We start from the raw sequence: 57,198 nt of genomic DNA on the forward strand, positions 1-57,198 counted from the left end.
GTCCACCAGGCAGGACCACCCCCAGGGAAGTCCCGGATCCCCACCCAGAACGTACACTGAATGAACCCTGGACTTCATCACACAGGGCGGAGGAACGCATGATTCACCTGGTGATTGACCCACAATCCGAACCGGACCTCTCCACCTCCGCTCCGCACGACCACCCGGCACCAGACGCCACCCTCCTGCTCACCCGCCTGGACTGCATCAAGGGTTACGTGCTGCAAGGCACTGAACTGCCGACAGGTCACGTGTTGCTGCCCCTCTCTCCCCTGCTCACCGATGAAGGTCCACCCGATGGAGCGGTGTTTTTGTTGTCCGTTTATGGGGACCATTCCTGGAGGTCCACCCCCTTGCTGTACACCCTCAGTGAAGAGCGTGCACAGGCCATGGTGGCCCATCTGAACGAGCGCTCCATTCCCACCAGTCCATTTGACCACAGTTACTCCACCCTGCTTCCATTCCTGACCCCAACCACACCCGGCAGGTGAGAACCTTCTGCAGACCTGCCCAGGCAAAATCACATGTGACCCGGTGTGCCAGGGGTTGGTGAAGCAGCACCCAACGCCAAGGTCCTTTCCCCTGTCAAAAGACAACCCGGGAAAAGCCCTGTGGAAAGGCCATTCATCCGTGGCCCTTGAAATTTTCCTCGGAAAATCCTGAATCCTGATGATGGCTCTCTCTATGTCACTCAGGAAAAAACAGTGGTCTGCTCCCCACCGCATCAAAGCCGAACCCGAATGGCACCCAGCTTCAAATTGCTGGATGGGTTTGCCAGAGCACCCTCACCGAATCTCAGATCCAGCCCTGTTTCACTGAACTGTCAGGACCCTGAACCCGGGCTGCCCTGGCCAGAGACGGACAGGACCAGCGGTGACCAGCAGCATTTGACGACCCCCAAGATGGACCGTGTGACGTCATGGTGAACCCTTTCCTCTGCTGGATTCTTTGCCCTCGGGTCCAGGGGAAACGTTCAACTGCCCTGCAGGTCAACTTCTGTCTCAGGGAAGTGCCACCAGCAACTGCTCGGGAAACCAGTGTTCTTCCAGAGAACCGCTGACCTGCACGTGGTTGCCTTCCACCAGCCGGGGGCACAACACCAGCGTGCCCGCTGCCAGGGGCTGGTGGGTTTGGTGGCAGCCCATCAGCTGAAGCTCGGGGCACCCTGGGGCACCACCACCTCTGGTCCTTCGAGCTTGCTTTTCAGTCCTTGCAGGGACCTGTCGATCATCTGCACAAAATGGTCTTTGCGCATCCGGGCGGCCAGGGCGGCCATCGGACCAATCAGGTTGACTTCCTGGGTGACCCGCACCCCTTCGGGCACCCGTTCCCAACTGCGTTTGATGTTGATTTCCACCCCTATTCCATGCTGGTAGGAGAGCATGAAACTGCAGCTGGGGTCACACAGCACCACCCGAAAAGCATGGGTGCTTCCCCGCTGGGTGGTGAGGCTGCCTGTCGATCCAAGCCGCAAAGACTGGTCGCTGGAAGCAGTTTGAATTTCAGGGTCCCAGGAGGACCACAGGGCAGGCTGAACCCACTGGGACCACACATCTTGAGGTGTGGCACGCAGGATGATGCTGTTTTGGTGGACATGCATGGTTGACCCCTTTCGTCATTGCATGTTAGCGGCTGTGGTCTTGTTGTTTTCTTACAGGCCAAAGGGAAAGTTTGCCGTTGTGATCAACCAGTTTCAAGACTTTTGGACCGGGTCAAAGTCGTGTCGGGCCCTCAGCACAGTTCACTTGGGTCAGCGCCGTTCCAGCCCCGCACTTGCCAGGACGCCCTGACCACCAGCATCCTTGCAGCGGACGGTACACTGCAGCACTTCCGGTGGAAGTCACCTTCGGGGCCCTGTGAAGCCTGGCCGGTTCAGCTGCTGTTTCCGTCACCCTGGTCAACACGTTCTACCAGCACACCTGCCCGTGCCGGCTGAGTCAGCGTCATCCTGGGTACAAAGTGCGTCAGGCTTCACTGAAGGTGTTCGACCGCTGGCAGGTGGGCGCTCCCGTCATTGGGTCATCCAGCCAGATGCAGGCTCTGCACCCCCGGGTTCATCCTCAGGCTGCTCACTCAGGTCATGCAGGCTGCCATTGAGCAGGACCTTAAACTCAACATTGAGGCTGGGGGTGACCTCCTGCTGGCGCGGACAGGGGGTGCTCCCACCAGCATCCCCGATTTCTGACGGCAGCCATCAGAGGACAGGGGCAAATGAGAGGACCAGGGGTCATCAGACCCCTGGTCCTTTGCTGTCCTTTATTCTCTGAAGCTGCCGTCTGTGCGGGTGACGGTTCCGGAGGCGGGGGTGGTGAAGGTGCGGTTCCCTCCCGTTTCCCATTTCACGGAGGCCCCGCTGTCTCCGGGCACTTTGATGTACTTGTACTCCAGGTAGGTGCTCTTCGGCAAGTCCACCGTGGCTTTCCAGGTGCACACCGATCCTGAGCAGTTGCTGGGCGTCATGGTGACGGCGTTGGTGGTGTTCCAGTTGCCGAGGTCGGGGTTGCTGCCGACCAGTTTGATGTTCTGACCGAACCAGGTGCTGGCCGTGACCTGGAAGGTGGTGGGGATGCTGGTGCCGCAGTTGGTGCATCCTCCACTGGTGGTGTAAATGGCCATGGTGCGGGCAGGCACGGTCACGGGAATCTGGCCTGACCCGTTCACCTGCACGGAAGCGGGTGCCCCGGATCCCAACTGGTCATTGAGGGTGGTCCCGGCAGCGAGTTTGCCCTGGGTGTTGAGGGTGACGGTGGCAGGGCTGCCGCTGGTGTTCATCACCACCACGGCCTGGTTGTTGCTGGCGCTCCTGAGGAAGGCGAAAACGTTCTGCCCTCCGTTGGGCCGCCACAGTTCACTGTAAGAGCCTTTCCACAGGGCTTCGTTGTTGGTGCGCACACTGGCGAGTTTGCGCACGTGGTCCACGGTGCTCTGGGGGGTGCCTCCTCCGGCCAGGAAACCCCCCTGGGGGGTGCTGCGTCCCGTCTGGTCCCACGCCCAGGAGGGCATGTCGTAACGGTTGTCGGGGTCGCCTGCCCCATACATGCCGAGTTCGTCTCCGTAGTAGAGTTGGGGAATCCCGGGCAGGGTGAAGAGGAGGCCGAGGGCCAGCTGGTAACGGGAGCGGATTTCGCTTTCGGGCACCCCGGAGCCGGGTTCGTTCACGAAGCGGGGCACGTCGTGGCTGTCCAGCAGGTTGATTTGGAGCAAGGCCCGGTCGAGTCCGAGGGTGCCCACGTAATCCTGCACTTTGGCGGCCAGACCGTCGAGGCTTCCCCCTTTGCCAATGGCGTTCACCAGGGCCACCCTGAGGGGCATGTTGATGGTGGAGTCAAAGCCGGCATCCAGGTAGGGTTTGAGCTGGCCAGCGTTGTCTTCGTAGTAGGCTTCGGCGGTGATGAAGGTGTTCGGGCGGGCCTGGTTGATGCCGGGAATCCAGTGGTTTTGCCAGAACGGCATGCTGACGTGTTTGGCGGTGTCCATGCGGATGGCGTCGATGGGGTACTGGCTGGCCCAGGCTTTGGAGACGTTGACCAGATAGTCCCGCACCCACCAGTCTTCTTCACGGAAATCCGGCAGGCCGTAGAGGGGGCAAACCACGTCGTTGAGGCAGCTGGTGTGGAACCAGTCGGGGTGCTGTCGGGTGATTTCGGCCCCGTAGCCGGCGTGGTTGACCACCATGTCCATCATGAATTTCATGTTGTTGTTGTGGAGGTCTCCCAGCAACCCATGCAGTTCGCTGCTGCTTCCGAGTTTGGGTTCGACGTTGGTGTTGAACGGGTCCCGGTAGTTGATCCAGTAGCCGTGGTAACCGCAGGAGGTGTTGTAGAGTCCGACCTGTTCGTAGACGGGGGTGCTCCAAATGGTGGTGGCCCCGAGGTACTTGATGTAACCCAGTTTCTGCCTGAGGCCTGCGAGGTCACCCCCGTGGAATTTGGTTTTGCTGTTGGGGTCAAAGCAGTTGGGCTGTCCGGCGTTGTCGTTTGTGGTGTTGCCGTTGTAGAAGCGGTCGGGGAGCACCAGGTAAATGATCTGTTTGCGCCAGGTGTCAATGTTGCTTCCGGAGACGGTCTGGGGCTCCGGGGTGGGGGATGGGGGCACCTGGGAGGTGGTGCAGGCGACAAGGCTGAGGGTCAACAGGGTCAGCAATCCATGGTTCAAACGCATGTGATCTCCTTGTGGATATGTCATTTTTTTGTAACGGGTTCAAAATGATGATAGGAGATCAGAGCAAAGATTGGAAGCAGTTCCAGGGTATGAACTTTTGATTTGCATAGACATGTGCTTGACTTTTTGATTCCACATTCCTTGAAAACTTCTTTCAGACTTCAATTCTTCCCGTTATATTGAACTCGGTTCAATAAAAAAATCTATGTCGTTTGACAAAGCGTAAAACCAATCGCCTACCTCGCTTCTTTTCCATCACTCCTGTTCAATAGGATTGTTCGTTACTTTTCAACAGACCACAACAGCGGCATTTTGCCGACCAGAAGTTCTCTGCACAGCTCCACTTGCCAAACTGGCTTTCACAACACTCTCCCAGAAGCGTTTCCACGACAGCAGGATCCGCCGCTCCCACTTGAACAGGACCCTCTTGACCCCTGCCATCCACCCGTGACACAACGATTGAGCCGCAACCGAGAATCCTTTACAGTGAAGCCATGAAAGGACCAAGGGCAAACTCCCGGGTGTTTGAGCAGGGGACCCAGCAAAACCCCACCCAACCCCAGCCCCATCTGCCCCGCCCCACTTGCAGTGGCTTGCTTCTCAACCCAAACCCTGGGAGTAGCGTCGCTCAACCCCTGCACGGCTCAAAACCCCGACGGTTGCCTGACCGGGGCAGCTCTCACAAGAACATCAGCGCCACACAGTTCCCCACCTGGACGAATCAAACGACCTTACCGTGGGCAGAGGCATGGCTGCAGCGGCCCCCCGAAATGGAAGCGGTACCAAGACACACCCACAGACGAGAAGACCGAACCCACACCTGCAGAACCGGGCACCCCACCAGGCTGAAATGCCCCCTGAAACCACACACCTCCTTTCCCAAAAGGTCCCCGCACAGCCCACAACTCCCGGTTGCCCGGCCTCCTGACCCCACAGTCCTTCAACCGACCTCCCCTCACCGCCACCCCATCCAGGACCCCCGCAGGCCCACCCCATGGTCATGACCGAAACCCTGGCCCTCACCGGACTGGGGCTGTTCATGGGCTTCATGGTCCTGTGCGTGGCGTTGCTGATCCATCAGAGTCACCGCAAGCACCAACACGTCCTGAAGCGCTGGCAGGACCTGGCCCACCGCCACCACTGGACGTTTGCTCACCGCAACACAACCCCCCGCTGGGAAATCCGCTCCGCCACCTGGAAAGTCACCCACCTGGACTCCAGCCTGGAAGGCTTCGCCGACCAGGTGGTGTTTCATGCCCCCCTGAAAAAAAGCCCCCCCTTGGGAATTGTGGTGGCAAGACCAAAATGGAAACGCTGGCAAAAGACCCTTGCCTCCCCTCACCCGGCCCTGAAAACCCGGGATCTGGCTGCCCTGCAGGTGCCCCATCTGGAGGGTTTGCTCACCGGCCTGCAACACCGCCACGGGATTCCCGAACACCTGCACCAGCACTTCGTGGTGCTCGGGCATGGGGCGTCCCCATTGGTGTTGAGGGTCCTCGAGCAGCACGTGCAGCAGTGGCCCCCATCCCTTCAGGCCCACCGGCACCTGCACGTGCTGCTCGATCAACAGGGCCTCACCGTGCAGGTGGACGGCCTGGAATTCACCCCGGAGAACGTGCTTCCCCTGATTCAGCTGGCAGAACAATTGCTCGGCACCATGCAAGGAACCTGATGACAGAGGGGCACATGGAACAAACAAACTCCCACCCGTGGGTTGCCGCAAAGCGTGCACCCGGTGAAACCCCAACAGAAAGCATCCAGACCGGACGGACCACACTCAGGTGAAAACCGGGCCTGTCTGGCCTGACCCCCAGGAAAGAGCCAAAACGCCCTGTCTGGATTTTCTTCTCCCAACTTTTGGACCCCAGAGCGAGAGGCAAAGTGATTCAACGGATGAAAGTGCTCAAATGAACCCCCACGGAGACACCGCTCTTCTGGCCGTGATGTTGTTCCGCGACCTGCAAGACGCCCAGTTGGCCTGGCAGATGGCCAGCGAACTCCAATGACCCTCCACCCCCACCCGGGAAGCCCAGGGAACCTTCCTTTCCCTGTGTGAAGCAGGCCAGGTGGTGGGCATCCCTGCAGGACCCACCGGTGTCCCTTCCGGCGTGAAAAAAAGAACCCTGATCCTCCTGGCAACATTGCAAAACGCTGTTGAAACCCAGGGGGGTCGGGCCTGGCTTCAGACGCTTCGCCAGAAGGGCACCGGCACCGGAGAACTGGATGTGCTGCTGGCCCTCTGGGATGCCAGGCTGCTCCACAAACGATCAGGCGAAACCCCGTGACGTTCGCCTGCTGGCCCGGACCAGGGAACCCAAAGCCGTTGAGTGGGGAGCGTCGTGATCTTCAACAGTCAGGCAGGACCCTGAGCAAAGCAAGCCCCGTCTTGCACTCCGCCAGTGACGCTCAGGACCCTGAAAACGACCGACCTTCCCTCAGGTTTAGCTGCCCCCAGGGCGGCTGTTTCACTGAAGAGGACCCTTGGTTCAGATTTCCATTGAACCCGTCCAGCCCGTGTCTCTGACCATGAATTGAATTTTGTTTTGCACCTGTATCCAGACGGCTTCCCACATCTCATTTGATGTGTCCACGACCCTGATGCACCTGCCCCACGGCGTGCAATTGGGGTGCACGACAACCATTGGACTTTCCAGAGCTCCCGCTGAAGCGGCCGAGGTGGTTTTGTGACTCGAAGACTGGCAGGTGAATGTGCAGCTCAATGTGCTGGCAAATCAGGTGTTATGCGGCCGATGCCCTGGCAAAGCATCGGTCAGCACATGGAAAATTGAACGAATGCCCAGCCGAATGAATCAGCAGCATGTTGAGGTGATGTTGTCCCAGGTGTCCATGGGTTCGGTCCATGATTGAGGTAGATCTTGCCTGGATTCAGGGAGCGAAGGACCAGACGAGCCACCAGCAGGCCAGAGGGTTCACTTTGAGCCAACTGCTTGAGACATTTGCAACGGCTGTGTGACACCTCAAACAGCTGCAGAAGGGGAACCCATGGACCGAACCCATTGTCCTGCCCTGGATCATGTTCAGAGTCATGGCAGTCAAAACGTGTGGTTTGCGAGGTTCAAGGGAGAGATGGAGCTGAGGAGGTCAAACAGGAGAGCGTTTCATTCCGGGGGGTGTAAACTGCCCTTGTGCCGGAAGCCACCTCCCCACAGGTCTACCAATTCAAAGCCATCTTGCAGGGCATCACCCCCATGATCTGGAGGCGTTTCACTGTCCCAGACACTCTACCGCTCCCACAACTACACATGGTCCTACAGACCCTCATGGGCTGGGAGAACATTCACCTCTACACCTTTCGCATTCACGGTTCCACCTACGGCAGCGCTTCGGGTGGAGCTTTCTTGGACATCCCCATCAAACAGTTCCGCTTCCAGCCCAAGGAAAAATTGCTTTACACCTATGACTTCTCTGCGTTCCCGCGCAGGACCTCATGGGAAATTGAACTCCGACTGGAACACATCAGCACAAATGTTCCCGCTGAGAAGTACATCTGCTGCCTGGAAGGGGCCAGAAGTGGTCCTCTGGAAGATCTGGGCGGCCCAGCAGGCTACCGTCAGTGGCTCCTGAGTCGGTATTCTGACGAAGCCCTGAAACCCCTGGTCCGCATGGCTGAGGTTGTGGATGTGATCCTACAGCAAACCGAGGGTTCCATTCGGGACCATATCGATCTGGACGAACTGCAGGACCTGAGAGACCAGTTGGACAGCTGGCACGAAGAAGACCCAGAACATTTCGATCTGATAGAGGTCAACCAGGACTTGCAGGACTGGCAGAACCGCTGGTTCTCACAGCAGCCCTAGCATCACTTCTTCAGGTGCCGGTAAAGGGTCATTTTGGACACCTGAAAGGCTTCTGCCACCTCAGCCATGGTCGCCTGTGGATGCTTCAGCATCTCCTGGGCCAACTCCACTTGTTTCTGGGTCAGGGATTTTGGTCTCCCACCCAAACGACCTCTGGCTCGGGCGGCCTGCAATCCTGCAAGGGTGCGTTCCCGAATCAGGCTGCGTTCAAATTCTGCCAGGGCACCAAACAGGTGAAAGAACAGGGTTCCACCCGCCGTGCTGGTGTCAATCTTTTCCTGCAGCACCACCAGGTGCATGTTGTGCCTCTCCAGATGCTGGGCAATCTCGATGAGGTGCTGCAAACTGCGGCCCAGTCGATCCAATCTCCAAATGACCAGGGCATCGCCCTCCCAAAGATAATTCAGGGCTTCTTTGAGTCCTGGTCGCTGGTCTTTGTCTTTGCTGCCGCTCAGGTGGTCGGTGAAGATCTTGTGGCAACCGTGGTTTTGAAGGGCATCGATCTGCAATTCAAGGTTCTGGTCCTGGGTGGAAACCCGGGCATAACCAACCTGCTGGTGTGTCATGCTTAAGAGTAACAAAACCTGGTCCAGAAGGGTTTTTGTGGTGTTGATTGTGTGATGGGTTTTGTGATGATTTTTCGTTCAGAAACCGAGACTTTTAAGTGACCTGAAGTTGAGCAACAAAAACGCTGGGACTCTGTTGGCGAATTCGACCTGTTGCCCTTCTGGCAGAAGATAAACACTGAAAGTACCAAAATGGGCTATGTCCCTAAAATCTCATCCCATTCCCATGATCCCCAAGACCACCCGACACGTCGCTCAAGCTGTTTTTCCCCAGCCCGCGCCAGCCATGCGTTTTCGCGATGAATTTGAGGGCTTCTTGCAGCAGCTGGATTTCGCAGCACTCTATCCTGTCCGCGGGAAGCCGGCCCTGCCCCCATGGCGGCTCTTGTTGGTGACGATCCTCCAGTTCAGTGAAAATCTGACTGACCGAGAGGCGGCACATGCCGTCAAAGCCCGGCTAGATTGGAAATATGCCCTGTCCCTGGACTTGAAAGACCCCGGCTTCCATTACAGCGTACTCAGCGAATTCCGTGACCGCCTCCTCAAACAGGAAAATCTCCTGGCCTACCTGGATGTTTTCCTGCAGTGCTGCAAAGACAAGGGCCTCCTCAAAACCCGAGGCAAACAACGCACTGACTCCACCCATGTGCTGGCCCAGCTTCGGGTGATGAACCGTTACGAGTTGGTGGCTGAAACCCTGCGCGCTGTGCTGAACACGCTGGCCACCCATTACCCTGAGTGGATCAGAGACTATATACCAAAGCACTGGTACGAAAAATACGCCCACCGCTTTGAAAATTACCGCCTGCCCAAAAAAGAATGGGATAGAGCAGACTTCCTGCGGAGGGTGGGCATGGACGGCTATTACATGCTTTGTGCCCTGGAACAGGACAGCGCAAAAGAAATCCTTCAAAAACAGTTCTCCGAAGTCGAGGCTTTTCAACACATCTGGAAGCGCCACTTCCGACGAACCTCCAGGGGGGTCGAGTTGATTCCCAGTGATGAACTGCCTCCAGCACGGCTTGGGGTGGAATCCCCTTATGAAAGTGAAGCCAAGTACAGCACCAAGCGGGGCAAAGAGTGGGTGGGCTATAAGGTCCACTACACCGAAACCTGCGATGAGGACCTGCCCCATTTGATCGTGCATATCGATACCACCACCGCTGAAGCCAACGATGCCCCCCGCTTAGAGCTCATCCACCAAGCCTTGCAAAAGCGGGCTTTGTTGCCTGCCCAGCACTGGGTGGATGCCGGTTACGTGAGTGCGGAGCAACTCTGTCAGTCTCAGAACCAGTATGGCATTGGGCTGATTGGTCCTCCCAGAGGCACCCGGAAGTGGCAGAAGGGACCAGACGACCGATTTGACTTGAGGGATTTCAGGGTGCTTTGGGACGAGGAAAAAGTAATTTGTCCCAGTGGGTCAACCTCGATCTCCTGGAAAGCCCAGACCTCCAAACAACGAGGGCCTTCCATCCTAGCGAAGTTTCGAGGCCAAGAATGTCTTGGATGTGCCCTGCGCAAAAAATGCACGACCTCAACCCGGGGAAAGCAACTGGTTTTTCTGCCTCGGGACAGGCAGGAAGCCCTGTTCGAGGCGCGTGACCTGCTGAATTCTGAAGAGGGCAAAAAGCTCTACCAGTTGCGGGCGGGGGTGGAAAGCGTATTCTCACAGGGGGTCAGGGCTTTTGGGCTCCGAAAAAGCCGATACCGAGGGCTGGCCAAGACCCATCAGCAGAACATCTTTGTCGCGCTAGCCATGAATTACAGTCGTCTGGAAGATTGGTTTGCTGGAAATCGCCCTCAACCCACACGGATTTCAGCTTTGACGCGTGCTCAGCCGATCCGGGTGAAACAAGCCCGGCGAAAAACAAATCTAGCCCCTGAAGCCCATCTGTAAAAGAATTCAGGTAGGGTCACTGCTACCAGGGATGATATCGCCTGCAGGAAAATGGTTTGGTCCTGGGGAAGTCACCTTTTTTTCTTCTTCCTGCAGGACCTTTAAGGCAACGCCAATGAAGTTGTAGCCCAGTTCGGTGAAACGTAGGCGACCTGATTTACGGTACAACAGTGGTCCTCCCACTGTGCTTTCCAGGGCCTGAATCCGGGCTTTGACCAGGGTCGAAGTCAGGCCCAGAGAGGCGGCAGCTTTTCTGTAAGTGCCCTGTGCGTAAAGTGGGTAGTCCGCTGGAATCATTCCGCATAGGGTGAGCAAAATAGCGTGGGAGTGGGTAAAATTCGATTTGTGAAGAACGAAAAAAACCACTCCCACTGTCCAGTTTAACTTGCCTCGCCCCCCACTGCCAGGACCACCTTCAACCTGGACGAGACAACCTCATCGTTCGCAAGACCTACGGCAAGCACCACTGGCGTCTTCTCAAGTGCAAAACCTGTGGCACCGAGTTCAGTGAGCGTAAAGGAACACCCCTGTGGAACAGCAAGATTGACCAGGATGTCTTCATCAAAGTGGCTGAAACGCTCTGTGAGGGCAATTCTATCTCTGCCACAGTGAGGCTGTGCAAGGTCCACCACGACACCGTCGAGCGCATCATCCTGGTCACCGGTCAACACGCCAGGAACCTGCATGACCACAAAGCGGTGGGGCTGAAAACCACCGCCCTGCAGGCAGATGGGTACGGCTTCTACGGCAACAAAAGCCAGCAGCTGTGGGAAGCCACGGTGATCGATCCGTACAGCAAATTCCTGGTCTCTCTGCGTCTGGGCGTGAGAGATGAGCCTTTGATTCGCTGCCTGCTGCAGGACGCTCGGGACCGTCTGGTCAATCCTCAAAACTTGGCTTTTCTAACCGATGGGGGGCACGGCTATGCCACCCTGTTCCCAGAGATTTTTGGTGTGCCATACAGGGCGAAGAGACAGGGTGGGAAAGGCCGACCTCCCAAAGTGAAGTACCGGATTCCCCGGATGCTGGCCCATGTCCAGCTGATGAAGGTGCGGGTGGTGTGGCATTGGTAAGGACAGGAGTAAACTGGAAATATGATCACATGCCCCCGATGCCAATCGGGCAGGATCGTCAAGAATGGCTTCACGCACAACCACGTCCAGAACTACAAATGCAAATCCTGCTCCAGACAGTTTGTTCTCGACCGCAAGCACCCTCCCATCACCCAGGCCACGCTAGACCTGATCGACAAGCTCCTCCTGGAACGCATATCCCTCCGGGGGATTGTCCGGGTCACCGGTGTGTCTCATCGGTGGTTCTTTGACTACCTCAAGAAAAAATATGCCGAAGTCCCCCAGAAATTCGAGGAATTCAGCAAGCAGGAAGTCGAAGAACGCACTGAAAAAAAGGGGGCTTCATCGTTGAATGCGACGAAGTCCAAACCTACGTCCAGAAGAAGCAAAACCGCTGGTGGATCTGGCTAGCGTTGGACCGCCACACTCGTGAGATCGTAGGACTACACGTCAATCAACGCACCGAGGAAGGGGTCAAAGGGCTGTGGGACAGCCTGCTGACCCCTTTTGTGGATGCGGAGTGTCATACCGACGGATGGAAAGCCTATCGAGGGGTGGTGTTTGGAGCACTGCACCAGGTGGGTGGGACCCAACACATGGAGCGATTTAACTTGACGTTGAGACAGAGGATGTCTCGTCTGGTACGCAGAAACCTGGCATTTTCGAAGAAGCTGGAGAATCTAATTGCACATTTGTGGCTTTTCGCTCACCACTACAACCGAAATCGCAGGTCATCCTGATTTTTGCCACACCACCAAGGTGCGGGAAGGCAGAAGCCTCAAGACCGTGGACATCCGCCACACGCATGGCACCACAGGTCGGATCAATTTAGAGCTGGAACGACTGGGGTACAACACCCCCAACACTTCCGCTGTGGAGCGCCAGAATGCGACCGCCAGGCAACACACGCCACACATGCACCGCAAAGGGCTGGCTTTTGCCCACAAGAGAATCACCCGTGTGGGACTGGCGGAATTGGTCCGACTGGACTACAACTGGGTGAAAACCTGCCGCAGTTTGAAGGTAGAGCTACCCGAGAAGATGGGGCGTCAGAAGTACCTGAAGAGAACACCCGCAATGGTAGTGGGGCTGACAGATCGGGTTTTCACCCTGGGTGAATTGCTTGCCACACCCATTCACGCCCTGGGGGGTGCGGGATAATTCCAGCGAACTACCGTAAAGTGCCTCAGAGGCTTCAAGTTGCTGGAGGTCCATGGACCTCATTGTAGAAAATCAGATGACAACAGTGTTCTTGAAAAGTAAACGCTCTCGATGTCATCAGGAACGGCAAAGCACCTCAGGACCGACAGGCAGTTCAGTTTGATGCAGGAAATGAGAAGTTCTGCCGAATTCGCCAACAGAGTCCGCTGGTTTTTGTTAGGCCCAACCGGACAGAAAGGAGAAGCGATGCACTTCACCCTCAAACTGGAAGTCACCGACGACACAGGCCACACCACCCTCACCGACCTGATCACCCTTCACCGGGGTGACCTCACCGCAGAGACACTGGGCTTGCAGTTGTCAGAAAGCCATCAACTGCTCCAGGCCCTGCAAAACCAGATGCTGGCCACCCAACTCCAGAGCTTCCTGGTGAGTCAAAAGCAGTGCCTCACCTGTGGGAAAACCCTACACAGCAAAGGCCAGCACCACAAAAACATTCGCACCCTGTTCGGGGACTTCAAGGTGTCCAGCCCTCGGCTGAAACGCTGCCCATGCTCCTCACAAGCCCAGAAGACCAGCAGTCCACTTTCAACCCTGTTGCCAGAGAAGATGACGCCTGAATTGTGGTTCATGGAGAGCAAGTGGGCTGCACTGGCCGCTTATGGGGTGGCCACCCAATGCCTCAAGGATGCTTTTCCAGTCGGCAAGGCCCTGAGCAAAGTCACCTTGCGCAGGCACACCCTAAAACTGGCCAGGCGATGTGAAAGCCGACCCTTGCCAGACCAGAGGCTGTTGGGTGGCAGAAGTGAGCGTTCCTTGCAGACCATGCCTTTGCCCAATGGCCCATTGATGGTGGGACTGGATGGGGGTTATGTGCGCAAGCCAGGCAAACAGGGTTTCTTCGAGGTGATTGCTGGGAAAAGCCATCTACAATTTACCCGCGACCCCGAAGCTGTTTTACCACCTGTGCGGTGTTTTGCTTTCGTGCAGGGGATGGGGGCTTCAGCACAGCAACGTCTGTTGGGGGTGTTCAAAGAGCAGGGCTTCCAGTCGAACCAGACCATGCTGTTCCTGTCGGATGGCGGGGATTCCCTGCGGCAGATTCAGCGGGACTTCTGTGCCGTTTCAGAGCACATTCTGGACTGGTTTCACCTGACCATGCGTTTGACGGTGCTGGGCCAGTGTTCACGGGGTTTACCAGCATTGAAACCAACAGAGACAGCATTCACACCAGAAGAGGTGGGAGCACAGCTCACCCGCATCAAGCACTACTTGTGGCATGGAAACACGGTGGTGGCCCTGGAAACTCTGGACGAGCTGGTGGAGCCGCTCAACTGGGTCGACAAGTTACCTGCCCCCTGGCAAAGGATATTAAACCTGTTGAAGGACTTGCAGACCTATGTGACCCGAAACCGAGGCTACATCGTGAATTACGGGGAGCGGTACCGCAACAAAGAGGAGATCAGCAGTGCCTTTGTGGAATCCACGGTGAACTGGGTGATCAGCAAGCGGTTCTGCAAGAAGCAACAGATGGGCTGGACGGTTTCCGGTGCCCATTTGCTGTTGCAGGTCCGTACACAAGTCTTGAATGATGAGCTGGAACAGACTTTTCAAGGCTGGTATCCTGGCTTCCACAAGCCTGCAGCCTGACCATCCAGCGGTCTGGCCACAGAACAGTTGCGGAGACCTCCAGTTTCGCTGGTCTGTTGGGCTCAAGGGGCAAGATCTGGCAAGAGATACCCACTGGTGTGTAGCTCCCCTCGCCAGATGGCACAGTGCAAGACCTTGCCCAGCCTGGACTGTTTGCCATGATGGGTGTGCGCAGACAGCCTCCCTGCCACCTGTCCTTGAGGGTCCAGGAGGGTGCTTTCCCACCGAATCTCTGATTTCAGGTCCATTCTCAATGGAAAACGCAAGGCTTGCAACTGGCCTGAAAGCTGGAAGGTTTCACCCCTCCACACCAGCTGCCCGGTGAAGGTCTGTGCATCCGAAGTCCACAAATGCACAGAACAGGATTCATCCGGGCCATCGTCGTGGCCCTCGGATTGCCAGAGGATGTCATTTCCTTGCAGGACGGTGGTCATGCCATGGGTGCCCAGAATCCACAGACCATCATGAAACAGGGCTTGCTCAAAACCGTGGGTGAGACACTCCGTTTGCTGATGCCGTCCATCTGACAGGGTGTACGTTCCCACCTGGCTGGGGGTCACATAGTGGAGCACCCTTCCAGAGAGGTGAAGGCCCACATAACCCTCTGCCCGGCCATAAAGGTCAAGGGTTTGCTGGGTTTCCCAGGTCATGGTGTTCAGCACCCGCACGGTGTTGTTCCAGTAACCCACCGCAAGGCGGTGGCTTTTGGGGTCGTGGCTGAGGAAAGTGGGGGCATTTTGGTGTGGATCATTCGGCATGAAAAGTCCAGGCAAAGTGGCTTTGACCTCCCCGGATGCCACGTCCACAATCTGGTAAATGAACCCTTTGGAGTCCTCCGGGGAGGAGACCTGCAAGCCGTATGTTCCATCTTCACTGAGGTCAGAGATGCCTATGTTGCGTTTTGCAACTGGCCTCTCCTGGAGGAGATCCCCTGAAAGGGCGTCATAGGCCACCTGTTCAGGATAGGTGAGGGCTGTGGAACCGTCCCTGGACACCCTGGCACTCCAGGGGTGCGTCCTGATGACTTCCAGGGTTCCGGGTGCACCACCGTAGTGTGCTCTCCGGAGAAGACCACCAGGTCATCCTGATGGTAGGCGGTGCGGCTTGCCCACAGGGGTTCAGTTTTTTGTAGGATTTCACCGGTACGCAAGTCGCGAATGAAAATTCCAGTGCCGAGCACCTGAATCAAACGGTGGCGCTTGACGTCCACAGTCATGCTGATGAAGCTGGCCAAGGCTTTGAGGGTTCCAGACCAGTGGGTGTCCCGTAAGGGGTACGGGATGACCAGGGGCACGTTCCAACTGAGTTGCAGGTATCGGTAAAAACGTTGAATGGGATTGAGTTTTTCGGTGGTAAAGAATATGGTTTTCATGATCCATTTTAGATCAAGAAGGGATGCGCATCAAAGGGTGTCATGAAATTCCCTGCTTGACCAGAAGAGGATGGGTTGCGCATAAACCCCCCGGAATGAAACGCTCTCCATATTGTGAGATTTCATTGTCTTCCATGGTCGAGGGCTCCTGAAGTGCAAATTGGCCTCCAGTATAGCGGTTTGCGCCATCAGAGAAGCTCTATAGTGAGAAGGTTGCCGTTCACCAAAAGGCCGGAAGACCCACAACCAGGACCCTCCCGCTCTTTTGGTGAAGTGAGAACAGCAACCCACCAGACACCAGACGTTGAGATGATTCAGGGGTCAAGCAGCGATTCAAGACAGGTCATTGCAGGGTCGAGGTCAATGGCCTCACAGGTCACCACGTCAAAACACCTTATGATGCATGTCGCAGGTCCATCTCACACCATCGACTGTGTGTTCAGATGTGGGCAAGGTGCAAAACCCGTCACTTGACCTGACAAACACAATGGAGGATTTTATGGTTCAACAAGACGATCTGGCGATTCCCACACTGCCGTGTCGTTCCGTCAGCACCACCACCGAATTCTATCGCAGGCTAGGATTTGAAGGCGGTGCGCACGCATTCAACGGCGATTACGCAATCCTCAAACGGGGTTCCATTGAACTGCACTTCTTCACCCACCCTCACCTGGTGCCCACGGAGTCCTTTGCAGGCTGCTACATCCGTGTCAACGACATCCAGAGCATTCTTGAGGCTTGCTCAGCCAGCGGCTTACCGAACGCAGGGATCCCACGAATGAATCCTCTGGAAGACAAACCCTGGGGTCTCAGGGAGTTTGCTGTGGTCGACCCGGACGGCAACCTGTTGCGCATCGGTCAGGTCATCCAGCAATAGCTGCATCTGATGTGACTGCCTGGCCCTGCTTCTTCTGGAGTCGGCCGGGCAGTCACCAAAACAGATCCATGTTCCGCCAGTGCCGCACCCATTTTTGACCCTCCGGCCAGGTCCACAAGGCGCTTGCCGGGTCATTGTGGTGTCTGCTGTGCATTTCTGGTGTCCGGATTTTGAATGCCCCGATGGACACACAAGGGGTCAAAATTCACATTGAGAGGCAGTCTGGTGCTGTGCAGCGTCACCTGAACGGGATGTGTTTTGACCGGAAGGATTTCGGAAGCAGGCGACGGCGTGGACAGTTGGGATGCGGGCTGGGTGGTGGGGACTGTGGGAGCATGACGGGCCCTGTTGTTGCTGGAAGGAGATCATCCTCGAGGTTTAGCTTTTCCTGATGCGGTACACCTGGACATACCCACCCTGGCTGGACAGGTAAAGGGTGTCCTCTTTTGCGCCCAGGGCCGCGCCGCTCAGGTCCCGCAGTGTGAGGGGAGACGTGGCAGCGTTCAGTTTGCCGGTGTTCCACAGTTGCACGGTGGTCTCCCCCTGCAGTAGCAGAAATTGCCCACTGGGGCTCAGGGTGAGGGTGTGGGCCTCGGTTCCGGTGGCCACGGTGCTCCATTTGGCTTTTTTCAGGTCGTAGACAAACAGGGTGCTGGTGTTGAAGCCCACAGCATAAAGACGGTGGTTTTTTACGTCCTGCACCAGGTCCCTCACTTCAGCCGTGGGCACCCTGATGCCGGTTTTTTTCAGGGTGTTCTTGTTGGGGTGGAGCAGAAACAGTTCGCTTTTGCCATTGTAGGTGTAGGTGGTCTCGCTGGACACCGACAGTCCCTTCATTTCCTCATTGCCCACCACCAAGGTTTTGTTGCTGGCAGGGTCAAAGGCCACCAGCATCCCCTGGTCGTTGCGGAAGTGGTACTTGCCCTGGGCCACCTTGCTGTACACCGGAGGGTTTTCTGGGGTCAGGCTGACCTTCCGGGCAACCACCGTGGTTTTGCCGGTGGCAGGGGTAAAACGGGTGGCAGTGTTGCTGGTCAAATACAGGTCTTTGCCCAGTTTGTGCATCCGAAAAGCGGCAGACTCCTGAAGGTTCAGGTGGGTTTTCAGGGCACCAGTGGTCAGGTTCATGCTGGCCAGGGCATGCCCTGGACCCTGCTTCACATCCAGCCACAGGGTCTGGCCGTCCAGCAACAGGGCATGAATAGGCGGGGTGTGATCCCTTTTCCAAAGGGGTTTGCCTTGCAGGTCCAGCACCCGCAGCAAGGTGGGGGTGTAATTGAACACCCCGGCCGGTTGCAGTCCGACATACCCGGCAGTGAAAGGCAGTTTTGTGCTGGACTTTGTGGCCAGATCCATCAGGTGGGCCACACCTGCTTTGAGGTACACCACATGGGTGTCATTGAGGTCCAGCACACGGCCTGTCTGGAAGGGGGCAGAGGCCAGCAAGACCCGCACTTCACCTGTCTCCGGGTTCATGCGTTTCAACTTCCCGTTGTGCAGGTACGTCAGGTGCTGGCAGGATGGATCAATGAACACCTGGTCGGGGTCCACCGGAAGGTTCAGTTTCACCCGTTTTCGGCGGGTGTTTTCGAAATACAGGGACACTTCGTCGGACGCAAAGCCCCGGTCTCCACACAGGTTGAAAAGTTGCTGCGCTGCCCAGGTCGCTGATCTGGTGACTTTTCCAGACCGCACATCCACAAAAGACGGAGGGCCATCCCCGGAAACCACCAGTTGACCCCTCAAGAAACCCACAGGGCTGACGTTGCCCTCCAGTTGGATATTGTGCAGCACCTTGTTTTGCCTCAGGTCCACCAGTTGACAGCGGTGCAATGCACAGAACCCAAACCATTGATCGGTGATGTCAAATGTGGCTCCCTGCACGTCCGATGCATCCAGCCACAACCGGGTTTTGCCTGTCTGTCCATCCATCAGGCGGATGCCCAGGGGGGAGACCGCAGCCACCAGCCCTCCACTGGGGCTGCTGGTGACAAACTCCAACTGTCCTTCACCCAGGGTCTGGGTTCGGGTCAACCGGTGGGTCTGGGCCAGCGCAGAAAGACAAAGGCAGGTGACCAAAAAAGCAGTGGTGGTTTTGGCAAATTGATGCATGGTGTCACACCATCCCTTATTTGTGGCAGTCATCTGTGGGCGGCCCAGGTGAATTTGAGGATCTTTCCATCTTTAACCAGCCTCACCCACCCTCTCCAGAATCACCTGGGAAGGCATGATCTCCGATGGGTCTGTTGCGTCCATTTGAAAGAGCAAATTCCAGGGTTCCAGTCCACCTGTTGGAACAAAGCAGTCATCCCATAAGACGGGAACACCACCGATTTTGACCCCCTGCAAGGGATCACCATGTCCAGGTGGTGGCAGGTCAGGAAGAAGACATCCCAGAAGACCTGGACTGGGATGAGCCGTCTGCCAGATATCAGGGGTGGCAACCCATTTTCCGTCCACCCAGTCATCCTGCTCAGCCACTGTGGGACCTGTGGCTTGAAGGACTGAAGGCCGGTCATACATTCCGGGTTGCCACCCCACGCCCCAGGCTTGATCGTCATTGGTGTCCAGATCAGCATCGTACAGGTCCAGAAAAATGGAGGCCATTTTGGCTTCCATTTCCCCAAAAATCTCAGGTTTCGGCTCAATCTGCCCCAGAAAAGCGATGGGCCTGTTGAACCTCCCGCTGAAAGGCCATACAGGTTCAGCAATCCGCCCCCCAAACCTGGTGATGGGTGTGGTGATGGGCTCTGCCGAAGGTTCGAATGCCATTCCTTTCAGAACAGGTTTCAAGGTGTTTTCTTTGCTGAACCCACAACAGGGCCTGAAAGGTTCTGAGGTTTTGAGGATTCGGTCCTCCTGATGAAGTCCGGAAACGTTCGATTCATGGTGCATGCTCGTGTTCCGATGATTGGGGACATCCAGCTTACGTGTTTTTCTTGCTGGTTCGGGCCCAGAGGAAGCCAGTGAGGGGGGCCAGGATGGAGATCAGGTAGAAGGCCAGGATGGAGATGCCGAGGGTGTGGTCTCGGTCGTTGGTGGTGAGCAGGGTGTACAGGGGATACAGGGTGACCAGCAGAAGCAGAGCGGTCAGGGGGAGCTTGTATTTTTGCATGATGCCTCCTGTTTTGAGGGTAGCATGGGGGGCTGGGGTTTTGCTGAGTCCATGGTTCCTACGATAAAGGGCCTTATCGTAGGAAAAAGGGACGTTTTTTGTTCAGAGGGCTTTTAAGAACATGGCAATTGTGCCAAGATGTGTTTCACCTGATTTGTTTTTGAAGGACCTTCCTGGGCATTTTAGGCACACATAAATTTCTCATGTTTGCAGCCTGGCTCCCCTCTAAGTCTCCAGACATCCCCCAAGTCCCCATCCTGGGAAAATCCCCGCCCCCGTCCTCCATCCAGACAACACTCCTCCCGTCTGATCCGTGGCAACTCTGGTGCTTCCCGGTGAACCCAACAGCAGGCGAAAACACCTCAAACCAGAAGAAATATGTACGCGCATACAAATATGTCTCAAACAGCAAACTTTTAAAGGGTCAACACTGAAGCAAAAAGGCCAACTTGGTTCCAGGAAACGCCTGGCCTTTGTCCCTTCGAAGTTTCACCACATTGCCACATCTCACCCCAGAGCCCTCACATTGACCGGGCCTGGTCAGGCTGTCACCCTGAGAGCATGTCCAACGATGCCCATCGCCTGCCCGTGCGGCCCCAGCGTCACCCTGATGAGTCGTTCAGTTCCTGGGTGCAACGCACTGCCTTCAGCAATGGGCTGAGGACCAGCGACCTCTTTCCCGCCAAACCCAATCCGAACGAAAAATCCGGCTTGCCGCCCCGCCACTTCAAAACCGGCAACCTCGTCCATCTCGCGCAGGCCATGGATGTTGACGAATCCCTGATCGAACACAACATGAAATCCCACACCGTCCTGGAGACCACACCGATTTGCCCCCTGTGTCTGGCTGAACAGCCATACTTCCGCAAAACCTGGTTGAGTCACCACACCCTTCGGTGCATCAAACATGGGGTGCACTTGTTGTCCAACTGCACGTTCTGCGATCACAGGATCCCTGTGTACATGCCTTTCAAACACCGCATGCACCCCGATTTGATGCTGGCCCGTTTCCTGGATTGCCGGAGGTGCAAGCGGCCACTGGTCACCTGTCAGGCAGAACCGGACCAAGAGCCTCCCCTGCACTGGCAGTTGTATGCCATGCTGAACGGCTTCCGCCTGGAACCCCCCTTTGAGTCTTTGACGGTGCAGTTCGCGGGTGGGGTGTGGCCGGTTCGGGTGTTGTTTGTGCTGTACCACCAGGTGGTTTGCATGTACACCTTTCACGGCAAGGACCGCTTTGACCTCCTGTGGGAAGGACATTCTGATGGGCCGCAGGAAAATCCACTGGGGGAGCACTCCACCTGCAGGAGGGACAGCATCTCAAAAATTGCCCTGCTGGGGTGGTTTCTGGAGGGCTGGCCGTGGCGGGTGCACCGGCTCTTGCGGCATGTGGCTTACTCCACCCACCTGGTGGGGTTCGGTGAAGGAGACTGGGTTTCGGAGGTCATCAAGACGTTCACGCTGGGCCACGATCCCATCCGGAAGTTTCATTTGGGGTACATGCAAGAAACCCTGGACCGGGACAGGAACATTGAGCACGAGGATTTCCTGGACCACACCCAGAGGGTGTTTGTGCAGCCCTGTTTTCAGCGTTTGATGACCAGTTTGCGCCTATGGGATTTGGAGGAACTCCCGGTGTTGAATGTGGAAGATTGTGCCTGTGCCAGGCGCTGGAAGGAGGTAGGGTTTCTGGCTTCATCCAGGGATTGAGAGGAGCAAGCAAAGGGACACCAGGGAAGGCCCCTTTGCTTGACGGTGATATCAAATCAAACTGCAAAAACAGAGGATTTTGAGATCAGAACAGATTGCAACTGACAGCACCAGGTTGAAACCACAGGCCTCAGATCAACACATTGACATTCATCTATGTTTCAGGTACAGTGAACCCATGAGCCCAACAGTCCCTCTGATCCAACTGGACACCGAATTCGAATCTGCCCACCTGGAACAGGAGCAACTCGATCAGGTGGCCTGGATGTTCAAGGCCCTGTCGGACCCCATGCGCCTCAAGATCCTGCTGTTCATCTTTAAGCCCACCGGAAACTGCTGTGGCCCGGAGATCTGTGCCTGTGATCTGGAAACGGTCACTGGCCTCACCCAGCCCACGGTCAGCCATCACATGAAGTGCCTGATCTCTGCAGGTCTGGTGACTGGAGAGAAACGGGGCAAGTGGATGTACTACCAGATCAACAAAAAAGGCTTTGCTTTGATTCAGCGCTTTCTGCCCCTCGTTGGAGGCTAACCCCTCTTTTTTTCCCAGATACATTGATGACATTCGATGTATCAAAAGGAGTCCCAGCATGATCCAGATTCAGGAACACCTCACCACCACCCGCTTCCTCAAAGTCCTTGAAGACCAGAAGGACCTCCCCCTGGTCTTTCACCTCGGAGACGGCAAGGTGGTCCCTGTCGGATACCATGTCACCGAAATCAAAGCCGTGACCTTCGAAACCGTGGACTGCGGTGGCAAGGTGAACCAGTGGAAAGACACCATCGTGCAACTCTGGCGCTCCAACCGTGAAAAAGACGACCAGTACATGACCGCAGGCAAATTTCTGAAAATCTACTCTCAGGTCGCCTCCCGCGTGAATGTCCAGGGTGACGCCGAAATCAAATTTGAATATGGAGACGATGGCGCTCCAGCAGTGCATTTCGAAGTCTCTGACCTGCGTGTTTCAGATGGTCAGTTGCAAGTCCACCTGGACTGGGTGGGTGTGCGGTGCAAGGCTGCAGACCGCGCCCGTGAAGCTGCCGCACTGTCCGGACAACCTGCCAGTGCCTGCTGTGGCACCTCCTCCAGCCAGGACAGCAAATCCAGCGGTGGGTGTGGGTGCTGAAACCCTTCTATGGCTGGACCCTGGCCAGGGTCCTGGCCATCACCTGCACCCTCTCTTACGGAATCCTGTACTACACCTTTTCCGTGTTCACCCTCCCCATGGAAGAGGAACTCGGCTGGACGAGGGCCCAGACCAGCCTGGGTTTCTCCCTGGCACTGATTGTGTCTGGACTGCTGGGACCGATGTTTGGAAAACACGTGGACCACAAAGGAGCCCGGGGCGTGATGGCCCTGGGCTCCCTGCTGGGCAGTGCCACTGTGCTGCTGTGGGCCAACGTCCACACCCTCTGGCAGTACTACGCGGTGTGGACCCTGATGGGTGTCGCCTGGGCCGCAGTGTTCTACGATGTGGCTTTCACGGTCATCAACCACTGGTTCAGGCAACTCCGCTCCCGTGCCCTGCTCCTCATCACCCTCACCGCGGGGCTGGCCAGCACCATCTTCATACCGCTGTCCACCTGGCTGCTCGCCCACTTCAGCTGGAGGGACGCTTTGCTGGTCCTCGCAGGCCTGCTGGCCGTAGGCACCATCCTGCCCCACCTGATTTTCTTGCGCGGCTTTCCCCGGGAGATGGGCCAGACTGTGGACGGCCTGCCTGAAACGGTTGCTCCTCCCCATTCGGCTCCTGCAGCGAAACCCACAGCGGTCCTGAAAACTGCGGTGTTCTGGTGGCTGACGGTCTCTTTCATGTTCGGAGCTGCAAACAGCATTGCCCTGGCCGCCCACATGGTCCCGATGCTCTCTGAGCGAGGCTACAGTCCAGCCCTGATTGCCACCTCAGCAGCACTGGTGGGCTTCATGTCGCTCCCGGGGCGGGCCATTTTCACGCCGCTCAGCGAAAGGGTGTCCAGTTTGACCCTGACGGTGGTCACCCTCTCTGCGCAGGCACTGGCTTTCCTGGGGTTGCTGATTCTGCCCGGACAGGTGGGCCTGTGGCTGTTCGTGGCCCTGTTTGGCCTGTCCAATGGTGCCCTGACCCTTGCCCGTGCTTCCCTGATCGCAGACACCTTCGGTTCAACACACTACGGTTTCATCAGTGGAGCCATGAATTTGTGGGCCAGCATGGCCAAGGCCATTTTTCCAGTCCTCATCGGCTTTCTTTATCTGCGCTTCCAGGGGTACGGCCCGGTCCTCCTCGGCCTCAGTGTGCTCTCGCTGCTGTCCATCTTTGCGGTCTGGCAGGCAGGACGCTCCCACCTGAAGCTGAAAAATGCACCCATGCAAAACACCTGAAACCAGACTCCACCACCGTCAAAAAAGCAGCCCAGTGGGCTGCCTCTGGTGATTGCTGGACCTTCAGGCGTGTTCCACTTCGGCATGGGCCAGGAGTTTCTCAGCGGTCATGGCCGCACGGGTCCCCACACCCCCAACATCCTCCAGCACCGCTTCCAGAGCAAAACGGTTGCCGTGTGCATCTCCGAAAATGGCAGTTCTCATGCTTTCACCCTTTCTGCCCGCCCGGGGAACAGCAGGGGCATTTTATGCGTGGGCATGGTTGCGGTCCTTGAGGAATTCGGCGGTGAATGCTCCCAGGGCAGCCCCGATCAGGGGGCCGACCCAGAACACCCAGTGGTCTTTCCATTCGCCGGAGAACAGGGTCGGTCCGAAGGCACGGGCGGGATTCAACATCAGGCCGGTGAGGGGTCCTGCTGCAAAAATCAGGGTGGCGATGGTGAGGCCAACAATCAGGGGTGCTCCAGGGTTGGCCTGGTGGGTGCCGACCCGCACGATCACAAACGTGAGAATCAGGGTGCAGATGATTTCCACCGTGAGGGCCCTGGACCAGTCGAGGCCCGCAAAAAATCCGGGGGTGCCATAATTGACTTTCCTTGCAGCTTCGGGGAGCAGAAAGTACAGCAGGGCCATGGCACTGCTCGCTCCGGCAAGTTGAGCCAGGGTGTATCCGATGAATTCTTTGGCAGGAAGACGTCTGAGCAGCAGGAAGGCGAAACTGACAGCAGGATTGAAGTGCGCTCCAGAAATGTTGCCGACAGAGTAGGCCATGAACATCACACTCATGCCGTGCCCCAGGGCAATCCCGAGGAGCCCTGCGTCCAGCGTGCCGGTGGCAGTGAGCACGATGGCCCCCACCCCACCGAAGAGCAGCATGAAGGTCCCCAGGAATTCGGCGACCAGTTTCTGCCTCACGACAACGTGACCTCAGGGCTGTTCTCGTAGGTGGCTGGAATTTCCGTGCCGTGTTTGAGGGCCAGGATGAATTTTTCGAGTTGCTGTTTCATCTGGTCCCGCACGGTGTTCCACCTGTCCTGGCTGCCTCCACTGGGGTCGGTGAAGGGGTAGTGCAATTTGGTGGTTCTGGCAGGGTAGGCCGGGCACCTCTCTGCGGCACTGTCACACACGGTGATCACATAATCGAAATTCCAGGGGTCGGGCAGGTCGAACAGGGTCTTGCTGGTGTGGGCACGGATGTCAATGCCGATTTCCTGCATGGCCTGTCTGGCTCCGTCTTTCACGAAGGTGGCTTCGGTGCCTGCACTGTGCACTTCTGCTTCGAGGCCGTGCTGGGCTGCGAGGTGACGCAGGAGGCCTTCGCCCATCTGGCTGCGGGCGCTGTTGTGGGTGCAGAGGATCAATATTCTTAACATGATCTCAGGTTAACACATTGATTCATTTTGATCTATCAGCGGGGTGTCAAGTCGTCTGGTCATGAGTTCTTCCAGCAGGTTGCCGCCCAGGTGGTACAGCGGAGATTTGACCAGCTGGTAGTAACTGTTCTTGCCCCGCTGCTCGCTCTTCACCAGACCTGCATCTTTAAGAATCCCCAGGTGGTACGACACTTTACTCTGGTTGAGGCCCAGGAAGGCTTCCAGGTCGCACACGCAAGCCTCACGGTGTGCAAGGATGGAGAGGATCTCGTAGCGGATTTCGTGCGTGATGGCTTTCAGCAGGTTGAAAGTCTCACTTGGGATAAATTCAATTTGATGCTCAGTGGTCGTTCCCATGGAATCCAGTATATGCTTTTCCGGGGTGAATGTGCTGTGCGGGGGCCACCCTTCTCTCAGGACACACCTCCACCCTTGGCGAACCCTCCTTGCTGTGCGCTCCCAGCCTGACGGGCACTCAAACAGATGCATCGCAAGGTCCACTCCAGTTCATCCCAGAACTGAAAGACCTGTGGTCGAGTCGCTCCAGAGCTGCCTCTTCAACCACGCCAGCGCAGCAGGAGCGAGGTCCAGAATGGCAATGTGTCCGGCCTCTGGGTTTGCCCACAGCTCTGCATGCCCGACCTGGGTTGCAAGCCACCGGGCGTGAGAAACGGGCACCATGCGGTCCTCCTCACCATGAACGATCAGGGTGGGCACTTTCAGCTGTGCGGGCTCAAAGCCCCATCCCTTCACATAGGCGAGATCGTCTTCAATGAGACCTTCTGGCCCTGCAACCAGCGCAGGTTCCACCACTTCATTGAGCCAGGACCAGCGTCCAGAGAGGGCAGCGTGGTCTGCAGGGGTGAACACTTCAGGGTCGAACTCGGGAGCAGAGGCTTCAAAAGCTTCCTTTGCCGCCCGTCCCTGAGCAGCAGCAGAGAGAGAAGCTACACTGGAAGGGTGCATCCCAGCAAAATAATCCAGTCCTGGAGCATCAAAAGGGGCCAGACCTGAGAGACTGACTGCAGCCTTCACCCGATCTGGCAACAGGGCTGCACAGGCCAGGGCATGGGGACCTCCGCCAGAATGACCCATCACCACGAAATGGTCCAGGCCCAGATGGTCCGCGATGGCTTTTACATCTGAGGCTGCAGAAGCGACACTTCGATCCGGGACGGGGGTGGACCTGCCGTAAGCAGGCCGGTCACAGGACACCCACCGAAACCCCAATTTTGCTGCATGCTCCAGCAAAGGTCCAGGAGGGGAACCCAGATTCGGGGTGCCATGAAACCAGAACATCGGGAAAGCGTCATTGTTCTCCGTCTGATACACATGCAGGGTGCGGCCATCTGGAAGGTGCAGGTCCAATTCTGTGATGCCCGGTGCACTGGTCAATGTGGTGCCTCCTGAAACGATGCTTTCCATCAGCATCTCACACACACATGAAAAATCCAGAAGCAAAGGGAGGATTCATCTGGCTGCAGGAAGCTTTGTTGTGCTGGCCTCACTGGTCCTGCTGGACGCGGCAGCCCCCAGCAGGATCAGGCTTCCACCGATCAGGTGCGGCAAGGTGATGGGTTCACCCAGGACCATGCTGGCCAGCAGCAACACAAAAACAGGTTCCAGGGTCAGCAGCAAGGAAGCCCGGTCTGACCCCAGAAGGGTGCTCGCCTGCAGGGTCGCGGGCAGGGCCAGAACCGTTGGCACCAGGGCCACAGCGGCAATGAGGGGCCATGCAGACGGATCTGGAACATGGAGGTCACCTGATCCCAGTCCCAGCAACCCCAGACCCAGACCCGTTCCCAGGGTGCTCTGTGCGGTTGCAGCCAGGGGTGGTGCGTCTTTGAGGAGCCTTGGCCCCAGGAACAGGTACAGGGCGTAACACACTGCAGAAGAGAGGGCCAGCCCCCAGCCCAGCAGTCCACTGGAGGTGAGGTTCATCCTTCCAGCCAGCACCGTGACCCCCAGCAGCACGGCCATCAGGGCAAGGAGTTGTGCGCGGGTGGGTGTTTTTCCTGACGTCCACTGCAGACCAACCACCAGGGCCGGGCTCAGGTACAGAATCAGGGAGGTGGTCCCCGCAGGCAGGTGTGAAAGGGCCAGGAAATACAGGGTGGCCTGGGCTGCATAGAGGAGTCCCAGCAGCAGTGCAGGCAGGCGCAGGGATCTGTTCAGGGGTAGCTTTGCTGTGAGCAGCACCAGGACAGAGGCGGCCAGGGCAAAACGCCAGAACAGCAATGTGATGGTGTTCAGGCCCAGTTCCGGGGCCAGCTTCCCGAAAATCGAGAGGGTCGAGAAGGCCAGAGCGGCTCCAGTGGCACAGAGCACCCCCTTCAGGGTGCTCACTGTTTCAGGGTGGCAAATGCGCGCACAGGGAAGGTGCCCATGCCTTTTACCTTCACCGGCACAGCACTGAACGTGAAACCTGAATTGGGCAGTTGTTCCAGACCTCTGAGGTGCTCCACGATCAGGATGTCTGCTCCAAGCAGGGTGGAGTGCACCGGACGGGTCCCTCCACGTGTGTCGTCAATGTTGAGGGAATCGATGCCCACCAGCACGGCTCCCTGATCCCTCAGGTAGACGGCAGCGTCTTCGGTCAGGAAAGGGTGGCCCTCAAAGTACTGCTCGGTGCCCCAGTGCTGTGCCCATCCAGTGTGCACCAGCACAGCCTTCCCACGCACGTCTGTGGCTGCAAAGGCACCCCGGTCCACGGCCCTCCCCTGCATGCCGGTCACCCGGATGACCACCGTGTCCAGGTCCACCAGTTGCCTGAGGTCCAGGTCCGAGAGGTCCTTGCCTTCTGCATACCGGTGGAAGGGACTGTCGAGGTAGGTTCCGGTGTTCCCCACCATCACCAGTTTGTCGATCTGGAAGGTGGTTCCCTCGCTGTACAGGGACTTTGAGGCCTCACGGCTCAGAAAATCACAGAGGATGGGGGCTGGAAATCCTTTGTAGGTCACCATGCCATCCACAATGGTGTGGCTCAGGTCAACGTAGCGGACAGACTCCTGTGCCTCTGCAGAAGGGCCCTGAACTGCCCTTTTGTGCCGCTCGTGGATGATCTCCCTGTTGAGAATGCGCACCTCCTGCACCATCAGAAGCCGCAGATCCCTGACAATGTGATCGGCAAGTTCTGCGTCTGAAAGGTCTTGTGCATGAAGATCCAGCCGGAAATCCTGTCCCTGGATGCCTCCACCGTTGGAGAAAGTCACTTCAAAGTCAAATTTGATGCGGCGGTCTGAAATGGGGGTGGTGCCCTCTGCAGTGTTCATGAGCAGAGTGTACAGGGAGATTTTGCATGAATCAAATTACTAAAATTCATGTGTTCGATCTATAATGTTCATATGCAGTTTCATCAACTTGCTGGATTCGTTCGCATTGTCGATGCAGGCTCTTTCACCCTGGCCGCAGAGCAACTTCGGATCACCCAGTCTGCCCTCAGCCACGCCATTGCAAGCCTGGAAAAGGAACTCCAGGTGACCCTGCTGCAAAGGGACAGACAGGGGGCCAGGCCCACCGAAGCTGGAGAACGCCTGCTGCCTCACGTGCGGGAAATTCTGGCCCGGCTCGAACGCATCCGGCATGAGGCCCGGAACACCACGGGCTTGCTTTCCGGGCGGGTGCGCATTGGGTCCATCCCCAGTGCCACAGTGGATTTTCTGCCCCGTGCCATTGCGGCTTTCAGCAGACAGCACCCGAACATCGATCTTGTCATGCTCGAAGAACCCAGCCAGGGACACGGAAGGTTGCTGGACTGGCTCACCTCGCACACCATTGACCTTGCCCTGATTGAACTTCCCCTGGCAGAATTCGACACCGTGCCCCTGATGGACGATGAACTGTGTGCCGTGCTTCCAGCAGATTCCCCACTGGCCGAACTTGAAGCCGTGCCCATGCAAGAACTTGTGGGTCTCCCCTTTGTGCTCTCCAGGTACAGCAGCGAGCCCCTGATCCACCAGGCCTTCCAGGGGGCAGGAGAGATGCCAGACATCCGCTTTGAAGTGCAGGACCTGGGGACCCTCATCAGTCTGGTGCGGGAGGGCCTGGGCATCTCACTGGTTCCCAGGCTTGCCCTTCCCAAAACGCCAGAAGGACTCGCTTTGCGTTCTGTTTCACCCCGAATCGAGCGCAGATTGGGGTTTCTGGTGCGCTCCCTGGAAGGGGCTGCACCTGCCGTGCAGGCTTTCATGCAAAGCGCCCAGAAACTCCTGCTCTGAATCCTGTCCCTCAGCCGATCAGTTCAACTCGACCATCATCAAGGTTGTAGCGGGCACTGACGATCTTGAGCGTCCCCGAGGAAAGTTTCTCGTGCAGGATCTCACTCTCATGCCTCAGCTGATCTGCAGCATGCAGGGCATTTTTGCGCACCACCACATCCACACGGTCTGGTGTGTCTCTGGACACCTGCTGCGCCACAGGTTTGATGGCCTCCACCAGACTGCTGATGTGGGCTGGAACGGTTGCTCCCTGGTCCATCGCGTTCAGGGTGGCGGTCACGGCACCACAACGGGCATGACCAAGCACCATCACCAGGGGAACATTCAGCTCCTCCACGGCATATTCAATGGAACCCATCACGTCATCGGAGGCAATGTTTCCGGCCACCCGCACCACAAACAGGTTCCCGAGGCCCTGATCGAAAACCACTTCCGGGGGAACCCGGGAGTCTGCGCAGCCCAGAATCACCGCGAAGGGATGCTGCCCTTTGGCAACCTCCGCAATGCGGCCAGGACGCTGGTCCGGGTGACGGAGCCTGCCCCGGATGTACCTGAGGTTGCCGTCCAGCAATTCCTTCAGCGCCGCATCTGGGGTTGCGGGTTTGTCCGGGGCGAAAGGGGCTGCCAGAGCCATCCTGGGAAGTCCCAGGGTGCTGGCGGCGAGGGTGGCCCCTGCTGCAAGTCGCAAAAAATTCCGGCGTGAATGCTGAACGTTCTTCATGATGGGCCTCCTTTGATCCAGAGCAAGCCTGAACCATCTCCCGTGATATACAGGCTGGTTCTGAAACCAGCATTAAGCGGAGTCCACATTGCGGGATTTTTGCCTGAATCTCTCTTCAGAGGAGATTAGGGTGTCTTTTGAGGAGAGACATGAAAAAATTGCCCGCCACCTACCGCTCATTCATTGAAACCTACCCAGAAATCGCCCGTGCCTACCAGAGCCTTGGTGAGGCGATCCACCAGCAAGGACCCCTGACCGAACGGGAACGCCGACTGGTCAAACTGGCCCTTGCCGTCGGAAGCCAGCAGGAAGGGGCCGTGCACAGCCAGACCCGCAAGGGCATGGACCACGGTCTGACTGCAGAGGAAATGCATCAGGTGGTGCTGCTTGGCATGACCACCCTCGGGTTTCCCAGAACCATTGCGGCCCTCACCTGGGTGGATGACCTGCTGGAACCAGAGGCGTCCCCAAAAGACCCCACTGCAGATGAACCTGAGCAGTTTTAGTTCTTCTGGGATTTAGGGGCAGAGCGTCGGTCCTTCCACAGGGCCACCCCTGCCCAGATGCCCAGCAGGGTGGTTGCTGCGCCCATCAGGTTGAGGGACAGGGGGGTGACCCCTGCATTCACCATTGCCACATCCAGCACCCCGTGAAACACGGCCAGCACTGGCAGGCTTCTGTGGGTGCGGTCGTACATCCACGAGGTGAGCAGGGCTCCGGTGGTCAGGCTGATCAGCCAGCCAAAAAGCAGTGGTCCCATGCTCTGATAGGTGGCACTGGTGAGAAGCAGGGGGAGGTGCCAGACCGCCCAGAACGGCAACACAGCCATGGAAGCCCAGAAAGGGGTGAACCGCTCCTTGAAAAGGGGATACAGGAATCCCCTCCAGCCCACTTCCTCTCCATATCCGTAAAAGAACACCTCACAGACCAGCAGCAGGGCAAAAGGCAGGCCGGGGTACTCGTTCACCCTGAGGAATTGTGACCACTGGGATGAGGGGCTGAGCAGCATGGCAACCAGCATCATCAAAAGGGGGCTCAGGGCAAGCAACCACCAGCGGACAGGCACCTTCACCTGCCAGAGGTCTCCGAGGAGTTGCCGGAAACGGCCCCTGTCCATCAAGGCACACACCAGCAGTGCCCCCACAGCAGGCCCAAGGCTGCCGACAAAATGCAGGTAAGGGTAAGGATCGGGCTGCCCCTGCGCCTGATGGATCAGTTTGGGCAACCACAACAGCCAGGACATCAGAAAGGACACCCAGACGAAAGGCAAAACCAGACGATAAGGAAGGCGGGTCATGTTGGACCTCCTCCCTCAGGGTACGCTGGTGGTTTTCTGCTTTTGTCCCGGCTTCAGGTTTGCAATGATCTCACAGAGTCCCGCACCATCAGGCGTGGGGTGACCTTCTGCAGCTCGGTTTTCTCTCCAGAAAGCAGCTTCAGCATCTTGCGGGCAGCCATGGAGCCCAGTTCCTGCATGGGCTGTTCCACGGTGGTCAGGGGAGGCATCATGTAGGCTGAAACGTAACTGTCATCGAAGCCCATCAGGGACACATCTTCCGGCACCCGCAGGCCGTGCTGGTGCAGGGCAAGCCTGGCCCCCAAGGCCATTGAATCATTGCCGGCAAAAACCGCTGTGAACGGTTGTCCCAGCGACAGCAACTGGGTGATGGCCTGAGCCCCCGAAGGCTCCATGAAATTCCCACGGATGATCAGGTCTTCACGCACGGGAATTCCCACTTCAGAAAGGGCCTCGGTGTAGCCCCTGAGCCGCTCCAGGGCATCCGGTTGAAACAGGGGCCCGGTGATGTGGGCAATCTGGCGGTGCCCAAGGTCGAGCAGGTGCTGCATGGCGGCACGCGATCCGGCGTAATTGTCCACCACCACGCACTGGCGCTCAAACTCTGGAATCAATCGGCCCACCCCGACCACCGGGAGACGACGGGCAAAGTGGGTCAGGGTTGCGGCTGCGAGCAGACCACCGATCACGATGATCCCATCCACCCGGCCCATCAGGCGGTTCAGGGCGGCCTCCTCATCCAGCGCACTCCAGCGGCCATCCACATAGATCGGCGCAAAATCAGTGCCCTTGAGGGTTTCCTGTACCCCCAGCAGGGCTGCTCCATACAGCGGGGAAGCGATGTCCTGGGTCATCACTCCGATGGAGAATGAGTGCCCCTGCACCAGACCACGGGCCACCACATTGGGCATGTACCCCAGCTCACCAATGGCCTGCTGGATGCGCTCGCGGGTCTCTGGAGACATGCGCCCCTTGCCGGAAAGAAATCGGGATACGGTGCTCGGCGACACGCCTGCAGCTTCTGCAACATCATGCAATGTGGCTTTTCTGGTCATGGAAAGTGCGTTCCTGGTGCTGGCATCTCAGATCTGCGTCCATTGTAGCCCTGAAATGTGAGCTGGCATGGACAGGTGACCTCAGGTTCTGGCTGCTACGCCACATGGCCGATGCAGCCCAGAAGCCCCGGCACTTACCCTGATTCAAATGGGCACGATTCTGAACATCGTACTGGTACTGGTAAGTTGCGGGGAGAAACGCAGCTGACCTGGCCCATTCCCAGTTGACTGCCTCTCCCCGACCCTGAAGGTCGGGGGGTTTTTTTTGGAGGAAGACATGACACAGACCATGACCGGAGCGGAACTGCTCCTCCACACCCTCAGGGAACACGGCATCACCACCCTCTTTGGCATTCCCGGAGCCATGAACCTGCCGATTTACGATGCGCTGGGGAAGTTCGGCATGCGCCACATCCTCACCCGGCACGAACAGGGGGCCGTTCATGCCGCAGAAGGGTTTGCCCGCAGCAGCAAGCAGGTTGGGGTGTGCCTCGCAACTTCTGGACCTGCGGCCACCAACCTGATCACGGGCCTTGGGGACGCCCTGCTGGATCATGTTTCTGTGCTGGCCCTCACCGGGAACGTGCCCACCCACCTGCAGGGAACCCGCGCTTTTCAGGAGCTCGACATTGTGTCCATCGCCCGTCCGGTCACCAAAGGGGCGTTTCAGGTGAGGTCTGCAAGCCAGATTCCAGGCATCGTGCGTGAGGCGTTGCATCTGGCCCAGTCTGGAAAACCCGGGCCTGTCCTGATTGACCTTCCGCAGGACATTCAAACCCAGCGGGTGCAGGTCAACCCTCGCTTTCTGGCTGAGCCTCCACTTTCGAGCCGCACCGACCCAGAAGCTTTCAGGCAGGTGATGAAAGCCCTGAAAAGTGCATCCAGACCTGTGCTGCTCCTTGGGGGTGGGGCGCAGGACGCTCGTGATGTGCGGTCCTTTGTGGAAACCACGGGCCTTCCAGTGGTGCACACCCTTCAGGGCATTGGCATTCTTCCGGCAAACCACCCGCAACGCATCGGGATGCCAGGAGTGTACGGAAGTGCCAGAGCCAACCAGACCATCAGCGAGGCCGACCTCATCCTGGGCATTGGAGTGCGCTTTGATGACAGGCTCACTGGAAAACTGGCCCTGTTTGCACCACAGGCACGCATCTTGCACATTGACCTGGACCCCCTGGAATTTGGCCGCCTGATCCAGCCTGAACTCAGCATTCAGGCCCGTTCTGAAGACACCTTCGAGGCCCTTTGTGTTTTTGCAGAACCCCTCAACCTCGCTGCATGGTGGAGCCGAATTCAGGGTTTCACTGAACAGCAGGCTCCATCACGCTGGAGCATGGCTTTTGCACTGCAGGCTCTGAGTCAGGTGCTGGACCCTTTCGACATCCTCACCACCGACGTGGGTCATCACCAGATGCTGGCCGCCCACCACTGTCCCCCTTCAAGGCCACGCCACTGGCTGACTTCTGGTGGACTGGGCACCATGGGTTATGCCCTTCCGGCAGCAGCAGGTGCCGCCATTGCCAAGCCTGATCAGCGGGTGATCTGCATCTGCGGGGATGGCGGCTTCCAGATGACCCACCAGGAACTGTCCACCGTGGTGGCCCACAACCTCAATGTGAAGATTCTGGTGCTGGACAATGGGCATCTGGGCATGGTCAGGCAGTACCAGGACCTCTTCACCCGGGCAGGCCGCAGTGAGGTGGAACTGACCTCCAGCAACCCCGACTTCACCCGCCTGGCCCAGGCCTACCAGATTCCCGCGTGGAAGGTGCAGGATCAGATGGATCTCCCACATGCCCTGCAGCTCTGGCTGAACCAGCCTGGACCAGCCCTGCTCCACGCCCAGGTGCCTGCAGAAGAGAACATTCCTGTGGTTCCCGCTGGACAACACCTGACCCAACTGATGGTGCAGAAGGCACAACAGAACATTTTGCTCTGAACCCCAGATGGTTCCTTGAACGGCCCAGCGTTAACGCTGGGCCGTTTTGCTTTGCCAGTGCTTCTCACAGGCTCAGTCAGATTTCTGTGTGACCTGCGGGTTTACACTGGCTGCAAGTTTCAGTGTTCCAGGAGATTTCTCAGCTCTCCGGGTCTCCTCCTCTCCCCCACTTGCCCTGACGTGTTCCTGCAAAGCAGAAGTCTGACCTCACCAGACGTTTTGGAGGAAAACATGTTCCATTGCAGCAACCGCACAACATCGTCAGGGTCCAGTTCCAGAAGGCTTGCATGACAGAGCACAGGGCACAGTGAAGTGCCTGCCGGAAATGATTTCCCAGCTCACAGCCCCACCGCACCTCTCCATTCCCTGTCCTGGAGGACCATGCCTGCACCCCACATTTACCACCTGCAAGACCAGCAATGGGACCACATGCTGCTGGGCATTCCCAGGCTGGCCGTGAAAGACCGCCGGGTCTTTGAAGCCATTTTGCATGTGCTCAGCACTGCCCTTCCCTGGGATGACCTCCCTGAGGATTTTGGCATCACTTCACGCACCGCCTGGAACAGGTATCAGAAATGGCAGCGAGAAGGTCTCTGGGAGGATGTTCTCTCAGGGTTTCTGGGCAGTTGTGATGCCACAGAACAGCAACTGTGGCTCAGACGCTTGCAGGAAGCAGCCTTGCAGCGGACCCATAAGTATGGGACCCGCAAACGCCCACTGCTGGCCGAGCATTGAAGCCGCAGTTCAAAACATGCGCCTGCAAAGCAAAAAGGATCTAGAATAACGTTATTCTAGATCCTTCATTTGATGGCCTCCCCGACAGCAGTGATCACAGGTTCTCGAATGAGGAGTCTTCTCCTCTGGACTGGTGATGCTGGTCTTTCATGTGGTACATGCGTCCATCGGCAAGGCGCAGCAGGTCCCTGGAACTGACCGCCTCCTCTGGAAAGTAAGCCACCCCGGCGCTGACATTGGCATCGGCAAAACCCTGAGCCCTGACGGCATCCATCACAGTTTGCAGGCGTTCCAGAATGGCATCCTGGCTGCCCAGTGGACTGTGAGAGAGGATCATGGCGAATTCATCCCCTCCCAGGCGGTAGCAGCGATCCTCTGCCCGCATGCTCTCTTTGAGCTGCCTGGCAAATTCATCCAGCAACCTGTCTCCTTCCTCATGACCCCAGCGGTCATTGATTTTTTTGAGTCCATCCAGGTCCATCTGCACCACACACAGCGGATGGTGGTGTCGCCTTGCAGAGGCCATCAGGGATTCCAGATCGTCCTGGAAAGCCCGTCTGTTCCCCAGACCCGTGAGGGCATCTGTGAGGGCTGCCTCTTCCATGCGTTTCAGTCGTTCCTGGCGTTCCAGGGCCACCCGCACGCTGCGGGCTGCAGACTCAAAGAGGTTGCGGTCTTCCCTGCTCCAGGGCATGTGGGCATGCAGGCGGCAACCCACAAACACCAGGGCCACATTCCCTCCAGGTCCAGCAGGAATCAGGGGCACAAAAGCAGCTGTGGTTCCAGCAGGAACACAATCCAGCGCTGAGATCAGGGCTTCTTGCACATCATCCACATAGAGGGGTTCATTCTGCCTGAAGGTCTGTTCCAGCCAGCCGTTCAGGTCCTGCTGGAACAACTCCAGAATCGTACTGGAGAGCACCCCCGGGGTGGCTTCCCAGATGGGAGAAACTTCCATTGCTTGTGATCCAGGTCGCACCAGACAGCCGAAATCCAGCTCCATCACCTGTGAGATCAGCAAGGTGATGTCCCTGGCTGCCTCCTGTGCAGAAGCAGGCTGGTCCAGAATGCGGTACACCTCGGTCTGGGTCTGGCTGTAAGAGAGGGCATGGGCCAGTTGTTGCCGGATGGCCCTGGCCTCACCGATGTCCCGGGCGATGCTGGTGGCTCCGATCACCTCCCCTGCAGCATTTAACACGGGCGAGATGGACACAGAAACATACAGCAGGTGTCCATCTTTGTGCAAACGTTCTGTTTCCAGGTTTTCGGTGGTTTCACCCCGTTCCAGTGCACGCAGAATGTGAATCTCCTCCCTGAGGCGGTGCTCAGGAAACAGCTGATCGATGTTCTGCCCTGTCACTTCATCTGTCCTGAAACCGAACAGTTCTTCTGCAGCAGGATTCCAGAACAGCACTTTCCCGGTGAGGTCGGTGCTGACGATGGCATCTCTGGACTGGGAGAGCAGTGCCACCAGACGCTTCTGCTGTTCCTCAAGCTGCACCCTCTTGCTGATGTCCCGGATGAAACCGGTGAAAAACCGCTCCCCTGCCACCTCCCAGACCGACACCGAAAGTTCCAGGGGGAACACCCGGCCCTCCCGGGTTTGCCCTTCAATTTCCACCCGTTTGTCCAGCAAATCCAGCACTTCTTCTTGCATGTACTGCTTCAGGTTCTGCTGGTAAGTGTTGCGGTAAGGTTCAGGCAGCAGAAAGGTGAAGTCCCTTCCCAGGACCTCTTCTTCGGTGTAGCGGAACAACTGCTGAGCACTCTGGTTGAAGTTGATGATGCTGCCTTCACCATCGGTGGTGATGATGGCGTCTGCGGCCAGTTCGGTGACAGCACGGTATTTCTCTTCGCTGGATTTCAGGTGGCTCAGGAATTGCTGGTGCTCCAGATCCGCCCTTTTGACAGACAGGGCCAGCACATAAGTGAACCCCATCAGACCCAGGGTGGTCCCAAAAGACAGCCATCCCATCCCCTGGTCCCAGAGCAGCCCTCCAGACCGGACCCCCTTCATCACCAGGAAGGTCAACAGGGGAGGGAGCACCAGCACCGCAGGAAAAAGCCAGCGGGTCAGCAGTCCACCTGCATGGGGTTCGAACTGGATGTTTCCCATGCCCCGCAGGTGCTGCAGGTAGGTGATTCCAGTGCCCAGCAGCACCACCGCCAGAGCTGCACTCAGGGACATGGGGTACAGCAGACTGCTGGGGTCCCGGTCGAGGATGCCCAGCAGGTACCCCTGGATGGTCCACACTGCCGTCAGAAAGGTGATGACCACCATCAGCTGTGAGCTCCTGCGATGCCTGTATACCACAGCAATCAGGGAGAGGGACAGCAAGAAAAGCCCCACCAGTGCCGAGACGGGAATCTGCGCTGGAAACCTGAGGTTCAGGCCAGCAAGGTGTTCCCTGAACAGCCACTGCTCCATGCTCTGGAAGGCAGGCAGTTGAAACGTCAGCAACCTGAACACTGCAAAAACCGCCACAGCGCCACACAGCCACAGGCTTGCCCGCTCCTGCTGTACAGTCTGCAGGTAGAGGGCCAGAGCCAGCAGCATCAAAGCCACTGCTGTCACCGGATTGATCACAAGTCCCAGCGGCAACAGCACAGCGATCAGGCCACCAGTCCACCAACCCAGCAAGAAGAGCAAGGAAAGGATCAGGGTCAATCCTGCCAGAAAACGCGCCCTTTGCAAGCTGCTTCCCTGCGAGGGACTCGACATCAGGTTGTTCTTGCTGCGGGTCATGAAAGGGTCTGGGCTCTCAGGGACCGAGATGCTTCTGGTATGAGGATTGCACAGTGACAACATGACCTTCTTGCAACATTCACAATGTCAGGAGGTGTGACAGGCAGATCCATCATGTTCCCTTTCTCAGACACACAAAATCAATAGAATAACGTTATTCTAGCAGGATTTTTCGACCTGAAACCTTCATCCCCCCAGCAACGGACGAATGTCAAAATCATTCAGGCTGTAGGCCACTTTGGGAAAAATTTCATCTGCACTCAGGGTGCCGTCCATGACCATGCTGTGAAGGATGTCCTTCTCGATCAGGCTCAGCCGGTAACGGAACTCTGCCATTTTGACCAATCGCTGGGCTTTCTGCTCCAGAGAAAGGGAAGCGAAAGAATCTTCTTCTGGGGTGGCTTCAGGTACAGGGCTGGATCTGCCAGGTGTGGGACGTGAAGCATCCTGAGCCAGTGCAAGCTGTGCCTGGTATCGGTCAGGATTTTCGATGATGTCGATCAGCAGACCTGTTTTGCTGCGGGGCTTGTATCCGGTGGAAAGCAAAACCTCCAGCTGCACCAGTGCACCCCGAATGCGCTCAGGAAAACTCTGCACCAGTTCCAGTGCCTTGGTTTTGGCCACTCGCTTTTCCTGCAGGAGCTGCAGAAGTTCGGGGTCTGGAATGCGTTCAAAAGAGGTCTCAAAAAAGTAGGACACCTGCTGGCTGTCCGCCCGGCCAGAATAACTGACCTCTTGCAGGTAACCCACCCGCACCAGGTCTTCATGGCTGCGTTCCAGGCTGCGGCGAATCCGGTAGGCGTCATCGGTCACTGCCAGTTTGAGAATCCGGGCCCAGTCAAACAGGTTGAAGTGCAGTTCATTCACCTGACGCATGGGGTCCAGGGCGTCCCGGCGGTTGGCCTCCAGTGTGCGGTAGAGTGCCCGACTGTTGGGCTGATCGAGTTGACTGAGCACCCGGCCACTGGTTGGAAAAATGTACCCGGCACGGATGCTGTTGACAATCTCCTCGGGGAGGGTGATTTCCAGCTGGCTGGCGGCGGTCAGGCTTTCCAGTTCGCTCTGTGTCTGGGCCATCCGCACAATGTGCTGGAAGGTGACCGACATCCATTTTTTGCTGGTGTGGTCCCGCCAGGCGCTCTTGATTTCATACTGGGAACTGTAAAGCCGCTCCAGAGAGCGTTGCAGGGCCGCATACCCTTTGCCAGAAGGGTCAATGTTCGCCTCCTTGAGGAGTTCATAGGCACTGCAACTGACCTTGCTGTCCTCGGTGCCCTGCTTCATGTACAGGCTGAGGATGGCCGCGTAAACGTCACTGTCCAGACCGTGCGGCACCCCCAGGTCCATCTTTCCAGAGCAGGAAATTTTGAATTCTTGCTCCCCACTCACCCCGTGATAGGACCAGGAACTGTACCCTTCTGGAATCTGGCGCTGGATGGCGATCAGGTTCTGGCGGGCCACATTGAGCTCATGGTAGCGCCTGATCTGGGCTTCTTCTCCCTGCCGTTTCTTTCCAGCCATGAAGACCATTCTAGGTCGGAGGCAGGGAAATAAACAGTATCGGGAAACCTGTGGTTTTTGCAAAAAAGGGTGCCGGGAAATCTGGATATTTACATAATTCTCAAGATCATTTTCGCCAAAAAACAAGTGACCCCTCTTTTGTGTTGTTACAGCTCCCAGAAAAACAGCACTGACAGGACTCTTTTCTGTTTCAGGCAGAAATAAAGGCCAGGGCAAACACATCGAAATTCAAAGTATCGGGAAACCTGTGGTTTTTGAAAGGAAACCCTTTGCTGAACGATGTTCGTGCTGAGGCATACAGATTAGAAAGTATCGGGAAACCTGTGGTTTTTCAGGAGGTATCGGGAAACCTGTGGTTTTTGACCCACGGGAAACCTGTGGTTTTTTGTTGAATTTGCCGTACTGGTGCTTGAAATTGTGCTGCGCGTGATACTATCGGGAAACCTGTGGTTTTTGCCCCCAAAACTATCGGGAAACCTGTGGTTTTTGGAGAACAGGGTATCGGGAAACCTGTGGTTTTTACCCCCAAAAGTATCGGGAAACCTGTGGCATTATCGGAATCCGAGTATCGGGAAACCTGTGGTTTTTACCCCCAAAAGTATCGGGAAACCTGTGGTTTTTACCCCCAAAAGTATCGGGAAACCTGTGGTTTTAGCGCTAAAATCATCGTGCAGCACACCCGCCCTGATGATGATCTTTTTAATCAATCAGTTATTTTTTAAAAGATATCTATAAAAAATCATCAATCACGCAAAATCGAAAATTCGGAAGAGCCAGGAACCAGGCTCGAAACCAGACCAGTTCACAGGAGCCTCAAAACAGGCGGTTGAATTCTCCAACTTCGTGAAAACCCTGATGATTCCCGACTCCGAATGTCCCTGAGGGCTCGCAGAATCGTCTTTGATGCCCCTCAAATGTTCTCTGGGTAATCTTATAGGGGTCATGCAAAACCAGAGGGCTTATTGGCGATTTTAGAGCGTAATGGTCAATGTGTTGGTCTTGCTCAGCAGAGTGACCTGAGCATCACGCCCATCAAACACAAAAACAGGGGACATCTCCCCTGTCTTAAGCAGCTTGAGATGGCTCGGCCCATCACCCTTTCAAGAGTGCCTGAAGTTCCTGCAATTTCTGCTCCACCAGGGCTTTCTTCTCGGGATTGAGGCGCTGGTACAGGCGGTGGTCTTTGCCCTTCAGGTAGGTTTCCACAAGTCCTGCAGCGGGTTTCGGCTCTTCCAGCAACTTCTGAACCCGTGTTTTGAGTTCCTGCAAACTGTACCCCCTGGAGAGGGTCTCTTCCAGAAGCTGCTGGCGTCGGGCATCTGGTTTGATTCTGTTCAGGACCCGTGCTTTGGTGTACTCGATCTGGCCCTTTTGCAGGGCCTGTTTCAGGTCTTCTGGAAGGTTCAAAAGGGGCAGGCGGTTTTTGACGAAACTCAGGAAAGTGAGTTTCGGATGGAGTTCCCGGATCAGGGCCTCCACCTCCTGAATCCGGCTCTGGGCGCTTTCCGAAGAATCATTTCCGAGGCTGACCAGAGACCGAACCACTTCCTCCTGGGATTGCCTGAAATACAGGCTCAGGATGCCCACAATGGCCTGCGTCTGGGTGTATCCATCGAGGTCCTCACGCTGGGAGTTTTCGATCATCTGCAGGGTGGAAAGCTGCTGCGGGGTCTGTGCCGAAAGCACCACCGCAGGAATGCTCTCCTTTCCGGCCTCCAGGGAGGCACGGTACCGCCTTTCGCCGGTCACGATGGAGTACCCGCCCTCTGGACGGGGCTGCACCTGAATGGGGTTTTGCACCCCCAGTTTGCGGATGCTCTCACACAGGCTGGACAGGCCCTGAGGATCAAAGTACCTGCGCACCTGCAGAGGATCAGGATGAACGTCCTGCAGCGGAATGTTCTGGATGACCGGAGCATCTTCCTGGGCGAGGGCCACATTCAGCAGTTTTGCGAGGCTTGCTGCGCCTCCTGCAGGGCGTTTACTCATTGACGTTCACCTGCACATTCAGGCTGGCCAGCAGTTCCTCGGTCACGGTGATGACCTCCCGGGCGGCCTCACTGTCCGGGCGGTACTGCAGAATGCTCTTGCGGTTCTGCCACGCGTCCTCGAAAAGCGTTCTTTCCCCGATGGGCTGGGACACCGGGCCGTACTTTTTCAGCACCGGAGCGATCTCCTCGTAGTAACCTTCGTCGGTGCTGTGCACGTTGCGCACAAAGCGGGTGGTGACGAACAGGGCGATCCGGTAGTTGGGGTTGCTCTTCTTGCAGATGTTCAGCACCTTGAAGACCCTTGGAAGCCCTCCCATGGTCTTCTCTTTGGGTGGGGTGGGCACGATCATGGCGTCCCCGGCCAGCAGACAGGACATGGTCACCTGACCCACCGAGGGGGGGCAGTCGATCAGCACAAAATCGTACTGTTCCCGCACCGACTTCAGGGCGGAGGACAGCAGGTTCTGACCGTTGATCACGGTGGGGATGCTGAGTTCCAGACCGCTGATCTCCAGCTGGCTGGGCACCAGATGCAATTTTTCCGTGACCTTGACGGGTTCGGGAAAGGAGAGCTCTTCGGTTTCCCAGATGTGGTTGATGGTCTGGTCCAGGGGGATCTGGGCAGGATTCAGTCCGAACATCTCGGTGAGGTTGGCCTGGCTGTCTGCGTCGATCAGGAGCACCCTGAAATTGAAAAGTTCCGCAAGGGCGTAACCCAGGTCGCGGGTGGTGGTGGATTTTCCGACCCCTCCAGCATGGTTGAAGACGGGCAGCACATGGCAGCGGTTGATGTTCAGTTCAATGCCCACCCCGAGCGCCTCGGCGTATTTCAGGACACTGCGGATGGTGGGATTGTCACTGTTTTCCAGGTCCAGCACGCTCTGTTTGGACCGCACACCGATGCGCTTGGACACCGTCAGCAGGGTGATGTCCCTCCTGCTGCGGATGTCCGCAAGCTGCCGCATCACTTCTTGCATGGAGTTTTGAGTCATTCCAGCATGATGTCAGGTTTTAACCTGACTTTCAAGGGATTTTTCGGCATGAATTTATTTGCCGTTCAGGGGCCATTCTTGTTCAGGGCTTGTGGGTCTCGTGAGCACATCGGAAGAGACCGTGGTGGGGGCTCTCACTGCTCCAGAGGCAGCAAGAGGTCCCTTCTTAGGTGATTTCCCTGATTCGTATGCAAATGCACTGAAATACAATTGATTTGTCCTTGAGAGGGTCGTTTTGATGATGGGTCAGATGTGAAAAGTTTCTGGTTTCGGCTTTTCACGGATGTCATGTGGAAAGGAGCCACAGAGGGCATGGCTTCTTCTGGAATCGCTCTTGATGAGGGTTCCTGAACCAAAATGGGTTGATTTGCGCCCACATCATGATCGACTTCATGATGTCTTCAATGGTTTTTAATCAGACAAAATTGACTTTGACTTGCAGACTTGATTGCTGCAAGGTCATCCTGATTTCTTCAGATCACAGGTGATTGCCCTTTCCTGAATTCCAAATGCAGGTGTTAACGGCAAATTAACGGCAAAAGGAGCACAGTCAATCCAGCCAGTGGGGAAATACAAACACCCCGCTGGAATTCAGAGTGTTTTTGAGGAGGTCCAATGCTCGCTCCAGATCCCAGCAGAGTGATTGATCAGCTCACCGCCAACTTCAACGCCCAGAACAGCATCACCGTGTGGGTGCAGGCCCTGCAGAACGTGAACATCTCTCCCGTTCTGGACCCTGAACCTTCCTGGTACACCCAGCTTGAGGGCACCATCAAATCCAGTCAGGCCGACGCCCTGCCCTGGCTCACGGAATTCTCACCCCAGCTCGGGGCGCAGACCAGCCAGATGATCATCAACTACGCCACCCTCTTTCAGCAGGCGGCGCAACTGGTTCAGCCCATCCTGAAGACCATCGCCACACAGCAAAACGGCACTCCCACCGCAGACCAGCAGAAAACCCTGCAACAGCTGTTTGCCCACCTGAAAGCCACCTCGGACCAGAATGCCGTGACCCTCAGCAGCCTGCAGAAGGGTCTGGATGGGTATGTGGCGCAGGTCAGCCAGAACAACACCACCCTGAAAACCTACCTCGATGACATCATCAACGCCGAGGGAGAAGCCGCCAAAAAAATCGAGCAGGTCCAGGCGCAGCTTCAGGCCCTGCAGATCAAACTGGCGCAGGATTCCACCAAGGCCACCAACTCCAGCATCAGTTACGGCACCTCCACCTTCGGCGTGATTGCCGGGATGACCTTCGGTCTGGCCCTCTCTGGAGGGGTGATTGCGCTGGGTGGGTTTGCGGTCAGCATCCTCAGCATCGGTGCGGCAGTGACCTTCGAGATCCTCTATTCCGCCGATGTGAAACGGGACCTGGACGCCATTGCAGATGCCATGTCGGAGCTTTCTGAAGACCAGTTGCAGCTGACCTTGCTGCAGGGTCTGAAATTCAACCTGGACACCCTGGACCAGATCAACGTGCAGGCCCAGGAGGGGAACAATCAGCTGACCGACCTGTGGACCAACACCAGTGAACTCCTTGATGCCCTGCTGGACACCCTGGTGCAGCCCCAGATCAACGTGACCACCATCAAGGCCCTGACCACCCTGAATGATGCCGCCGCTGCATGGCAGAAACTCAGTGATTTTGCCACCCGCGTGCAGCAGGTCAGCCTGCAGGTGCCCGCTCCGATTCAGCTTCCCCAGGTGGTGGTCGGTCAGAACCAGCCTGTAGCACACTGACTTTCCGGTCCACCCACAAGCTTGATACACAACCTCAATCCCATTCAGTCGGGGCCAGAAAACACCCCGAGAAGGAGCCTTTATGTCCGATGCAGCCACCTCCCTTGCTCCCCAGACCGATGCCACCCAGCAGACCCTCACCGATCAATTCAATGCCAACCAGACCATCACAGCGTATGCCCACGCCCTGCAGAACATTCAACTGACCCCCACCACCAACCCACCCCAGCAGTGGTACACCGATTTCCTGGCCAACCTGAAAATCGCTCAGGGTCACGCCAACACCTGGGTGACGGACCTCGGGCCGGAGATTTTTGCAAAAGTCCCCCAGAGCATCATCAACTACGGCACCACCTTCAACATTGCCACCCAGCAGATCCTGAACATCCTCTCCCAGGCCGGAGACAACCCCACGGACGCCCAGAGGCAGGAGATCATCGGGATGATCAACGCCCTGCTCGTCGACCTGGGCATCCAGCAGCAGACCATTGTGGACGTGCAGGCGAAGCTGCAGCAGTTCGCTGTGGATGTGCAGTCGGACCACAGCACCCTGCTGGATGGCCAGAATTCTGCTTACAAGGAAGCGCAACTGGACCAGCAGAAAATTGACACCATCAACGCCAAGATCAATTCAATCCAGCAGAAAATCCAGCAGGACAGCACCCTGGCGACCGTTTCAGAAATCGGGCTGGGGGTGGGCATCTTCCTGGCTGTTGCAGGCTTTGCCCTGGCCGTGGCCACTGCAGGTGCAGCCGCGCCCATCGTGGTCGGTGTGGTGGGCGTGATCGCTGTAGGTGGAGCCATTGCCGGAACAGTGATTTTCAACAAAAAGGTTCAAGAGGACCTGGACGAACTGCACCAGTTGCAAAATGAGCTGAGCGACGAGCAGGCACAGGTGTCTGCCCTGCAGGGCATCTCCAACTCCATCGGGGCCCTGGTCACCCAGAATGAGGCCGCCACCAAGGCCATCTCTGACGTGCTGAACACCTGGGCCGTGCTGAAAACCAAACTGGCAGCAGTGATGACCGACCTGCAAAACGCCGAGGCCCCCGATCTTCCGGGCATCCTGATGCAACTCGACATTCAGACCGCCCAGACCCAGTGGACGCAGCTCACCGATTTCGCCACCAAGATGCAGCAGATCAACACCACGGTGCAGCAGCCCATCATGAATCCCCCTGCACAGGCCGTGCAGCCCGCCGAACAGGTCGCCTGAGTTTCTGCACATGCTGCGCCTCTCTTGAAAGGAGGCGCAGCAGGAGGTTTTCAATGCTTGCACCCGATCCATCCACCACCGAGAGCCAGTTGCAGAGTGCAGGAAGCACCGTTTCTCCGGTCACCGAGTACTGTCAGGCCCTGCGCACCCTGGTTTCACCCTATCAGGCCTACGTTCCAGCGAGTGCCCAGCAGGTGCTTCACCAGAGCCAGCAGGATGCGAAAAGCTGGAGTGGCCTCTGTCAGCGTTACACCACAGGCCTGCCCACCGCGATTGTGCAGGTGGGAAACAGTTACCTGCAGGCTTCCGGTCCTCTGCAAACAGCTGCAGATCAACTCTCCATGGACCCCTCAGACCAGAACGCCCTTTCCAGCCTGACCCAGGCCCTTTCCGGGGTGCAGCAGACTTTGCAGGAACAACTCGACACCCTGCACGCCCTGCAGCAGGATGTGGTGGCCTTTGAGCAGAAAATCCAGCAGGACGAACAGCAGATGACCGAGGTGGTCAACAGCCTGAGTGGCGCTGCCCTCAGTGCAGCGCAGGCCACCCTGTCCACCCAGTTTCTGCAGAGCAACGTGCTGGGTCCCTGCATTGCCATTGTCTCAATCAACTCCCAGATCAACCTGCAACTGACCACCATGGACGCTCCCGAAGTGGTGGGGGTGGCCTTGCTGCAGGCCCTGCTCAGTCAACTGATCACCCTCAATGGGCATGCCACCCAGGCCCTGTCTGCGGTACTCGATTCCCTGAGTGTGCTGAATGTGAAATACCAGGCGGTCTTAAGTGACCTGGCGCAGGCCACCAACGACACCCTGCCTGCCATCCTGCAGGGTCTGGAACTTCAGGTCAGCCTGCAGGCGTGGCAGCAACTCGTGGATTATGCCTCTGGCATGCTGACCCCCCAGCAGGCCTGAAACCCTTTCAACCTCCCAAGGAGACCTCCATGCTGAACTTTCAGATCAAAGGCAATTACCAGGACGCCACCGGATACAACTGGGTGTTTTACGGAGACGACCAGAACCCCAACCTCTTCTACATCCTGCCGAAACCACAATACGCACTGGATGCCGGGGGAAAGCCCATCTTGCAGCTCACCCGTTACCTGACCGATGACAGCAGCAACGGCTCGGGCTTTGTGAGCCTGCAGGTGGCTCTCGCGGTTCCTCAGGACGTGCAACAGGCCATTCTGGGGCAGATCCAGCAGCAGTTTCATCCTCCAGGTCCCATCACCCTGAGCCCTCTGCAATACAACCCTGGAGCAACGGCATCCCTGAAACTGACCAGTGAGGGCCAGGACCTGAACCTCACCGTTCCGGCCTCGCAATTTGGCAGCAACACCGCCACGTTTGTGCTGCAGCTCGCCAAACAGCAGCTTGATACGGTGGTCGCCACCCTGTCCTCCCACGAGAGTGACCTGAATGTGACCTACCAGTTCACGGTGCCCTCCAGGCTTCCTGCCGTCACAGCGGTGCTGACTTTTGACAGTGCCCTGGCCTACCAGTATCAGGTGACCCAGCCTGCCCACCACACCTGGGGCGAGGACACCCCTGGATCGGTGCAGAAAGCCCTGCAGGAATCCCAGAGCAGCCATGTTACCATCACCTGGGGGATTGCCAACCCCGATGACACCCTGGTGCAGGCGGTGGCCGACTGGGCCAACAACACCCTCGCCACGCTGGTGCAGGCGCAGGTGCAGAAAACCATGCAGATTCTGGGACTGCAGAGTGGGGATTCGTTCAGCATCAACCAGGTGAGCAGTTTCACCGCCACCTACAGTGAAAATCAGGTGGTGGACTGGCACCTGAACCCCCAGAGCACCCTTCCCTCTTTGAACAGCCTGGGATTGAACGTGCAGGATTTCCTGGCCGAGGTGAATCAGCGCCAGCAGGTGATCACGGTCCATGCTCAGCTTCCTTTTACGCAAGACAGCCAGAACAGCACCGGGCTTCCGGCTGGAGACCTGCAGGCTGCACTGCTGGAATCGGTGGTGGTGACTGCCCGTTATCCTGGCCTCAGTGAAGAAAAAAGCACCATCACCTTCACTGAAAATGGAGCCCACACGTTCACGGCTCCTTATGACCCCCAGCAGGGACCCAGTTATCAACTGGAGTACCGGGCGACCTATCAGCAGTCCAGTGCCAGTGTGCAGAGCACCATCGACGGGCTGGACCAGGGGGATTACTACCTGAAACTGAACGACGTGGGCTACCTGAATGTCACGTTTGATGCCGCCCAGGCCTTCAACATCAAGACCACCACCCCTCTTAAGAGTGTGGACGTGATCCTGACCTTCGTGGATTCGGACGGCACAGGCACCCCCATCCACCAGACCCTGCACCTGACCCCAGAAAGCCCCAGAGGGATCATGGGCAGCCCCCACCCCATGCCGATCAACTCGGGGTACAACTACACGGTGACCTACACCTATGACGATCTGGTGTACACCGCTCCCACCCAGGTGAACCAGACGGGCTTCACCCAGTTGATTTACCCTGCAGCGGGCATTCACACCACCAATTTGATCATTTCGGTGCCAGCAAATGCCGACCCGATTTTTGATGCCACCGTGCAAATGTGGTTCACTGCGGCCCCCACGGTTCCGGGGATTGCCGAGCAACCCACCCAGGATGCTCCGGCAGTCTTCCAACTGACCCCAGAAGCGGACAGCACCGGAGCCAGTTTTGTGCGGGCCACTTTTGAGGGGTTCATCAACGGGCATGCACCGCTCGGGTACTCTGCAGCGATTGACAGTGTGGACGGGCAGATCCTGATCAACGATCAGCTGATTGAGCCCACCCAGGCCTCGGTGATGGTGACCCCCACCCAGCGCTACTACACCCTGGAAGTGAACAGTGATGCCATCTCCTGGACCACTGCCACCTATGACAGTGTGGAGGTGCTGATCACCACCACCGTGAACGGCAAAGCGCAACCCCAGCGATTGGTGAAATGGAACCGCACAGAAGGGGGTAGCCAGTACCTGACCTACAGCATTCAGGACGGAAATGCAGTCACTTACGCCTATGAGGTGCGCTACATCACCCCGGGGCAGGGTGTGCAGAAGGTGACGGGGAGTGGAGAGACCGATGTGGTCTTCAACATTCCGGCCACGCCCTCCAGTCCAGTCAGCGCAGATTGAGGAGAGACCAGACCGGGAGGCCCTCTCCCGGTTCTTTTTTCAGGAGATCCCATGCAACAGAATCTGCAACGCACTTTTCCTCAACTTGAACAGAAGCTGTCTGGCTTCCATTTGCTGGAACAGAGCACCCTCACCCCTTCGGGCGCTCCCTGGGAGTGGATGCTCACTGAAAACCCGGATGAGTTGCGCCTCACCCTGGATGTGCCCACCACTGAAGTCCCAGAGCACCTGCAAAAGTACGTTCATGGTGAACGAGACTGCTGGTTGAGCTTCAGGGAAAATTTTGCAGGGGCCACTTTCAAGGTGTACCGACGGTTTCATCCGCATGACCCTGATCCGCTGCAGGACCCCAGGTTCATTGCCAGACTGGTGGGTTTTGATGGGCACAGTTCGCCAGAAGTGTATTACACCCTCAAAGGCCCTTCTCCTGCCTTGCTGCACCATGTCTTGCAAAGGTCAGGCAGCAGCCACCTTCTGCCCCTGTTTTATGACGAGGTCACCTTGCTGACAGGACAGGACAGCCGCACATTTTTGCAGGCTCGCAAACTTGGGGTGAGTGTCAGGGAGGATGTGGTCACGCTGTATGTGCAGGTGCATGGGCTTGCCCTGTCAGCAAGATCCATCTCTCAACTTCTTGGGGAAACGGTGCTCGACCAGTGGAGGCATTCAGGTCTGGTGCTGGAGCCAGCACTGGCCGTGTGGGTGTTCAGGGGAAACCATGTCCAGCACGCCCTGGGATTGGCTCCAGAATTCTAGAATAACGTTATTCTAAAGTTGTGGTTGCATGAAACCAACACAAAAGGGCAAGCTTTTGAGGTGGGATGCAGCAGGACTTCAGACCACCTGAAAAGAAGTGTCCCTCCAGGTGTCCCTCCCTGTCTCTAGGCTGAAACCAGCACAGGAGGAACCCCATGAGAACACCTTTCATTGCCCCGACTTTGACCCTGGCCCTGCTGGTTTCAGCCTGCAACCTCACCCCTGGCGTGCAGGCCCCCAGAACACTGGATGCAGCAGGGGGAACCGTGATGTCCAGCAACAATCTGGCCACGCTTGTGGTCCCAGCAGGTGCCCTGTCCCAGAAGTCGGTGGTGACCCTGGAGATGGCCGGGAATGTTGCTGCTGCGCCTGCAGGTCTCAAAATGGTGCCAGGCACCGCCTTCAAACTCAGCGGGGACCATCCCCTGCAGAAAACCGCAACCCTGACCCTCAAGTACCAGGCGAGCAGCATCCAGCGCCAGAACACCCTGGAAGACACCCTGGCCCTGTACCAGCTGGCCAACAACCTGTGGACGCTGGTGGCGGGAGGACAGCTGGACCCTGCAAAATCCACCTTCACGGCCCAGGTGCAGCAATATGCCACCTATGCCCTGATGTACACCCAGGGCACCCAGACAGATCCGGTGGCCAGTGTGCAGATCATCCAGCAAAGTCCGAGCGTGGTGCTCGGTGACATGATCACCCTCACCGCCCTGGCCAAAAACAGCAAAGGGGAGGGGCTTGCCCTGCTGCCCACCGATTTCAGCTGGACCTCCAGCAACACTGCGGTGGCCACGGTGGACAGTGCAGGCAAGGTCACCGGGAAAATGGAAGGCAAGGCCACCATCTCTGCCAGTGCGCAGGGCAAGACGGGCAGTGTGGAGGTGAGCGTGATCAAAGCCACAGGCACTCCAGCGACCTACACGGTGCATCCGGTCCCCCTCCCTGCAGGAGAACTGGGCAGTTACGGACTGGCCTTCAACAACACCGGGCAGGTGTTCCTGATCGGGTCGCACCTTGCCGGAGGGGTGGTGGAATCGTATTACTTCTACGATGGCACTTCGGTCAAGCCTGTGACCCTGCCCAACGGGTACCGGGCCAGCAGTTACGGCAGCAGCCTTTCACGCACCTGTGTGAACACCCAGGGGCAGGTGGCCTTCACCGCCGTGGCCACAGACAACAGTGGTGGGAAAGTCTTCTGGCTGGACGCAGGCACCGTCACCGCTCCAGCTTTCGCTTCGGGGCAGCGCATGGTGCGGGGCTGCAACGACAGTGGGCAGGTGCTGTCCTCCAATTTTCTGGATTTCCTGCACCCCGGAAACCAGCTGTACACCGCTGGAGGAGCCGTGCAGAACCTGCCTGACCTGATGGCCATGGCCCTCAACAGCAAAGGAGAAGTGCTGTTCACCGATCAGGTGTTCGCGGGTGGGAAGGGAACCAAACTTCCGGTGCCCACAGGTGCTCTGGGCAGTGTGGGCCGGGACCTCAACGACCAGGGGGTGGTGCTGGGCCTGGCCTTCAAGAGCGGCACCCCGGACAGCAGCCTCTTTTTGTGGGACCGGGTAAACAACACCGTGCGTGAATTTGGTTATCCCTCAGACGCCAAAGGCACTCCAGGAGCCGTGGACGTCAACAACAAAGGGGAGGTCCTGGTGACCGGCAAGGACAGCACAGGTCAGGATGCCATGTGGGTCTACAAAAACGGAAGTTACACCCGGGTGAAGTACAGCGGCTGGAATCCCGGTGTGGGGGTGGCCATCAACGATGAGGGATGGATTCTCACCAGTCTGGAAAGCATTGCAGGCAACAACAGTGTGGCAGTGGTGCTCAAACCTCAGCCCTGAAAGAAACATTTTGCAGAAGGGCACCCGTGGGTGCCCTTCTTGGTGTTGAAATCAAAAGTACTGGATGGTGCGCCGGGTCACCCGCACTTCTGCCTTGCCCCAGACCTCCTCCTCGGGAATCCAGCCGTACTGGGTTTTGCGAATCCAGTTGCCCTTTTGGTCGTACTGGTAGACAAAACGGTAGGCTGGCTGCTTCTGCTTTCCTGAAAAATATCCTGTCTCGATGGGCAGATTTTTGCTGTTGTAGACCGTATAATCCGCAAAGGAGGAGCGGTCAGGGTGGGTGTCTTTGACCAGCACCATGCCTCCTTTCAGGTGGTTGTACAGCAGCACCTGAGGCTGGTCCTCGTTCTCCAGGTACCGTTTCTCTTTGACCACCCGTCCCAGACGGTCACAGGTGCGCAGGTGGGTGCGTTTTCTGGCATCCTGCCGAAGAAAGATTTTGGTGCGTAACTCACACCCTTTTGCATCAAAGAAAGATATCCAGGTGCCGTAAGGCTTCTGGTCCTCCACCAGACGCATTTCCAGGATTCGTTTTCGGGCAGCCCAGCGGTAGGTGGCCCGGGCATGTTCAAACCCGATGGGCTGAAAAGTGGTGTGGACGGCCTCCAGGTTCCCACCAAACACGATTTCTTCATATGAAGCGTCCAGAACACTTTGCAGATCTTCCTGGTAACTGATCTTGACGGCAAGGACTTTTCCATGCAGTTCAAAGGATCTGAGAAGAGGTGTGGCCTGTGCACTGGCAAGGAGCAGTCCGGCGGCCATCAGGTGGGTCCAAAAGCGCAGAGAGGGCATCACATTCCTCCTTGAGGGGTCAGATTCTCCCCTGTGCTTTCAGTGTGTCTCAAAGCAGGGACACTTGCAGGGACAGCCTGTCATCTCTTCTTGCCTGTGGACAGGTGCTGCAATTCACCGGGCACCTCACCGAAGTGGTCAGCAAACACCAGGCAGGCCTGCAGGTGATGCTGTTTTGCAGCCTGAAAGTCCTCCAGGTGCTGGTACACTTCGATCATCTTCAGGTGGGCATCAAGGTCGCAGGGGTTGTGTTCCAGCAATCGAGCATACAGCCCTGGACGCTGCGCCCAGTCCTGCTCTTCGGCGAGTTGCAGCACCGCACGCCGCCATTGTTCCTGAAGCTGGCTGCGCAAGGGATGCAGTTCTGGAAGGTCCAGGTCCTGCATCAGGGGGCCAGTGTACAGCGAGAGGGCCTGTTCGAGGTGCCCACGTTGCAGGGCTGCCAGGAAGTCGCTGAGGTCACACTGCAGGTGGACCAGGTGGTAGCTGCCGTCTCGCCTCCACTTGATGGTGCCGTGTCTGCCCAGTGCTTCCCTGAGCCGGATCACGGTTTTGCGGAAGTTGGTGTCTGCGGCCTGCATGCTGGCTTCAGGCCACAGGGCCAGTTGCAAGGTTTCACGGGGCACGCCTCCGGTCCCCTGGCGAAGACTTGCGATCAGCAGCAAAGCCAGCATCTCTTTGACTTTGCGTCCTTTCCAGGGTTGCACCTCATGTCCGGTCACCCTTCGGGTTGGCCCGAGCAGACACAACCTGGCTTCCTCGTGGAGGCTGACAGAGGGAACTGGTGCACGCTGAATTGCCTGAAAGCCTGAAGGGCACAACTTCTGAAGCAAATGCAGGTGCCCCCAGGCATCACAGGCCTCAATGTGCTTCCAGCCTTCCTCAACCACTTGAGGGTCAGGTGGGGTTTGCAGGGCCGCCAGGGTGAGCAGGGCCTCCCCGATCAGGGCTTCATTGCGGCACAGTCGGGCCGCCTGCAGTGCCGCCTTGGCTTCAGGTTGCCCTTTGCCAGTGAGGGTGTGTTGCAGCAAAGCTTCGATCAGACATCGTTTTGCCCATACACCCGGCCCATCTTCTGGTTTCACCTGCTCAAGGTCCAGGCGGGCCTGTTCGGGTTGTCCGGCCAGCAGGTGGATGCGTGCCCTGATGAGGGGGTGTTCCATGTAGGGGTTGTGGTGCGCCTCCTCCAGGCGCGCAAGGGCAGCAGGAATGTGACCCAGAAATGCTTCTGCCTCGGCAATGTCGGTGGGTTTGGCCCCCTGGTGGTGGGTGATCAGATCGGCACTGCGGCACAGCACATCAAAAGCCTGCTGGAAATCTCCCCGCCACAGCCGCAGGATGCCCAGGTTCCACAGCACTGCAGAGGTCACCCGCAGGTTGCCTGCTGCCTCGAAGCGGGACAGCAACTCGCGGTGCAGGGGCTCAGACTCCGGGTAGCGCCCTTGCATCAGCAGCAGATAACCCAGATTGGCCTCAATGCGGTTGAGCAGGAAAATGTCCCCGGCAACCCTGGCCTCTGTGATCGCCTCCCTGAGCTGCTTTTCGGAGGCCTCGAAGTCAGCGACCATGATGCCCATGCTCCCTGCATCCATCAGCACCCGGGCACGCTGTGCAGGGTCAGGCACGTCAGACAGGTGGTCCAGGGCCTGCTGCATGGTGTTGTGGGCTGCCCGGAAAAGACCCTTGCGGTACTGCAGCTCACCAAGCTGCACCTGATGCAGGGAGGCGGCCTGGGGGTGTGCAACTGCCCACTGCTCGAAGTCCTGCAGGGTCTGTTCTGCTTGATCCAGCCGGTTGAGCTGAAACTCCAGGAACAGGCGCTGGATGAAGTACCCCTGCACATCTGGATGGTCCACAGGAAGCGGATGCAGGCTTTGCAACACCTGCAGGGCCTGTTCCTGCTGTCCTGTTTCATCGAGGGCCCGGGCGATCTGAAGCTGGCTGCTGAAATCCCCGGGAAAGGGCTTCACCTGCAGAGCCTCTTTCACCCGGTTGAGCCGCATCAGGGCTGCCAGGAGTCCTGCCCGCACCTCCACGGGAGGTTGGGGGTCCAGCCAGAGCCATGCACGGGCCTCCTGCACGACTTCTGCATGGCGTTCATGCTGCCGGGCATGCTGAAACGCTTCACGGGTGAATTCCAGTTGCTGGACATGCTGGCCCCGACGGGCATGCCAGGCCCGCTGCACCGGGTCGGTCAGCACCTCCACAGCCTGCAAGTGCACTTTCTGCAACTCTGCTGCTGAAGCCGCTTCCCGCAGGATGCTCCCGTACAGGGGATGGGTCAGGCTGTGCAGCACCTCGCCTGCCTGCAAACGGCTGGACACCACCCCGAGGCCCCTGAGTTGCTCTGCATGGACCTCCATCTGCTCGCTGGAACACCCGGCAATGTGCGCCCACACCTGAAGAGGGAGGGCTTCATCGACTGCCGCCAGCACCACAGCAGCCCGCCAGTGATGGAGGTGATCGCCGAGCCGTTCCAGACGCTGCCTGATCGCCTGTTGCAGGCTGTGGGGAATGAGGGCGTTTTCTGGAGGCAGGAAGGTCCACACGAAGTGCTGTTTGCGCAGGACTCCTCCCTGACGCAGGAGGTGCAGCAACTCCCGGGTGTACAGGGGATGACCTTCCCCATGCTCTTCCAGCCACTGCAGCAAACTGTCGGGGGGAGCTGCACCCAGCAAGGCCACTGTCAGGTCCCTCACCTCCTGGTGGTGGAGCCGCTGAAGCTCCACTTTTCTGGGATGCAGACCTGTGGCCAGCTGCAATTTCTTCTGCAATGCCTCCATGGCCTGGACAGCAGGTGTTTCTGTTTCCAGAGGTCTGGAGGCCAGCACCATGAGCACCGGGCTGTGGTCCAGCAGCACCCGTGACCACAGCGCCTGCAGCACCTCCAGATCGTCTTCGGGCATGGCGTGAACGTCATCCACCAGCAAGCACAGGCCGTGCAGGTTCTGAGATTCCCAGCTGACTGCAGCCAGCAGAGTTCGGGTGGGATCAGCGGCCCCTGAGGAGGGCAACAACCGAACCCAGGGGTGGTCCGGGCAGTGGCTGCGGGCGGCTTCAATCAGGTCGGCATTGCGTGTGCGGTTGAAGGCCTCGGCAAAATGCAGCACCAGCGTGCGCAGAAGATGACCCCTGCGCACATGCACCACCTGAGATGGGTCCAGTTGATGGGCAAAACGCTCCAGCAGACTGCTCTTGCCCAGTCCTGCTTCCCCTTCAATCTGGGCCATGCCAGACAGACCCTCCTGGTGCGTTGCCTTCCACAGGTCCAGCAGGGTCTGAAAAGACCGGTTGTGAAGGGACACCAGAGGCTCAGGCATGAGATGCCCACATTATATCGGGCTGGTGGAAATGGGCTGCAGGGCACCATGGATTGGGATTCTGGCCCAGCACAATTCGGTTCTTTTTTACGGTCAGCTCCTGGACGGCATCACCGATGTTTTGCAGAACACCGAAGACCAGGCCCTGCTTGCCCATGGTTTCTGTTCCACCGATGGTGAAACTGCACAACACGACCACCATCTCGATGGGCAACACCGGAAAGATCGACCATTTGAGCAACACACACGGGTTGCCCACACCCACCAACACCAGTCCAGTGACATCTCAGGCCAGACAACCCCGCCCGTTCAGGGTGGGGTTGTGCCTGTCTCACTCGTACCTGAGGGACTCCACCGGGTCCAGCAGGGATGCCCGACTGGCCGGATAATACCCGAAGAACACCCCCACACCGAGGCTGAACAAAAAGGCCAGTCCGATGCTGCTCACCGAGGGCACCGGAGGGGTGTTGATCAGGGCACCCACCCCGTAGGCGAGCCCCAGTCCGACCAGAATTCCGATGACCCCACCTGAAATGGAGAGCAGGGTCGCTTCAATCAGAAACTGCGTACGGATGCCCAGGGGTGTTGCGCCCAGGGCCTTGCGAATCCCAATCTCGCGGGTGCGTTCCGTGACACTCACCAGCATGATGTTCATGATTCCAATGCCGCCCACCAGCAGGCTGATTCCAGCCACACCGCCCAGAAAGAGGGTGAGGGTGGAGGTGATGGTTGAAAGGGACTGGAGCACATCCGCCTGGTTCTGGATGGAGAAGTCCCGGTCTGCTTCGCTGGCGATCCTGTGCCGGGCATCGAGCAGGTCGGTGAGGTCCAGCTGCAGGTCAGAGAGGTCCTTTTCATTTGCGGCCTGGACGTAAATGGAGTTGATGTTGCCGTTCTGCTCCCGACCCAGCGTGGTCTCAAAAGTCTCAAAAGGAACGATCACCTGGGTGTTGGGGCTGGTGAACCCGCTGCTGCCCTTGTCCTCCAGAACCCCAACCACCGTGAAGGTCTGGTTGTTCAGCCGGAAGGTGCCTCCGAGGGCGTCCTCACTGGGGAACAGGGTAGAGGCGACTTCAAAGCCGATCACTGCAACCTTGCGGCGGCCCTGGGCGTCGTTCATGGTGAAGAAACTGCCCTGTTCGGGGGTGCTGTTGCGCACCGTCTCGTAATCCGGGCTGGACCCGATCACGTTGACCGACAGGTTCTCCCCATCCCTGCGGGCCTGGGTGCTGGTCTGGGCGGTGGGGGCCACCCCCTGGATGCGCTGTGGACTGAAGGTCTGGATGGCCCGGAGGTCACTGCGGGTGAGGGTGGCCCGTGTGCTCTGCTGAACCAGTCCGGTGCGGCTGTTCGCGTCACTGCTGATGGTGAGCAGGTTGGTCCCCAGGCCTTCCAGCGAACGGGTGATGCTGCTGGTGGTGCCCGAGCCAATCCCGGTGAGGGCCACCACCGAGGCCACCCCGATGATCACCCCAAGGGCCGTGAGGATGCTGCGCATGGGGTTGGCAAGAATCGCCCGCCATGCCGTGGTGAAAACCTCCATGCTACACCTCCTCCAGCAGGCCATCTCTGACCCTGAGGGTGCGGGAGGCGTGCGCCGCAATGTCTGGTTCGTGCGTGATCAGGATGACGGTGGCTCCCTCGTGGTGGAGTTCATGAAAAAGCCCCATGATCTCCTCGCCGGTGCGGGTATCGAGGGCTCCGGTGGGTTCATCGGCCAGCAACAGGCTTGGCCGGGTGATGAGTGCCCGGGCAATGGCGACCCGCTGCTTCTGCCCTCCTGAAAGCTGGGTGGGCCTGTGCTGGGCCTTGTCCGCGAGCCCCACCCGCTCAAGCAATTCAGTGGCCCGTTTTCTGCGCTGGGCAGGAGGAGCTTTCGCATAAATGAGCGGCACCTCCAGGTTCTCCAGCACCGTGAGCCTGGGGAGCAGAAAGAACGCCTGGAACACAAACCCGACCTTCTGGTTGCGCACCCTGGCCCGCTCGGTTTCCCCGAGGCCAGTCACGTCCTGCCCGTCCAGCAAATACTGCCCGGAGCT

Annotated in this window: 53 protein-coding genes and 2 pseudogenes (1 of these 55 only partly in view); 26 read left to right on the forward strand and 29 right to left on the reverse strand. The window is 57.6% G+C overall.

Translation table 11 applies throughout. The features are described from left to right. The first annotated feature begins 98 nt into the window (after positions 1–98). A complete protein-coding gene (locus tag DC3_RS06140; RefSeq protein WP_146883080.1) occupies positions 99–491 on the forward strand; it encodes a hypothetical protein in 393 nt (130 codons plus the stop codon). 510 nt (positions 492–1,001) lie between these two features. On the opposite strand, the gene DC3_RS28995 is transcribed toward DC3_RS06140, so the two are convergent. The 3 genes from DC3_RS28995 to DC3_RS06150 all read right to left on the reverse strand — a co-directional run bounded on the left by DC3_RS28995 (position 1,002) and on the right by DC3_RS06150 (position 4,161). After that, on the reverse strand, positions 1,002–1,145 hold the full coding sequence (locus tag DC3_RS28995; protein WP_186815873.1) for a hypothetical protein: 144 nt from the start codon (positions 1,143–1,145) through the stop codon (positions 1,002–1,004). After that, positions 1,145–1,600, reverse strand: coding sequence for an SRPBCC family protein (locus tag DC3_RS06145; RefSeq protein ID WP_146883082.1), 456 nt, complete (start codon positions 1,598–1,600; stop codon positions 1,145–1,147). Before DC3_RS06145 ends, DC3_RS28995 begins: the two co-directional genes overlap by 1 nt. Before the next feature lie 656 nt (positions 1,601–2,256). Further along, entirely contained in the window at positions 2,257–4,161 is a 1,905-nt protein-coding gene (locus tag DC3_RS06150; protein WP_146883084.1) for an alpha-amylase family glycosyl hydrolase, read from the reverse strand. Positions 4,162–5,161: 1,000 nt separating this feature from the next. Here DC3_RS06150 and DC3_RS06155 point away from each other — a divergent pair. From DC3_RS06155 to DC3_RS06160, 3 genes and pseudogenes are all read left to right on the forward strand, one after another. Further along, positions 5,162–5,833 (forward strand): hypothetical protein, encoded by a 672-nt coding sequence (locus DC3_RS06155; protein WP_146883086.1) that lies wholly within the window; start codon positions 5,162–5,164, stop codon positions 5,831–5,833. Positions 5,834–6,203: 370 nt separating this feature from the next. Further along, positions 6,204–6,446, forward strand: a pseudogene (locus tag DC3_RS29000) (DUF6979 family protein); the annotation flags it as partial. Between the two features lie 861 nt (positions 6,447–7,307). Further along, positions 7,308–7,979, forward strand: coding sequence for a plasmid pRiA4b ORF-3 family protein (locus tag DC3_RS06160; protein WP_146883088.1), 672 nt, complete (start codon positions 7,308–7,310; stop codon positions 7,977–7,979). Between the two features lie 2 nt (positions 7,980–7,981). On the opposite strand, the gene DC3_RS06165 is transcribed toward DC3_RS06160, so the two are convergent. After that, positions 7,982–8,545, reverse strand: coding sequence for a recombinase family protein (locus tag DC3_RS06165; RefSeq protein ID WP_146883090.1), 564 nt, complete (start codon positions 8,543–8,545; stop codon positions 7,982–7,984). Between the two features lie 226 nt (positions 8,546–8,771). On the opposite strand from DC3_RS06165, the gene DC3_RS06170 reads away from it, so the two are divergent. Next, on the forward strand, positions 8,772–10,442 hold the full coding sequence (locus tag DC3_RS06170) for an IS1182 family transposase (RefSeq protein ID WP_186815875.1): 1,671 nt from the start codon (positions 8,772–8,774) through the stop codon (positions 10,440–10,442). A 6-nt stretch (positions 10,443–10,448) separates the two neighbouring features. Here DC3_RS06170 and DC3_RS06175 read toward each other — a convergent pair whose 3' ends face one another. After that, positions 10,449–10,739, reverse strand: coding sequence for a helix-turn-helix domain-containing protein (locus DC3_RS06175; protein WP_146883094.1), 291 nt, complete (start codon positions 10,737–10,739; stop codon positions 10,449–10,451). A gap of 269 nt (positions 10,740–11,008) precedes the next feature. Between DC3_RS06175 and DC3_RS06180 the strand changes: the two genes are divergently transcribed. The 4 genes from DC3_RS06180 (at position 11,009) to DC3_RS06195 (ending at position 14,326) form a co-directional block, all read left to right on the forward strand. Beyond that, entirely contained in the window at positions 11,009–11,515 is a 507-nt protein-coding gene (locus DC3_RS06180) for a hypothetical protein (protein ID WP_146883096.1), read from the forward strand. A gap of 24 nt (positions 11,516–11,539) precedes the next feature. After that, positions 11,540–12,255 (forward strand): IS1 family transposase gene (locus DC3_RS06185; protein WP_371863432.1). Its coding sequence is split into 2 segments (ribosomal slippage): positions 11,540–11,855 and positions 11,855–12,255, totalling 717 coding nucleotides; the frame shifts between segments, so codons are not numbered across the junction. Between the two features lie 19 nt (positions 12,256–12,274). After that, positions 12,275–12,676, forward strand: coding sequence for a hypothetical protein (locus DC3_RS06190; RefSeq protein ID WP_146883098.1), 402 nt, complete (start codon positions 12,275–12,277; stop codon positions 12,674–12,676). Between the two features lie 246 nt (positions 12,677–12,922). Next, positions 12,923–14,326 carry an ISKra4 family transposase gene (locus tag DC3_RS06195; RefSeq protein WP_186815876.1) on the forward strand — a complete coding sequence of 468 codons (1,404 nt, stop codon included), beginning with the start codon at positions 12,923–12,925 and terminating at the stop codon, positions 14,324–14,326. A gap of 62 nt (positions 14,327–14,388) precedes the next feature. Here the strand turns inward: DC3_RS06195 and DC3_RS06200 are convergent, their stop codons facing one another. After that, a complete protein-coding gene (locus tag DC3_RS06200; protein ID WP_186815877.1) occupies positions 14,389–15,321 on the reverse strand; it encodes a YncE family protein in 933 nt (310 codons plus the stop codon). Next, positions 15,216–15,698: a hypothetical protein gene (locus DC3_RS06205; RefSeq protein ID WP_146883103.1), complete on the reverse strand. Its 483-nt coding sequence runs from the start codon at positions 15,696–15,698 to the stop codon at positions 15,216–15,218. The genes DC3_RS06200 and DC3_RS06205 overlap by 106 nt, the downstream gene beginning before the upstream one ends. 499 nt (positions 15,699–16,197) lie before the next feature. Between DC3_RS06205 and DC3_RS06210 the strand changes: the two genes are divergently transcribed. Next, complete coding sequence (locus DC3_RS06210; RefSeq protein WP_146883105.1) at positions 16,198–16,575, forward strand: bleomycin resistance protein; 378 nt, start codon at positions 16,198–16,200, stop codon at positions 16,573–16,575. A 378-nt stretch (positions 16,576–16,953) separates the two neighbouring features. Here the strand turns inward: DC3_RS06210 and DC3_RS06215 are convergent, their stop codons facing one another. The 3 genes from DC3_RS06215 to DC3_RS06225 all read right to left on the reverse strand — a co-directional run bounded on the left by DC3_RS06215 (position 16,954) and on the right by DC3_RS06225 (position 19,690). Continuing rightward, positions 16,954–18,687, reverse strand: a complete 1,734-nt coding sequence (locus DC3_RS06215) for a YncE family protein (RefSeq protein WP_146883107.1) — start codon at positions 18,685–18,687, stop codon at positions 16,954–16,956. A 72-nt stretch (positions 18,688–18,759) separates the two neighbouring features. Next, positions 18,760–19,347: a hypothetical protein gene (locus DC3_RS06220; RefSeq protein ID WP_146883109.1), complete on the reverse strand. Its 588-nt coding sequence runs from the start codon at positions 19,345–19,347 to the stop codon at positions 18,760–18,762. Between the two features lie 154 nt (positions 19,348–19,501). After that, positions 19,502–19,690, reverse strand: coding sequence for a hypothetical protein (locus DC3_RS06225; RefSeq protein ID WP_146883111.1), 189 nt, complete (start codon positions 19,688–19,690; stop codon positions 19,502–19,504). Between the two features lie 561 nt (positions 19,691–20,251). Here DC3_RS06225 and DC3_RS30130 point away from each other — a divergent pair. The 5 genes and pseudogenes from DC3_RS30130 to DC3_RS06245 form a co-directional block, all read left to right on the forward strand. After that, positions 20,252–20,551 (forward strand): annotated as a pseudogene (locus tag DC3_RS30130) (TniQ family protein); the annotation flags it as partial. A gap of 102 nt (positions 20,552–20,653) precedes the next feature. Further along, a complete protein-coding gene (locus tag DC3_RS06230) occupies positions 20,654–21,400 on the forward strand; it encodes a hypothetical protein (protein WP_246130572.1) in 747 nt (248 codons plus the stop codon). Between the two features lie 178 nt (positions 21,401–21,578). Next, positions 21,579–21,932: an ArsR/SmtB family transcription factor gene (locus tag DC3_RS06235; RefSeq protein ID WP_146883114.1), complete on the forward strand. Its 354-nt coding sequence runs from the start codon at positions 21,579–21,581 to the stop codon at positions 21,930–21,932. 58 nt (positions 21,933–21,990) lie between these two features. After that, positions 21,991–22,527, forward strand: coding sequence for a DUF6428 family protein (locus tag DC3_RS06240; RefSeq protein ID WP_146883116.1), 537 nt, complete (start codon positions 21,991–21,993; stop codon positions 22,525–22,527). Further along, positions 22,521–23,759: an MFS transporter gene (locus DC3_RS06245; RefSeq protein WP_186815878.1), complete on the forward strand. Its 1,239-nt coding sequence runs from the start codon at positions 22,521–22,523 to the stop codon at positions 23,757–23,759. The genes DC3_RS06240 and DC3_RS06245 overlap by 7 nt, the downstream gene beginning before the upstream one ends. 63 nt (positions 23,760–23,822) lie before the next feature. Here DC3_RS06245 and DC3_RS29005 read toward each other — a convergent pair whose 3' ends face one another. The 7 genes from DC3_RS29005 to DC3_RS06275 all read right to left on the reverse strand — a co-directional run bounded on the left by DC3_RS29005 (position 23,823) and on the right by DC3_RS06275 (position 28,404). After that, positions 23,823–23,963, reverse strand: coding sequence for a hypothetical protein (locus tag DC3_RS29005; protein ID WP_186815879.1), 141 nt, complete (start codon positions 23,961–23,963; stop codon positions 23,823–23,825). Positions 23,964–24,005: 42 nt separating this feature from the next. Continuing rightward, positions 24,006–24,674 carry an MIP/aquaporin family protein gene (locus DC3_RS06250; protein ID WP_146883120.1) on the reverse strand — a complete coding sequence of 223 codons (669 nt, stop codon included), beginning with the start codon at positions 24,672–24,674 and terminating at the stop codon, positions 24,006–24,008. Next, complete coding sequence (locus DC3_RS06255) at positions 24,671–25,132, reverse strand: arsenate reductase ArsC (protein WP_146883122.1); 462 nt, start codon at positions 25,130–25,132, stop codon at positions 24,671–24,673. Before DC3_RS06255 ends, DC3_RS06250 begins: the two co-directional genes overlap by 4 nt. Positions 25,133–25,141: 9 nt before the next feature. Beyond that, positions 25,142–25,489: an ArsR/SmtB family transcription factor gene (locus DC3_RS06260; RefSeq protein WP_146883124.1), complete on the reverse strand. Its 348-nt coding sequence runs from the start codon at positions 25,487–25,489 to the stop codon at positions 25,142–25,144. Between the two features lie 150 nt (positions 25,490–25,639). After that, a complete protein-coding gene (locus tag DC3_RS06265) occupies positions 25,640–26,557 on the reverse strand; it encodes an alpha/beta fold hydrolase (protein ID WP_146883126.1) in 918 nt (305 codons plus the stop codon). 45 nt (positions 26,558–26,602) lie between these two features. Beyond that, complete coding sequence (locus DC3_RS06270; RefSeq protein WP_146883128.1) at positions 26,603–27,478, reverse strand: EamA family transporter; 876 nt, start codon at positions 27,476–27,478, stop codon at positions 26,603–26,605. Continuing rightward, positions 27,475–28,404 (reverse strand): cyclase family protein, encoded by a 930-nt coding sequence (locus DC3_RS06275; RefSeq protein ID WP_146883130.1) that lies wholly within the window; start codon positions 28,402–28,404, stop codon positions 27,475–27,477. The genes DC3_RS06270 and DC3_RS06275 overlap by 4 nt, the downstream gene beginning before the upstream one ends. 72 nt (positions 28,405–28,476) lie before the next feature. Here DC3_RS06275 and DC3_RS06280 point away from each other — a divergent pair, with 72 nt between their 5' ends. Beyond that, a complete protein-coding gene (locus DC3_RS06280; protein WP_186815880.1) occupies positions 28,477–29,349 on the forward strand; it encodes a LysR family transcriptional regulator in 873 nt (290 codons plus the stop codon). A gap of 10 nt (positions 29,350–29,359) precedes the next feature. Here the strand turns inward: DC3_RS06280 and DC3_RS06285 are convergent, their stop codons facing one another. Continuing rightward, on the reverse strand, positions 29,360–30,070 hold the full coding sequence (locus tag DC3_RS06285) for a carbonic anhydrase (protein WP_146883134.1): 711 nt from the start codon (positions 30,068–30,070) through the stop codon (positions 29,360–29,362). 149 nt (positions 30,071–30,219) lie between these two features. On the opposite strand from DC3_RS06285, the gene DC3_RS06290 reads away from it, so the two are divergent. Next, positions 30,220–30,576, forward strand: coding sequence for a carboxymuconolactone decarboxylase family protein (locus DC3_RS06290; protein ID WP_146883136.1), 357 nt, complete (start codon positions 30,220–30,222; stop codon positions 30,574–30,576). Here the strand turns inward: DC3_RS06290 and DC3_RS06295 are convergent. After that, positions 30,573–31,367 carry a CPBP family intramembrane glutamic endopeptidase gene (locus DC3_RS06295; protein ID WP_146883138.1) on the reverse strand — a complete coding sequence of 265 codons (795 nt, stop codon included), beginning with the start codon at positions 31,365–31,367 and terminating at the stop codon, positions 30,573–30,575. The genes DC3_RS06290 and DC3_RS06295 overlap by 4 nt on opposite strands. 53 nt (positions 31,368–31,420) lie before the next feature. Next, positions 31,421–32,422: a LacI family DNA-binding transcriptional regulator gene (locus DC3_RS06300; RefSeq protein WP_146883140.1), complete on the reverse strand. Its 1,002-nt coding sequence runs from the start codon at positions 32,420–32,422 to the stop codon at positions 31,421–31,423. A gap of 277 nt (positions 32,423–32,699) precedes the next feature. Here DC3_RS06300 and ilvB point away from each other — a divergent pair, with 277 nt between their 5' ends. Further along, positions 32,700–34,361, forward strand: a complete 1,662-nt coding sequence (gene ilvB / locus DC3_RS06305) for a biosynthetic-type acetolactate synthase large subunit (RefSeq protein WP_146883142.1) — start codon at positions 32,700–32,702, stop codon at positions 34,359–34,361. A 381-nt stretch (positions 34,362–34,742) separates the two neighbouring features. Further along, entirely contained in the window at positions 34,743–35,096 is a 354-nt protein-coding gene (locus DC3_RS06310; RefSeq protein ID WP_146883144.1) for a transposase, read from the forward strand. A 94-nt stretch (positions 35,097–35,190) separates the two neighbouring features. Here the strand turns inward: DC3_RS06310 and DC3_RS06315 are convergent, their stop codons facing one another. Together DC3_RS06315 and DC3_RS06320 are read right to left on the reverse strand one after the other, a co-directional pair. Next, positions 35,191–37,842 (reverse strand): sensor domain-containing diguanylate cyclase, encoded by a 2,652-nt coding sequence (locus tag DC3_RS06315; protein WP_186815881.1) that lies wholly within the window; start codon positions 37,840–37,842, stop codon positions 35,191–35,193. 186 nt (positions 37,843–38,028) lie between these two features. Continuing rightward, on the reverse strand, positions 38,029–39,363 hold the full coding sequence (locus DC3_RS06320; RefSeq protein ID WP_186815882.1) for a replication initiator protein A: 1,335 nt from the start codon (positions 39,361–39,363) through the stop codon (positions 38,029–38,031). Between the two features lie 446 nt (positions 39,364–39,809). On the opposite strand from DC3_RS06320, the gene DC3_RS06325 reads away from it, so the two are divergent. After that, positions 39,810–40,085 carry a hypothetical protein gene (locus DC3_RS06325; protein ID WP_146883151.1) on the forward strand — a complete coding sequence of 92 codons (276 nt, stop codon included), beginning with the start codon at positions 39,810–39,812 and terminating at the stop codon, positions 40,083–40,085. A gap of 370 nt (positions 40,086–40,455) precedes the next feature. Here DC3_RS06325 and DC3_RS06330 read toward each other — a convergent pair whose 3' ends face one another. Both DC3_RS06330 and DC3_RS06335 read right to left on the reverse strand, forming a co-directional pair. Next, positions 40,456–41,352: a ParB/RepB/Spo0J family partition protein gene (locus DC3_RS06330; RefSeq protein ID WP_146883153.1), complete on the reverse strand. Its 897-nt coding sequence runs from the start codon at positions 41,350–41,352 to the stop codon at positions 40,456–40,458. Then, a complete protein-coding gene (locus DC3_RS06335; RefSeq protein ID WP_146883155.1) occupies positions 41,345–42,346 on the reverse strand; it encodes an AAA family ATPase in 1,002 nt (333 codons plus the stop codon). Before DC3_RS06335 ends, DC3_RS06330 begins: the two co-directional genes overlap by 8 nt. 615 nt (positions 42,347–42,961) lie before the next feature. Between DC3_RS06335 and DC3_RS06340 the strand changes: the two genes are divergently transcribed. From DC3_RS06340 to DC3_RS06365, 6 genes are all read left to right on the forward strand, one after another. Beyond that, positions 42,962–44,086: an HBL/NHE enterotoxin family protein gene (locus tag DC3_RS06340; RefSeq protein WP_146883157.1), complete on the forward strand. Its 1,125-nt coding sequence runs from the start codon at positions 42,962–42,964 to the stop codon at positions 44,084–44,086. Positions 44,087–44,168: 82 nt separating this feature from the next. Further along, on the forward strand, positions 44,169–45,302 hold the full coding sequence (locus DC3_RS06345; RefSeq protein WP_146883159.1) for an HBL/NHE enterotoxin family protein: 1,134 nt from the start codon (positions 44,169–44,171) through the stop codon (positions 45,300–45,302). Between the two features lie 53 nt (positions 45,303–45,355). Beyond that, positions 45,356–46,216 carry a hypothetical protein gene (locus tag DC3_RS06350; protein ID WP_146883161.1) on the forward strand — a complete coding sequence of 287 codons (861 nt, stop codon included), beginning with the start codon at positions 45,356–45,358 and terminating at the stop codon, positions 46,214–46,216. A 29-nt stretch (positions 46,217–46,245) separates the two neighbouring features. Then, positions 46,246–48,441, forward strand: a complete 2,196-nt coding sequence (locus DC3_RS06355; protein ID WP_146883163.1) for a hypothetical protein — start codon at positions 46,246–46,248, stop codon at positions 48,439–48,441. Between the two features lie 51 nt (positions 48,442–48,492). Beyond that, the gene (locus tag DC3_RS06360; RefSeq protein WP_146883165.1) at positions 48,493–49,197 is read left to right on the forward strand and encodes a hypothetical protein; all 705 of its coding nucleotides are present in this window, start codon (positions 48,493–48,495) and stop codon (positions 49,195–49,197) included. A 155-nt stretch (positions 49,198–49,352) separates the two neighbouring features. After that, positions 49,353–51,041 carry an Ig-like domain-containing protein gene (locus tag DC3_RS06365; protein ID WP_146883167.1) on the forward strand — a complete coding sequence of 563 codons (1,689 nt, stop codon included), beginning with the start codon at positions 49,353–49,355 and terminating at the stop codon, positions 51,039–51,041. Positions 51,042–51,092: 51 nt separating this feature from the next. Here DC3_RS06365 and DC3_RS06370 read toward each other — a convergent pair whose 3' ends face one another. From DC3_RS06370 to DC3_RS06390, 5 genes are all read right to left on the reverse strand, one after another. Next, positions 51,093–51,839 (reverse strand): hypothetical protein, encoded by a 747-nt coding sequence (locus tag DC3_RS06370; protein ID WP_146883169.1) that lies wholly within the window; start codon positions 51,837–51,839, stop codon positions 51,093–51,095. 80 nt (positions 51,840–51,919) lie between these two features. After that, complete coding sequence (locus DC3_RS06375) at positions 51,920–55,159, reverse strand: AAA family ATPase (RefSeq protein ID WP_146883171.1); 3,240 nt, start codon at positions 55,157–55,159, stop codon at positions 51,920–51,922. After that, complete coding sequence (locus DC3_RS06380) at positions 55,152–55,418, reverse strand: hypothetical protein (protein ID WP_146883173.1); 267 nt, start codon at positions 55,416–55,418, stop codon at positions 55,152–55,154. Before DC3_RS06380 ends, DC3_RS06375 begins: the two co-directional genes overlap by 8 nt. A gap of 72 nt (positions 55,419–55,490) precedes the next feature. Then, a complete protein-coding gene (locus DC3_RS06385; protein WP_222594705.1) occupies positions 55,491–56,702 on the reverse strand; it encodes an ABC transporter permease in 1,212 nt (403 codons plus the stop codon). Between the two features lies 1 nt (position 56,703). Beyond that, a protein-coding gene (locus DC3_RS06390; protein WP_307724734.1) for an ABC transporter ATP-binding protein crosses the window boundary here: on the reverse strand, positions 56,704–57,198 show its 3' portion. It continues 216 nt past the right edge of the window; 495 of the gene's 711 nt are visible here — the last part of the coding sequence; its start codon lies beyond the right edge, outside the window; its stop codon occupies positions 56,704–56,706.

The sequence above is a fragment of the Deinococcus cellulosilyticus NBRC 106333 = KACC 11606 genome, assembly GCF_007990775.1.
In the GTDB taxonomy this organism is placed as follows: Bacteria; Deinococcota; Deinococci; order Deinococcales; family Deinococcaceae; genus Deinococcus_C; species Deinococcus_C cellulosilyticus.

Bases quoted from the DNA above. Each gene is read 5' to 3' on its own strand.
- DC3_RS06140 (WP_146883080.1), top strand. From the start codon at position 99: ATGATTCACCTGGTGATTGACCCACAATCCGAACCGGACCTCTCCACC.
- DC3_RS28995 (WP_186815873.1), bottom strand. From the start codon at position 1,145: ATGGGCTGCCACCAAACCCACCAGCCCCTGGCAGCGGGCACGCTGGTG.
- DC3_RS06145 (WP_146883082.1), bottom strand. From the start codon at position 1,600: ATGCATGTCCACCAAAACAGCATCATCCTGCGTGCCACACCTCAAGAT.
- DC3_RS06150 (WP_146883084.1), bottom strand. From the start codon at position 4,161: ATGCGTTTGAACCATGGATTGCTGACCCTGTTGACCCTCAGCCTTGTC.
- DC3_RS06155 (WP_146883086.1), top strand. From the start codon at position 5,162: ATGACCGAAACCCTGGCCCTCACCGGACTGGGGCTGTTCATGGGCTTC.
- DC3_RS06165 (WP_146883090.1), bottom strand. From the start codon at position 8,545: ATGACACACCAGCAGGTTGGTTATGCCCGGGTTTCCACCCAGGACCAG.
- DC3_RS06170 (WP_186815875.1), top strand. From the start codon at position 8,772: ATGATCCCCAAGACCACCCGACACGTCGCTCAAGCTGTTTTTCCCCAG.
- DC3_RS06175 (WP_146883094.1), bottom strand. From the start codon at position 10,739: ATGATTCCAGCGGACTACCCACTTTACGCACAGGGCACTTACAGAAAA.
- DC3_RS06195 (WP_186815876.1), top strand. From the start codon at position 12,923: ATGCACTTCACCCTCAAACTGGAAGTCACCGACGACACAGGCCACACC.
- DC3_RS06205 (WP_146883103.1), bottom strand. From the start codon at position 15,698: ATGAAAACCATATTCTTTACCACCGAAAAACTCAATCCCATTCAACGT.
- DC3_RS06210 (WP_146883105.1), top strand. From the start codon at position 16,198: ATGGTTCAACAAGACGATCTGGCGATTCCCACACTGCCGTGTCGTTCC.
- DC3_RS06215 (WP_146883107.1), bottom strand. From the start codon at position 18,687: ATGCATCAATTTGCCAAAACCACCACTGCTTTTTTGGTCACCTGCCTT.
- DC3_RS06220 (WP_146883109.1), bottom strand. From the start codon at position 19,347: ATGGCATTCGAACCTTCGGCAGAGCCCATCACCACACCCATCACCAGG.
- DC3_RS06225 (WP_146883111.1), bottom strand. From the start codon at position 19,690: ATGCAAAAATACAAGCTCCCCCTGACCGCTCTGCTTCTGCTGGTCACC.
- DC3_RS06230 (WP_246130572.1), top strand. From the start codon at position 20,654: ATGCCTTTCAAACACCGCATGCACCCCGATTTGATGCTGGCCCGTTTC.
- DC3_RS06235 (WP_146883114.1), top strand. From the start codon at position 21,579: ATGAGCCCAACAGTCCCTCTGATCCAACTGGACACCGAATTCGAATCT.
- DC3_RS06240 (WP_146883116.1), top strand. From the start codon at position 21,991: ATGATCCAGATTCAGGAACACCTCACCACCACCCGCTTCCTCAAAGTC.
- DC3_RS29005 (WP_186815879.1), bottom strand. From the start codon at position 23,963: ATGAGAACTGCCATTTTCGGAGATGCACACGGCAACCGTTTTGCTCTG.
- DC3_RS06255 (WP_146883122.1), bottom strand. From the start codon at position 25,132: ATGTTAAGAATATTGATCCTCTGCACCCACAACAGCGCCCGCAGCCAG.
- DC3_RS06260 (WP_146883124.1), bottom strand. From the start codon at position 25,489: ATGGGAACGACCACTGAGCATCAAATTGAATTTATCCCAAGTGAGACT.
- DC3_RS06265 (WP_146883126.1), bottom strand. From the start codon at position 26,557: ATGGAAAGCATCGTTTCAGGAGGCACCACATTGACCAGTGCACCGGGC.
- DC3_RS06275 (WP_146883130.1), bottom strand. From the start codon at position 28,404: ATGAACACTGCAGAGGGCACCACCCCCATTTCAGACCGCCGCATCAAA.
- DC3_RS06280 (WP_186815880.1), top strand. From the start codon at position 28,477: ATGCAGTTTCATCAACTTGCTGGATTCGTTCGCATTGTCGATGCAGGC.
- DC3_RS06285 (WP_146883134.1), bottom strand. From the start codon at position 30,070: ATGAAGAACGTTCAGCATTCACGCCGGAATTTTTTGCGACTTGCAGCA.
- DC3_RS06290 (WP_146883136.1), top strand. From the start codon at position 30,220: ATGAAAAAATTGCCCGCCACCTACCGCTCATTCATTGAAACCTACCCA.
- DC3_RS06295 (WP_146883138.1), bottom strand. From the start codon at position 31,367: ATGACCCGCCTTCCTTATCGTCTGGTTTTGCCTTTCGTCTGGGTGTCC.
- DC3_RS06300 (WP_146883140.1), bottom strand. From the start codon at position 32,422: ATGACCAGAAAAGCCACATTGCATGATGTTGCAGAAGCTGCAGGCGTG.
- ilvB (WP_146883142.1), top strand. From the start codon at position 32,700: ATGACACAGACCATGACCGGAGCGGAACTGCTCCTCCACACCCTCAGG.
- DC3_RS06310 (WP_146883144.1), top strand. From the start codon at position 34,743: ATGCCTGCACCCCACATTTACCACCTGCAAGACCAGCAATGGGACCAC.
- DC3_RS06315 (WP_186815881.1), bottom strand. From the start codon at position 37,842: ATGACCCGCAGCAAGAACAACCTGATGTCGAGTCCCTCGCAGGGAAGC.
- DC3_RS06320 (WP_186815882.1), bottom strand. From the start codon at position 39,363: ATGGCTGGAAAGAAACGGCAGGGAGAAGAAGCCCAGATCAGGCGCTAC.
- DC3_RS06330 (WP_146883153.1), bottom strand. From the start codon at position 41,352: ATGAGTAAACGCCCTGCAGGAGGCGCAGCAAGCCTCGCAAAACTGCTG.
- DC3_RS06335 (WP_146883155.1), bottom strand. From the start codon at position 42,346: ATGACTCAAAACTCCATGCAAGAAGTGATGCGGCAGCTTGCGGACATC.
- DC3_RS06340 (WP_146883157.1), top strand. From the start codon at position 42,962: ATGCTCGCTCCAGATCCCAGCAGAGTGATTGATCAGCTCACCGCCAAC.
- DC3_RS06345 (WP_146883159.1), top strand. From the start codon at position 44,169: ATGTCCGATGCAGCCACCTCCCTTGCTCCCCAGACCGATGCCACCCAG.
- DC3_RS06350 (WP_146883161.1), top strand. From the start codon at position 45,356: ATGCTTGCACCCGATCCATCCACCACCGAGAGCCAGTTGCAGAGTGCA.
- DC3_RS06355 (WP_146883163.1), top strand. From the start codon at position 46,246: ATGCTGAACTTTCAGATCAAAGGCAATTACCAGGACGCCACCGGATAC.
- DC3_RS06360 (WP_146883165.1), top strand. From the start codon at position 48,493: ATGCAACAGAATCTGCAACGCACTTTTCCTCAACTTGAACAGAAGCTG.
- DC3_RS06365 (WP_146883167.1), top strand. From the start codon at position 49,353: ATGAGAACACCTTTCATTGCCCCGACTTTGACCCTGGCCCTGCTGGTT.
- DC3_RS06370 (WP_146883169.1), bottom strand. From the start codon at position 51,839: ATGCCCTCTCTGCGCTTTTGGACCCACCTGATGGCCGCCGGACTGCTC.
- DC3_RS06375 (WP_146883171.1), bottom strand. From the start codon at position 55,159: ATGCCTGAGCCTCTGGTGTCCCTTCACAACCGGTCTTTTCAGACCCTG.
- DC3_RS06385 (WP_222594705.1), bottom strand. From the start codon at position 56,702: ATGGAGGTTTTCACCACGGCATGGCGGGCGATTCTTGCCAACCCCATG.